Genomic DNA, 57,671 nt, shown 5'->3' on the forward strand with positions numbered 1-57,671 from the left:
ATTGGTCGGCTACCTTGTCCAAGAAGTAACGGTCGTGGGAAACGGTAATGACCGTGCCTGCAAACGAACGCAAGTAATCCTCCAGAACCGTCAACGTACCAATGTCCAGGTCGTTAGTTGGTTCGTCCAAAAGCAACACGTTTGGTTGTTGAATCAACAACTTCAATAGGTACAAACGACGCTTCTCACCACCTGACAATTGGCGAATCAACGTGCCGTGCATGAAGCTTGGGAACAAGAATTGCTCCAAGAGTTCAGCAGCCGATACAACGTTACCGTTACGGTCAGTCACTTCTTCAGCAACTTCGGATAGGTACGCCAACATACGCTTGTCCTCAGGAATTGGTTCCGTCACTTGTGTGTAGTAAGCCATCTTAACCGTCTCACCGATTTCAATCACACCAGAATCTAGTTGCTGAACACCCGCAATTGCATTCAACAACGTTGACTTTCCAGTCCCGTTTGGCCCCGTAATCCCAATACGTTGGTTCGCTTGAATCAATTCATTGAAATCATCCAAAATCACACGGCCATCAAAGGCCAAACTGGCATGTTCAATGTTGATAACCTTCTTACCTAAGCGTTGCTGTCCCATGTTCACTTCAACATCGCCTTCAACTTGACGGGTACCTTGTTGTGCTGCCAAGTCAGCAAAGGCATTTTCGCGAGCCTTTTGCTTCGTAGAACGGGCCTTCGCACCTGTACGCATCCAAGCCAATTCCTTCTTGTAAAGTTGGGCAGACTTGTGTTCAGCAACCGCTTCGGCCTCAACACGTTCAGCCTTAGAGGTCACATACTTCTCGTAGTTACCAATGTATTCGTACAACTTACCAAATGACATTTCGAAAATGCGGTTCGTCACGATATCCAAGAAGTAACGATCGTGGGTAACCGTCATCACAGCACCCTTGTAATCAGACAAGTACTTCTCCAACCACTCAATAGAATCAAAGTCCAAGTGGTTAGTTGGCTCGTCCAACAGCAACAAGTCAGGCGCTTGAATCAACACTTGTGCCAATCCAACACGCTTACGTTGTCCACCAGACAAAGCCGACACAGGCAAATCCAAATTAGGCAAATGCAATTGCGTTAAAATCGTCTTAACCTCAGACTCCGCTACCCAAGCATCTTCTTGCGTCATTTGTTGTTCCAACTTCGTGTAACGGTTCAACAACTTCTCATCAGTTGGATTAGCTGAATACGCCTCCAAAGCTGCCTCGTAGTCTCGAATCAATTGGAACACTGGTTGTGCACCAGCGAAAATAGCTTCCATCACTTTCTTGTCGCCATCAAGTGGTGGCTCTTGTTGCAAATAACCAATCGTATAGTCGTTTGGTGTATTAATTGATCCACTGTCGGCAGGATTCAAGCCCGAAATGGCGTTCAATAACGTCGTCTTGCCAGTTCCGTTTACCCCGACAATTCCGACACGGTCACCCGTTTCGATTAGGAAAGAAACTTGGTCAAGCAAGGTCTTCTCACCATAAACACTCTTTAAATCAGTCGCACGTAATTGCTTCATCGTTTACTTCTTCGCTTTCTCTGCCATTGTTTGTGCCTCTGCCAAAAGCACATCATGACTATTGTTCAGGTCACCCGCAACCACTTTTTGCTCAAGCGTTGCCAGAATCTTACCAAATAACGGCCCTGGCTGCATCCCCAATTCCTTGGTTAGGTTACCACCGTTAAAGGCTAACTCACCCTTATTTTTTATCTTCAAATCTTCATAGCGTGACTTAAGCCCCGCGACATCAACAACCAGTTCACTCAACTTAGCAACCGCTAACACGTTGTCGATGGCGTTACCAGCTTCGTACAAATCCCAGGCCGCGACATCACCTAATCGGAGCTTATTGAGCAACTTAATTGAAGCCTTGATTGTCTTAACCATATCATTAGATTGCTTCCACTTTTTCAAGAAAACAACCGCATCTTCTGGTGTTAGGCCAAGCTCAAATACTAATAGTGTCCACGCTGCCACGTCATTTTGAGGTTGCGCATCTGCTAATAGTTCCGCATAACCAATCAAATCAATATCAACCACCTCAAGGCCGGGCATATACTGATTTAAATTCGTTGCAATCATTTCCAACAGACCGTAGCGAGCCGCCTTACCTTGTAGCAACTTGGTGAACTCTACGTTTGTTCGTTCGATTGCAATGTTAGCTAATAATGGCGCATTGTCCTTGATAGCTTGCAATGTGGCTGCTTCAATTTTGAAGTCTAACTGTGCTGCGAAACGAACTGCCCGCATCATACGTAGCGCATCTTCATGAAAACGCTCTTCCGCTTCGCCAACGGCGCGTAAAATATGATTGTCCATGTCTGACAAACCATCAAACATATCAATAATTTCGCCGTCCTTGGTCAACGCAAAGGCGTTAACCGTGAAATCACGGCGCTTTAAATCTTCTGCTAAGGAACGAACAAACGTCACCTCATCCGGACGACGAAAATCTGTATAGGTCGACTCCGTTCGGAAAGTCGTTGTTTCATATCCTTGACCGTGATCCAGAATCATGACTGTGCCATGTTCGATCCCCGTATCCACTGTTCGCTCAAACAAAGCCTTCACTTCCTCTGGATACGCCGATGTGGCAATATCCACATCGTGAATTGGCTTACCCAACAACGTATCGCGGACTGATCCGCCGACGAAATACGCTTCAAAGCCAGCCGCCTCAATCGTTTCTAAAATTGGCAATGCCGCAACGAACTCTGCTGGCATATTCTCTAACTTCATTTCAAAGGTCCTCCTTGGACTTACTCGTTCTTTAAGTATACCAGGAATTTGTTGTTAATTTGGCGTACCGTAAACTAAACAAGGTTCAAATCACGGTTATGACGCAATTAAAATCGAAAAGGCTAGCTGCTCACATTAAGAACAGCTAGCCTTTTCGTTAAGGTAAGAATATTAAAAAGGCAGATCCGTATACAAAATACTTATAGACGTTTTTCCCACTTAATTGTAAATATGAACCATTACTTTTAATAATATAGGCTGATAGTATAACGACCAGCATGTCTAAAATTATTCCTGATACGCCGTAATTTAATCCAGCTCCTATAATATTAAGTATGCGTAGTGCAAATAGTAAGACAATCAGCAAGTCAATGATGATTAATAATATCAACTGATTTTTAATAGCGTGCATTGATTTGTTCCTTTCCCATTTAGGCGTGCTTTTATATTTATTTAAAATGTTTGTTTATTACCGTTAACGCAATATGCCAACTCATTAATAGGTAAAGAAACCATAATGCTGTTCCTTGTTTTATGGTTGTTGCCAAGATTGTAAATACGATTATTAGTATTAATAGTGCGACAATCTGGGCAATCCTCTTTTTATTAATGTGCATATCGTTCTAATTGCCTGCTTGTTGCTGAAAATATTTCAAAATCTTTAATTGCGTCCACGCCTATTCCTCCTCGATTACGTCATTAATTACAATCTTTGATTAGCCATACAAACGCCTTAATCCTTCATACAATTATGTACCATGTTTTTCTCTAATAAAAGCAAGGTCAGTTTACAGATGTAAACCGTGTTTAATAGCCCCTACTCAATGACCCATAAGCAAAGGCAGCCGATCTCAAAAAAGTAAAATCAGCCGCCTAAGAAAAGTTCAAAATATTAACTTTCACTTTTGGTTTCTAACAAGACTCCAAGTGCACCTAAAGTAGCTATTAAAACCGTGAAATACGTCAGCTGCCATAACGTTAGTACCAACCCAAGAAAAAGAATTAACAATTCTAAATTAATCTTGTTATTTCCAGGATTTGCGCTGAAGAATCTGAGAATAACAGAAATAAATCCCAGAACGCTTAGTATCGCAACAATTATTAAAAGTATCGTCTTAATCATTTATAATCCTCAAACTCTCCGATAATAATTCACAATCAAATAATGCTTTATATTATAAATGCCAAAAAATTCAGGAACATGTGCCCCAATATAGGGATTTCTATTCTCTTGGTTTTTATATATGAACTTGCAAGAATTACTCCAACCACAAAATACGGTAATAAATTTATTGAGAAGTCTGAAGTATGCAACAGTGCAAATATCCCGGAGCTAATAAAAATTCCTGATCCCAAACTTATTTTGGAAATTCCAAACACAGTAGACCATCCGGAAAGAAAAACGCCCCTAAAAATCAGTTCTTCTAAAATAGGAGCAATAATGACAGTTTCAATAATCAATCCCACTGAATTATATTTATATAATTTCAATATCGCCTTTTGATTGTCAGTATTAGTCACTACACTCATATCCTGTAAATAGTTTGAACATATTTGAATAATAACCATAGATAGCAAAACGCTAAGCAAAATCATAGCTAATTTTCTAACGGTTTTTACGCTAACATCCTTTGTATATTCGCCAATTTTAAATAACTTGTTATATAAAAAAATAGCAATAGCAATTTGAATTGCAAAACCAATAATCGTTAAAATAATTTTAGGAAATCCAGTATTTATGTGACTTGTCATAGTTAACGGTAATACCGCCAGTTGCTGCAAAAATATTATCCCAATGAATAACACAAAATAATTTATTGATGTATTTATTTTTTTAATATGTATTCGAATTTCATGACTATGTCCTCATAAAAAATGTAAGCATCATTGTTCAATGATGCTTACATTTCAATAAAATTAATGTTTCATACCGTAATTAATGCCATCTTTGAACCCGGCTTTGATATCATCAGCATCTCCGAGAAGGGTGTAAAACCACCAATATTTTTCATAACATTGTTCCTTTCCTCGATACTCATTCAGTTATTCATGTCTGAATAAGTATTAGCTATACTAAAACGTTCCAAATAACAATCATAATATTCAACAAAGAATGGGCTATTATCGATGTCCATATATTATTACTTTTAATATACAAATAACTGAACGCAAGCGCCATTACCATGTATACACTTGACGAAGTTAGATCATGACTACTATGAAACAACGCAAAAAGTACAGAAGAAGCAACAAATCCTAATATTTTATTATTAAACACTGCTGGAAGATATAATCTAAAAATGTGTTCTTCAATGATAGGCGCAATTATTACCGCAGTTGGCAAAAACAAATTAAAAGTAGTCTGAGAATCATTTAATGCCGTTTCCCCGTGCAAATTCGTAATTCTTGAAACAAGCAATTGAAACAGCAGTAGCAGTACCCCTACGAAAATACCTAAACACACGAATCTCCAAGGTATTAATTTTTTGATAATTAAATTACTTCTAAATAAAAGTACGACCACTCCAACATAGATTGCACCTATCATAAAATACGATGCAATACTTCCCACATTAAGTTCGATAATAAAAAAGATTGCTATTTCCAACAAAGACAATAAGCCAATTAACTTTAATGACTTTATAATTTTCTGGCTTTTTGACATATATCTCCTTAAGAGCAATAATCTAACGTTTATATCAGATTATTGCTCTTACGCTCCATGCTTACGAATTTCGTTCTTAACACCTGCAGCCACTCCACGGACAAGATCGTATGCCGGTTGAAGCAAGCCAATCCAACCAGCTCCCTCCCACCAACAATCGTTGACAAATTGGCGTCTGACAAACTTCTACCTCTTTTAAAACTATTTCTCACTCCAAAAACATCACCACTTTGTACGGACCTTATAACAAATTATTAATCGATTTCGAATTAAAAAATATGTACCCAAATATGTGGTATATATTTTTTAAGCAACATCCATTACGGCCAGTAGCCCTAACATACATTTTTATCTATAAATATACGTACAGCGTGACGTCAAATTTATCTGACTTACCTTTTAATACTTTGTATACAACTGAAGATTTCAGAGAAGTATCTGTAGATATTCGAGTTGCGTGCCATACAGGAAACGGAATATCTTGTACCGATTCCATCACTTGGGTTACCCCAATCAATCCAAAAATCAATATGCAGCCGCAACTAACCATTTTTTATTTTCATGATACCAATATATGTATGGCGATCAGAATGCACCACCTAATAATTAGAAATTATACCAATTCCGATTACTACTACTGCAGACAACACCACTTATTTACGCACGTCAAAACAACATTACCCAATATAAACTAGTATTCTGTAAATAACCACACTGCTAAATTGACAGTTGTAAACTTGTTAAACGTTTAACTTGAATCTGAAAAGAAATAGTACGTGCCATTTTCAAAAAATAAAATGGCCTAAAAATTCACAACAAAAAAGGAGTTGCTTGGCCATACGGCTCATCAACTCCTTTAGCAAAAAGCCCAAGACGAAACAGACGTCTTGGGCTTCCTTTTTAAAACTCTTATTGAACAGTAACCGACTTGGCCAAGTTACGTGGACGATCGACATCCAAGCCACGGCCGAGTGATGTGTAGTATGCCAACAATTGTGTTGGTACCACTGACAACAATGGTGACAACAACTCATTCACATCAGGCAAGATGAAATCATCACCTTCTTTAGCCAATGATTGCGTCACAATCGTGTAAGCACGTGAGCCACGCGCTTGCGTTTCTGCCAAGTTACCACGAACTAGGCCAGCTGTCTTTGCTTGTGTAATCAAAGCAATTACTGGTGTGCCGTCTTCAATCAAGGCCAGCGTACCATGCTTCAATTCACCAGCCGCAAATCCTTCAGCTTGCACGTATGAAATTTCTTTCAACTTCAGTGCCGCTTCCAGCGAAACTGTTGAGTCAACACCACGGCCGATAAAGAAGGCATTCCGTGACTCAACCAAATATTGGTTAGCAACTTGTTGCAACGTTTCCTTGTCATCAACAATTCCTTGAATACCCACGGCAATCTTAGACAAATCTTGTTCCAAATCAAAGCCAAGCGTTGCACGGTCAGCAATCGCATAAGCCAAAATTGCTTGCAAAGCAACTTGCGCCACGTAAGCCTTCGTTGAGGCAACCGCAATTTCAGGGCCTGCCAACAATGGCAATGCATAAGTTGCTTCACGCCATAGCGTCGACTTCTCGACATTAGTTAGCGTCAGTGACTTAAAGCCTTGTGCGTTAACGTTTTGAAGCACTTCACGTGAGTCAGCAGTTTCACCAGATTGCGTCAAGAAGATAAAGAATGGCTTCTCTGACAATAATGGTTGCTCGTAAGCAAACTCTGATGACAAGTGAACCTCAGTTGGCACACCCGCCCATTGTTCAAATAAGCGCTTACCTACCAAACCGGCGTGATATGACGTACCGGCAGCGACAATGTACAAACGATCGGCTGCTTTAAGATCGTTCAAAATGGCTTGACCAACGTGCACGCCACCTTCATTATCTAGGTATTTCTCGATCAAGTGGCGAATCACAATTGGCTGTTCATCGATTTCCTTCAACATGTAGAAAGGATACGTACCCTTATCAGTTTCTGAAGCATCAATGTCCAAGTGGAATGGCTCACGGGCCGTTTCGTTACCATCAGCATCGAAGAGTTGCACCTTATCTGGGTCAATAATCGCAATTTCACCATCATGTAACTCAATAAAATCGTGCGTTTGATCCAACATCGCCACCGCATCCGACGTCACCACGTTAAAGTCTTCTCCAACACCGATTAGCAATGGTGACTTTTGCTTAGCAACGTACATACGGTCTGGTTCATTACGATCCATCAGCAAGAAACCATAGGCAGAGTTCGTGTCTAACAAGCTGATCAACTTACGCAAGGCGTCAAATGTTGACATGCCTTCATCCGCAAACTTACCAATTAATTGGACGGCAACTTCCGTATCAGTGTCTGAATGGAAAGTCACATCGGCCAAATATTCTTGCTTTAATTCTAAGTAATTTTCAATCACACCATTGTGAACCAAGTAAAAACGACCATCGGCTGACAAATGTGGGTGTGCATTATTAATTGATGGCACACCATGAGTTGCCCACCGCGTGTGTGCAATACCGCTTGTTCCAGTCACATTTTTTGTACTAACCAAGGCCTCAAGTTGGGCAACACGACCCTTTTCTTTCACTAGCTGATCAGTTCCCAATGCTTGGTCAGCAACGAACAAACCCGCAGAATCATACCCACGGTATTCAAGCTTTTCCAATCCCTTCAACAAGATTGGTGCTGATTGATAATTTAATCCCGTAAATCCAACGATTCCGCAATACATATTTTGTTCCCCCTAATGCACTATCATAAACAAAGTGGTATACCCTTTTGTTTCTTCATTGCGTTTTAATACAATACCTATAATACCGTTTAAAAAAGCACGGTCAACTAAATCCTAGTATATTTTATTTTAATTGGTAAAAATTGGTATAGGTTTACGTATAGACCAATTCCGATTGATTATCGCTAATAGTTAGCTGAAAGCGCGTCCCAATTGCCTTTCACCACCTTAAGTAGCGAACCAAAAAAGCCAGGTTACACGTCAATGTGCAACCTGACTTTTAACAATTAATCATCGCTTATTAATGCTTCTTCGCATCCTTAGCGGGGTGAGTGTTCGTATTCATCTTTTCGAAGGCACGAACAGCGCGATCAACTTTCTTATTCAACATGCTCAAACTAAACATATGAAATCCCCCTTTTCATTTTGCTATTGTAAAGAAACCCTTTACAAACTTGTAATATTTGGTTTTTAATACATTACCGCGAATAATACGTATTGTCAACCCTTTATTTCGTGAACGTTAGTGACTCACCGTGTTGCAGCAAATCAACACCCGTTAACTCAGCCTTTTCACCGATTCTGAGTGGTACGATGAGACCTACAATTTTAGCAATTGACCAGGTCATAACGACGGAAACAGCGATTGTTAAAACAATTCCGGCCAATTGCACACCCATCAAGTGCCAATTCCCTTGTAACAATCCAGTTGTACCTGCCAGCGTTTTTGTAGCAAACACACCTGTTAGCAGTCCACCGAATACACCACCGACACCGTGCAAGCCAAATGCATCCAGTGTGTCATCATAACCCATGCGGTATTTAATCACCGTCGTCGCAATGTAAACAACTAACGACACGACCACACCCATAATCGCTGCCGACACCGGCTCAACGAAGCCAGCGCCTGGTGTAATCGCTACCAATCCTGCAATGGCCCCTGACATGGCTCCAGCAACCTTAACCTGTTGGAAGACCAACAAGTCGAACATGACCCATGTCAGCATACCGGCCGAGGCCGCAATACTTGTGTTAATGAGGGCCAACACTGCCACACCGTTTGCTGCTAAAGCTGACCCGGCGTTAAAACCGAACCAACCAAACCATAGCAAGCCACCACCAATAACAACAGACAGCATATTGTGAACTGTTAACGTAGTAGCCTGCTTACGCTTTCCGATGATCAAGGCCAAGGTAAGTCCTGATACACCAGAAGAAATGTGCACCACATCACCGCCGGCGAAATCTAACGCACCCATCCGAGCCAGCAAACCACCGCCCCAAACCATGTGAGCTAATGGCACATATACTAATAACATCCATCCCAGTAGAAACAAGATAAACGCTTTGAAGTTCATTCGCCCGACTACCGAACCAGCGATGATTGCCATGGTAATCATCGGAAACATCCCCTGAAACAACGCAAATGCCCCATCCGGGATACTTAGACCTCGTGAGCTACTAGTCATGGATACCCCGTGAAAGAAGGCTGCCCGTAGATCGCCAATGATTAAACCGTGTCCACTAAAAGCTAGCGAATAGCCAACCGCAAACCACACGGTACCACCGATAGCAATAGCAATTAGCACCATGGCTAATGTGTTCACTGTTGAGCGCACATCTGTGAATCCACCGTAGAACAATGCCAATCCAGGCACCATCAACCAAACTAACGCGGCACTGACAAGTACCCATGCAATATCCGACCCCACCATATCGCTACCTCCTGATATCTCTCATCGACTTCTAATTTATAATCAGTATAGGCACTCTCTCATTGCACACTCACAATTGTGTTAGGAATGATGACATCGGCTGGTCTGGACCAATGCAAAAGCCCCAGCTAGTGGCACTCGTTTAAGAAGCTACTAGCTGGGGCTTTTGCATTGACTATTATTTCAGTTGCGTTTTGACGTACGTCGCAAAATCAGTATGCGAATCCTGCGCGGCTTGCCAATATTGTTGCAACGTTTGATTATCGATTGATGAAGAATCAACGCCCGCGTTGTAAAGCATAATACGAGCAGTTGATGCATCAAAAGTTGTCGTTGAAGAAGTCGCCGGTTGACTGACTGCTGTGCTAAAACTGCTTGCAATCGTTGCCTGTTCCTCGGCGACACTACTTTGTGATTCAGAAGCCGTTTCTACCGACGCACTAGCATTAGTCGCCTCATGACTCATTTGCGTTGTAACACTTGCTGTACCGGTGCTCGTCTGATCTGAACTAGCTGAGGTTACCTTGCGGGCAGAACTTGTTTGGTGTGCCGTGTGATGCATTCGCTGATTTTGCCCCAGGACATACGCACCAATTAACACGCCAATGATAATCAGCATGCGAATGACAAGACCAATCCCTTTACCTGTTTGTTTTTGCATGTATCCACCTACTCAATCGCAAATACGGGTGTGCCAGCATCCCAATCATGTGGGTCAGCTGACAAACGGCCAATTAACCCATCCACCGAGTTCCAACCATTGTAGAATTGGTGGTTGTACGGATCAAAAACTTCTGTATTCCCATCACTATAGCCGTAAGCTGCGACCGCGTGACCAATCCCCACGTTAATTAAAAAAATAACTGGGTAGCCATCACGCAAGGCATCTTTAACTTGCGTTGGCGTTGTAAGGTTGCGTGTTGTATGACCGAAACTATTGACCATACGAACTAAGTCACGACCTGACGCACCATATGACATGCTTGCGCCGCCCAAACGATTAGCAACATCACGTGGTGTCGTATTGACGCCATATGACCCATTCATAATCATCGCGATGCTTGAAGGAACACACCCAGTTGCCCCAAACGTGCCACCGTTAAACCAAGTACCTGACCAACGGCCATCCCACTGTGAAAAGTAAGTTGGCTTACCAGGTACAGCCCGAGAATAAAAAGTACCATCGTTACCAAAGTAGTACTTCTTGTTATTGATCGTCTGGAGTCCTTGTACCGCTCGTCCATCACGACCAACATAATAATTCATCCCCCAAGCAGTTTCCCATTGCGAGTTCTGCCGGACACCATTCTGGAACCAATAGTAGGCACCCATGTAGAAACGGAATCCCGTAAAGTTGGCCCCATTAGTCACCCAACGCCAACCACTATTATTCACGGGCACATAGGCATCTTTAACCTTACCTCGCAAAAAGAATGTCCCATTGTCACCAAAACTGTACACCGTCCCATTAATCGCTTGGTTACCCTGGACGGCCCGGCCGTTATCATCCGTATAATAACGCATGCCCCAGGCATCACGCCAGCCGGCATTTTGGCGAACACCATTAACAAACCAATAATACGTCCCCATATAGTAACGGAAGCCTGTATACGGTTTCCCATTTTCAAGCCAATTCCAACCACCATTAGCCGTAGATACTTCTGGCGAATAAATATAACCTGTCCGATTATCTGCCGACGCCGACGTTGTTAGTAACGAAGTTGCGCCCAAAACACCCACAGCTCCTATTAAAAGAGCTTTTACTACCTTATTCATCACATTAACTCCCCAAATTCAATCTTGTTACATATTTCACTTTTTATAATGCGCTATCTTGCGGTTAAAAACAAGCATTTTTACCCTCAAAAAAAGAGTGCCCAAAATAGCACTCTTTTCGTTATTATTCAGTTGGTACACCATTGGCAATCATCACATCAGTGGAAATATTGCCACCATATAAGTTACCTGTATTAGCTGCTGGCAAGCCCAACGCCTTGCGCAACACATTCGTTGCACGTTGTTGTTCAGAGCTTGAAACGACTTCAGTAGAGCCAGACGTCAAACTGTAACCCGTTCCTTGAATGTGATCATTCTTCACGTTGTTAGCCGCCCCTGAATACTTTGTCGCAATTGCTAACATATCGTTGTAGCTCAAGTCAGTTTGCATTGATGAAGAAATTGAATTCAAGAAATCTGTATTCAACAACTTTGTTGGATTGCTCTTCGCTGCGTCAACAATTCCTTGCAGCACCAATCGCTGACGTTCCTGACGACCGTAGTCTCCCTGTGGATCATCGTAACGCATCCGTGAGAAGGCCAAGGCAGCCTTACCTGTCATCTTGGTGTGTGATACACCGTTGTATGACCACGTTGTTGATCCTTGCGTAAAGCTGTACAAATCACCCGCGTCAGCGTGAGCCGTCTCAGGGTTGTACGCAAACGTCAATGGTGACGTCACCGTAATGCCGCCAACTTTGTTAACAACCTTTTCCATGCCACCCATGTTAACCAATGCATAGAAGTCAATTGGAATATTTAGCCAGTCCTGAATCGTCTTAATTGTTGATTCGGCTGATCCGTAAGCATACGCCGCATTAATTTTTTGTGGGAAGGTATCCTCATACCCATCAATCGCGACCAACGTATCACGTGGAATTGACATAATCGTCGTCTTATCTGTTTTAGGATTAATGGTCACAATCATGATTGAGTCAGTTCGACCTTTGTAATCACGTCCCAAAGCACCCGTGTCTGTACCCAATAGCAACAATGACACCGGCTTACCATCTGACAAGACAGCCGACACATCACGCGCCTTCTTCATCGTCGGTGCCACGTATGACTTATCGATAGCACTCTTAGTCTGCATATATGCATAGCCGAATAAGCCAGCAATTACCAAGACAATCACCAATAAGATTGATAAAATCCAATTACGGACTTTATGTGATTTCTTTGGACCCTGATTTTTTGGGGCTTTTTGTTTTTTTCCGCCACGTTCATTCGCTAAGCGACTTGAGCGTGAAACGGGTTGTGTTTGCTCGTTATCCATGAGCCACTCCTTCTCAACTGTAATACATACTTGTGCATTTATTGTAAAACGAAACTGACTGAATTGCCGTAATTTCCCGTTGATGTTTATTTTTTTATAAACACTCCCGTACTTGTAGTCAGTAATTCAGCCTAAAAAGGCCGTTACATGTCCTAAAGTTCGAAAAATCTGGCGTAAAAAAACGGTGACCGAACTGTTATCGATCACCATCTCTTAATTTCGACTAGTTTTCATTGATACGAGCTGCGACTAATAACGCCATCCCCATCACACCAATAAATCCACCGGCTAAAAATGACACTAACATCATCATGATTTGCCCTCCTCTATTTCTTCTCTATCTCCTCATATTACTAATCGTTTATGAATGATTTACGAAGGTTGTTCTACTTTTTATCCAGCGATTTGAAACTTGAACGTCACCGCCAGATATTTTACACTTATGTTCGGAGGCAGTTCACAATATGTATATACTGGGAATCATTTTAGCTTTTATTCTTGGTGGATTAGTTGGCGTTATTGGCATGGCCATGCTAGTCGCTGGTCGCCGTTCAGAAAAAGATTAATCATCACAAAAGCAGTCACCGGCACAATGTCATTGGTGACTGCTTTTTACTACAATAATTTATTTAGCACCCAGAACAGCACTCTTTTCCGCCAAGGCAACGAGCTAGCGTCTGACTGATATTGTCTGGTCATTTGTATCAATCGTGGCATGTTTAGCCAGCCACCAGGTTGACGGCATAAGCGTCGACTATCCATCACGACTGTGTCCGCAACCTTCGCAGCACTTAATGCAACTGGCACTATCGGTCGTAACGCTTCTAAAAAGCACTGACTATTGGCCACGATATCAAACGATAAGCGACGTGTCGTTGACTGCGCTGTTGGTAGGTACTGATAATAGTTCGCCGGTACAAATCGTACGTCGGTCGCCTTTTGGCAAACCGCGACATTAAACAACATATCTTCACCCATGTGCAATGATTCATTGAACATTAGGTTAGCACCTCTAATTAATTGTGTGCGATAAAATTTATTGAACGGCTCTGGCCCCACGCCTTCATAACTCGTTAACACCGGCAATTTTAACAGTGCCTGCAATAATTGAAATCGGCTCGTTGCGTTTAACGACATGTCATGTACCTGGCCGTTTGTAACAAACAACACCAAATCAATTTGGACCTGCTGAGCTATCAGGTGCGTCTTTATAATTTTATTAAGCATGACGCCATTCACTTCATCATCAGCGTCAACGAATGCGAGATACATCCCCTTGGCCACCGCTATACCTTGATTTCTGGCCGATGCTGCGCCACCATGCTGTGCGATGATTAGTCGACCATCCTCAAATAATTTTAGCTGATGTCGGATTACGTCAAGACTTCTATCAGTGGATCCATCATCAATAAAAATCACCTCCACTGCAGTGACTAACCGCAACTGTTGCATTAGGGCCGGCAACGTTTTGGCATTGTTATACACTGGCACGATAATACTCAGTAGTGGTTGCCCTTTAAATTCACTCATCGTAAATACTTTCTCCCAGTCATTTGACGCCACATGATTTTGCATAAATCACGGGTCTCAATTTGGCAACTGAACGCCAAGATAAAAACAACACTATAGCCAACAACACTACCCATCCCCGTAAAAATTAAACCTAGCCACCCCATTTGTGGTAGCCACCCATGACATACATAGTGCACACCAACCAAACCCGCTAACGCAACATGATAGGCCGCAAACTTTACTAAAGGGCATTTGGCACTTTGTTGAAAGCCGTGTTTGAAAACCAGCCACGGCTCCCACCAGAAATTAACGACTAAATTACTAATAATATTCCCCAGCAACACCGCATTGATTCCCAAATCAGTTTGCGTGATTAGCCACAAACTAGTTCCCAAATTCACACCCGCTTCAACTAAAGATTTATATCGCATGGTCCAAAACAATCCCAACGCTGCTGCAAAACTTAAATTTGCTTGTCGCAACATCGTAAATCCCAAATTAATCACGATTAAAAAGACCGTGAAATCAGCAAGAACATATGCTGGTCCAAATACTAACTGAATGAAATCCTGCATCACAGTAAAGCAGCCCCCTGCTAAGACCGTACTAACTAACGCAATTAAACATAAGTTGCGATAGTACGCGACTTGCTGTTGCGCTACGCTTTCGGTTACGCCAATGTGGCCAAAAACGCCAACAATCGCTGCCATTACCTGGCCAACTAAACTACTTAACCCTTGGACAATTAACGCGTAATTTGTATAGGCACCCAAAACACTTAATCCTAGATACTTAGCAATCAATAAATTATCGGTACCGTTAACGACAATAACACCAACCTTCGCTGAAATATTTCCAAGGACGTTCTCTCGTAATTTTTGTTTGATGGTTTCTGGGATGCGTTGCGATGAACGCCAAGTCAGCATTGGATACTGTTGCTTAGCCCGCCAATTAATCAACAAATTAGCAAGTAGCGTTCCTCCAATGTGGAGCATTAAGAAGGCCACATAGTTTTGCCAAACAACTAGGACAACAATTTGCACAATGTTTTGAATGAACCGGCATCCTACCTGATTGATATTATTCACGTACGCGCGTTGATCAGCAATAAACAACGAACGGGCATATGAGAAAAAATAACTCAACGCCGTGCCAATAACATACAAGTAAAACATGAACTGAATATGTGGAATTGTTAGACCCGGCTTTACAAAGAACGGTAACCCGGCCGCTAATAAAAGGCCCAGTAATAAAATGGTAAATCCAATGCCACCGTACAAACGTCGGTAACAAGTCAGCAGCGCATCCACTAGTCCCATGTCTCGATTCGCTAATGGTCGATACAACGAAAATGTCATGGCCGCTCCGATACCTAATTCCGCAAAGGACAAAATATTCATTAAATTATTAAAAAGACCGTTTGCACCTAAATAATTAGCTGACATCGTCTGCACAAAAACGATTTGCATCGTAAATTGCGATGCTAGTGTCACAAGTTGTGCTCCCGTGGCTACTACTGTATTTTTAACCGTTGCCGTTGCATGATTTATCATCGCCATTCCTCCTTCATCACATAGGTTTTATCTGGGAACATGGCGTTTTCATGAATCATTGGTGCGTACGTATTGTGATACTTAGTGCCATAGTGGTAAGTCGCAAAGCTATAGGTTCCTACTAAAAGCCCCATTATCGCTAATAAGAGCCACTTATTCCGTTGCGTTAGTTGTCCTAATATCTGCGCGAAAATAGCAAAAACAACTATTAGCCCATCGATTAAAATACGATCAAAATTGTAGGCCACCAAATAAAGCGGCACCATACTATAAAAAATCAATGCCATTTGCTGGCCTAACCTAATTGACGACTGTAGTGGTTGATTATCTGTCTGCTTGAAAATGGCTTCTAGACGCCAAAATAGCAGTAATAACACGACAGCTATCGCCACGTCTAATATGATAATCATACCTGGCTCGAACCGAAGCGCGTACTGCAACATTTTCGGGCCGATCACCGGTAACCGTGTGGCAATTGCCTGAACGATCAAGACGTAAATATGACGTGTCACCGGCACAGCAATTAACAAAGCACCAGCACTAATGACACCAATGAACCATAACTGTGCGTTTCGCGTTCGCAATCGTCTCATCGGCAACAACAATAAAAAGAATACTGCCGCTAATTGAATGCCGGCGGCTAGACCCACCAACATCACAAAATACATCGTATCAAACCGTTTGTCCCGCCAGAGATAAGCGATGGCAACGAAAACGACAGTGGCCATCAAATAATTTCGTAGCTGTACCCCCGATTCAAAGAACTGAATGGCGGTATAACATAACAAAACCACCCGCTTATTATCGACTTGAAGGATGTTTAACCCCCAAGCCATACAACTCATTTCAATCGTAAAAATGACTAATTTAAACTGTTGATAGGACAATCCCACCTTAGTTGCCATCTGCATGACCTGATTAAAAACCGGTTCGACTTTGTTGGTACTTCTGGATGTGTATAGTACCAGTTGTAAACCCAATTGTCGGACACGGTAATCGGTACATAGGCAAATATAATTGCTAACAGAACCAAAAACACTATCGACACCCGTTGCTGACGACTTGGTGTAAGCAATAACAGGATTAATTCAATCAGGACTAAACCATAAAACACGCCGACCATTGCTTACTCACCACCTTTAGCGGACCAGCACAAGACTAGCGCGCAGCCAGCTAACCAAATTAGAACGTCTTTGCACTGCCGGCGCCATTCGTCATCGAATTGCCAACCTGTTTGCCAACGCCGTTTTGCCTGACATAGTTGGCGCAATACACCCACCTTATCCTTTAAGGACACCTGTCGATAACGTAAAACCTGAAACATATGACTGAACAGTTGCTTATTAAGCAGCATGTTAATTGCCGGTACATCTTGTGGTTGCGCCACATCCGTCCGGTAATCAACTAACTGTTGCAAGACCGCCACGACATCGACATGCTTCACAACGGTTGAACTTTGTGTAATGCTGCTATCACGCACACAATACTTAACTAATGGGGCTTCCAATACCTTCACATGACTAGCCCGTAAGAACGCAATTGCCGTAAAAGCCATATCTTCAAAAAAACGGCCTGGCGGAAATAACAAGTCCCTCACTAATTGCCGACGATAAATTTTATTCCAAGCACCTGTGTAAATATGCTGTAAATTATTGGTCGGTTTAAACACTTGAATAACGTTGCCCTGTCGAATTTTTTGGAAACCAAATACCACTAAATCAGTCGTACTGTCCAATGTTTGTACCATTTGATTAATAGCTCCCGGCGTCAATTGATCGTCGCCATCCAAAAAAGCCAGCCATTCACCTGTCGCCATCCGCATACCTGTATTCCGCACTTCACTCAGACCACGATTAAACGTATGACGATGGAGAATAACGTTTTCGTGAGCAGCAAACCGGCGACAATGAGCCCACGTTGCATCCGTGGAAGCATCATCGATAATGATAATCTCCAGTTCTTGTCGTCTTTGTGTCAAAACTGATTGCAACGTCGCAGCAATTTCATCCTGCACATTGTAAGCTGCGATAATTAGTGACAGTACTGGTTGCCGATTATTTCTCATAGTTACTTTTGTTTGCAAAACGTCGCTCCAAAATTTTCATAGTTGCTAAAGCAGCAGTTTCCTGTGCGGGTGTCGTAACCGTATCATTTAGCACCACCATCTTTGTTATTTTTACCCGGCTACGGAATAAACGCTTCACGGCATCAACATCCTGAATCTCTAAATAACGACCAAATTTATATGATCGCGGCTTAACACATCCAGTCAAAATTTGATAATAGCGCATCAGCCAAACTGAAATGTCGGTTACCTGACGTTGCTTATTTGTCAACGCCATCTTCGTTACCTCCCTTTCGTAAAGTGAATAACCATTCATAAAAGAAGATTTCAAAAATGGTATCGCAAGATGATGATCGTAGAAGCGTGTGAAATATGGCAATATCGATAACAAACTCGATAGCAACCCTATTCTGACGCCGTTTCTCAAGGAAAAGGCCGCAGTCCAATTAGTGAACAACCATTCTCTTTTAGAAAATTCGCGGTTTATTAGTGTCATGTTATTAACCGCCGTATGGGCAAAATCATCTCGTGGCATTAATAAAAATTGACTCGTCATATCAACCACCTTTTCACCATCTGCCGTAAAAAAATCGCTTGGCCAGACTGGATTTGTAAACAAAAAATCATCATTTAACAGGATAAAGTGTTCGTTTAACCCCGGAATACGCCAGCAGTGCACTTCAATCACATTTGAATTATAAGTTGGCAAATACTCGTTTGGAATAAAGCTAGTATGATCTACGACAACCAACCGTTTACTGTCTTTAATAAAGCTAGGCCGTTGCTGATCAGTGACAAGATAGATTTTGTTTACCCATGGCGCATACTGCGCAATTGAACGCAACAAATACTTCAACGTACCAAAATCACGATATCGTTGGTCCGCTGCTTCGTACTCTGGTAATGACACATGTTGTGACCTGCGTTGTTGCCAAGCTAAATCACTGCCATCAACCCAGGGGATGACGATATCAATTGGCATCTTCGTTAACTGTTTCATTGGTTCATCCCCACCTTATCCCCCTTAAGATACCGACGGTAAATGCCGGTCATGATTGTATCAACACGTGACTCATCAAATTGCATTAAGAACTCGGTATACTCGTTTAATGCTGGCTGTAATCGTTTGTCCCGCACACGTTTAATCGCATCAGCTAACGCCATAACATCTAGCGGGTTAATTAATTGTCCTAATTTTTCGTCAATTAAGTAATCTGCCATGCCGGTTCCCTTAGCGCCAATCATGTATACCCCATCGATTAGCGCATTAAAGCCACCCATGCCAAATCCTTCTCGTAGTGATGGCATGACAATCATGTCTGCAGCGTAATGTAAATCTTGTAAATTCGCCTGATATCCCAAAAACGTTACTTGCTGCGACAAGCCAAGCTCAGTTACTAACCGTTTAGTTGTTGCTTCAGCCGCTCCGACCCCAGCAAAGAATATCTTTATCTGTGGATTTGATAGTGCATGCACTGCTTGCAAGAGTGTTGCTTGATTTTTGCGAGTACTAAACTCACCAACTTGAATGATTGCAAAATCATCGCTAGTTAAGTCAAGACATGCGCGCATCCGTTTGCGAATCGATAATCGTGTCACTGGCAAAACGGCTAATGACCGCTGCACTGGCGCACCAATACTGGGCAAATACGTGACTCTTTGTACCGGTAAGAATCGGCTAACAGCCTCATCGGTGTGATTAATGACTAACAAATGTTGCGTCAGCCAAGCCAAGAACCACTCAATCGGAAAGACTAACCAGTTTTTAAGTGGTCCACCTCGAAAGAAATGAAACCCATGCGCCGTATAAATGACTGGACATCCCGTACCCCACGATGCCAACCGCGTTAAAGCTGCCCCAATCGGCGAATGGACATGTATCAAGTCATACTGATTTTCCCCAATTAACCGACGTAATTGTGTCATCACTTGGTAGTTCACCATCAAACGCCCAAGTCCACGATCAAAATTAATTTGATGTAAGACAATTCCCATTTCCGTCAAATCCATAATCAGTTGACAATTGGTCTGGTCATCCACAGTCCCAAAGTTCTCAAAATCAGCTGCCACATGGACTTCAGCTCCTAAGTTAGTCAAAATCGCTAAATTCCGCATATTAAATTGTTGAATCATGTTCGCCTTGGCGGCTACCATTAATACCTTTTTCAAACCTAATCCCCACTAACCTACGCCTTATCAATATCAGACTGTTGCAGGACCTTAATTAAAGTCGCCCCAACAATACTAGCATCGTGCGTAAAACTGACTTGCTTGGCATACGTACCGTCATACTTTGCTTTTTGACAGTCTGAAACGTTATTTCTACCACTCACCTGTGCTAAACCGGTGATACCAGGCAACACCCGATCTGCGCCCAGTGCTTTACGTTTCTCAATAACTGCCATATCGGATGCTGCTAACGGTCGCGGTCCCACAAAGCTCATCTCACCACGTAAGACGTTAAAGCACTGTGGTAGTTCATCCAATGATGTACGGCGTAAAAATTTACCGACAGTCGTCACGTAGGCATCCCGATTATGAAAATCCTGATGCGAAACCAGTGGTGCTGACCCAACCATTGTTCGAAATTTATAAACTTCAAACGGCTGACTATGACGGCCGAATCTAGTTTGTTTAAAGATTGGATTTTCGTGTGTGACAAGCCAAATCGTACCTGCAATCACGATCATTGGTAGACTAAAAATCACCAGTAATAAACTTGCAAAAATGCAATCTAACATGCGTTTAATCAATTTTTGATATAACCGTTGCCCAATCATTTTTTAAACGTTTCCCCATAACCATAACTTGCATAACGTTGCTTCTTTTTATCTCGGTGTACCACACCAATAATTGGTGTTTGACTGAGCTTCATAATTTCGACCGTGCGTTTAATATTTGCCTTTTTTGTTTTTCCTAAAGCAACAACCAACACAACACCATCAACCTGTTTCATTAACATTTGGGCATCCGTCACCGCTAAAACTGGCGGTACATCAATGACCACCTTGTCATAATGCGCATTAGCCCAGGTGATTATTGTTGTCATCTTTTCCGATCCCAGTAATTCAGCCGGATTAGGTGGCACGGGACCGGCTGTCAATACATCTAACCCCGTGATTTGTGTTTTTTGCACCGCATCTATCGGCATTTTTGCTGCTGATAGCACCGTGGTTAGCCCTCTGTTTGGCAATACTTTAAATGTCGCCTGAGCAGTGGAACGTCGCAAATCAGCATCCACATATAACACCGACTGTCCTGACTGCGCCCATGTGACAGCTAAGTTACTTGCAACTGTGGTTTTACCATCCGATATTTCCGCCGATGTTATCAGGACAGTTTTAAACTGTGGCAAAGTCGCACTAACAAATTCGATATTTGTTCGGAGTGTGCGAAATTGTTCTGATACCGGATTCTTCGGTTCGTGATACGTCACTAATTGTGCCCCAGAGTTTTGCGTCAAATTATTATCCTGACGTTGTTTGTTAAATAACCTCATTATATTCACCTATTAAATACGTTGTTTGATGCGTGAGACACCCTGTTCATTTAGCATTACTCGTCGTTCTTTTAAACGACCAATGCCTGTGATCGTTCCTAAATTAGTGAGTCCCAACTCATCCGTCATAAAAGTCTCTGTTTTGATTGTTCGATCGGTTAATTCTCGAATCACCCCAATGACCAATCCCAACCCAACACCGGCCACCAAACCAACCAACACCATTAATTGCTTATTAGGTGCCGCCGGTTCAGTTGGACGCGTAGCCCGCGAAACAATCGACACATTTGAGACAGCCATAATATCTAGAATTTTTGCCTGAAAAGCATCTGCAATGGCGTTCGCAATATCGCGTGCCGCCGTTGGATTTGAGGCATCAACATTAATTGAGAACACTTGTGAATTCGTCAAACTAGAAACATTCACCATTCTAACGAGCTGTTTCGCCGTCAAGTGACTATCAACGTACTTAGAAGCGCGCCACTTATATTGCGCTGGCTGAGCCGCGGTAATTTCAACAGTTTGTCCAAACGCATCAGTCATGTGTTTAGCAGGCAGGCGTGGCACTTTCTCAACTTTAGTTGGTAACTCCAAGCGTTTGATTGCCTCATTCAAGATGATTGGACGCGTCAAGATATCCTTGTACGTCTGAATTAGCTGCACATCTGCTTGTTGATCACCTAACTGCACACCTTGCTGTCCTGAAGTCGTCTTACGATTAACTAACAGTGCCACCGTCGCCCGATATTGTGGCTGCATGACATGCGTCGCAATCCCATAGGCAATGCCTCCAGCAGCAATCCCCAACAGCGTCATCAACAACACGTTGCGTTTAATAATTTGCCATAATCTACCTACATCAATGATGTTGTCCATAATTAAATACTCCCCAAGAATGTCATCTCAAAAATAAGTACCGCCAGTGTAGCATTTATTAAAAAGCGACATATTAACGCGATGTAACAGCAAAAAACGACTGATTTCGCGTTTTTCACACTGAATCAGTCGTTTTAGCTGACATATTCCTGTATTGAAGACCAGTATTTTGCCTATCGATTTGTTTTATGCAAACGGTCATACTATATTTCAGTCCCGTATCTTAATGCCATCATTTTTGTTGCATGTAACCCCGTTAACTATTACTGAATTTTCGTTTTGTCACAAAACGTTAATGTGTTTTGTGCGACAAAAAAGACTGATCATCATGTTGATGACCAGTCTTTTTAATAAGCTGAAAATAGCCTTTTTTTCTTAATTGGCACTATTTGTTGCCTTGAAACGCTTGTACCATTAATTAAGGCTTTCGCATTTTCGTTGAATTCAGTTGCTAAACCTGTGCCATAGGTAGCCACCAACTTCTCGAACGCTTTCGCCATATTATACTGACGCCCAGGCAACTGATGGGCATCCGAGGCAATAATCTGAGCTAAGCCGTGACTTATAATATCCTCACTAAATGCCATCACCGCTTTCCCAAAGACACCAACGTATGAACTCGCAGTAACCTGCGTATAAGCCCCCTGTGAAACCAGGTCGTATAACAAACGCGGTTCCTGCATCAACCTGTGATTCCGTTCAGGATGCACAATTACCGGCGTAATCCCTCGTTGTTGCAGCTGAAACAATATTTCACTTGTATATAATGGCACCTCGTTGGCCGGTAATTCAACCAACAGAAACCTGCCCTGCGTGTCCGTTGTTAAAATATCACCCGCATCCAATGCCGTTAATAATTCACTAGTCAATCGCACTTCTTGCGCTGGAAAAACCGTTAACGGGATTGCTAATCGATCTAATTCTGTTTGAAAAACAGCCGTCAAATTAATAACATCAGTCGCGTGATTAATGAATTGACCGTCCATGTGGTGTGGTGTCACCAACGAATGCGTAATCCCCTCTATTACCGCGACACGAGCTAATTGTATTGATGCTTCTAGCGAGCTTGACCCGTCGTCAATATTTGGTAATAAATGACTGTGTACATCAATCATGTGACTCCCCCTGTTCATTTGTACCTTATCACTATACGGGATTCACAACAGCGACGCCACTCTTTAAACAAAAAAGCACCCAACTATCAAAGTTGAGTGCTTTTTGAAAAATCATTAGTCGAATTAAATCGTCAACAATTCCTTTTCCTTTTCAGCAGCGATACCGTCAATATTCTTAACAGCGGCATCAGTAGCCTTTTGGATGTCGTCTTCAAGCTTACGTGCTTCGTCTTCTGACATGTCACCGTTCTTCAATGCCTTCTTGGCATCGTCCATGGCGTCACGACGAACGTTACGAACCGCAACCTTAGCCTTTTCTGACTCACCCTTAACTTCCTTAGCCAATGACTTACGAGTTTCCTCAGTCAAGGCAGGAATTACCAAACGAATCACTGATCCGTCATTAGCTGGTGTCAATCCAAGATCAGAAGCAAAAATTGCTTGCTCGATATCCTTCAAGATTGACTTGTCAAATGGTGTAATCAACAATACACGTGCTTCAGGCACAGTAATTGAAGCCAATTGGTTCAAAGGTGTTGGTGCCCCATAATATTCTGCCGTAACATTACGCAAAATTGATGGGTTTGCCACACCGGCACGGATATTACCAAGCTCGCGACGCAAAACGTCAGCAGCCTTACCCATACGCTCGTTAGCTGAATCAAGAATTGGATTAGCCATATTAGTTTACCTCCACGGTCGTTCCGATATTCTCGCCCAAGACCACACGCTTAATATTACCAGCTGTGTTCATGTTAAAGATTACCAAATTGATATCATTGTCCATTGACAACGTTGAGGCCGTTGAGTCCATGACCTTCAAACCTTGCGCAATGATGTCCTTGTGCGTCAATGACTCGAACATAACTGCGTCAGGGTTCTTACGAGGGTCATCGTTGTAAACACCGTCAACACCGTTCTTAGCCATCAAAATAGCCTCAGCGTTGATTTCAGCGGCACGCAATGCAGCCGTTGTGTCAGTTGAGAAGTATGGTGAACCCGTTCCGGCACCAAAGATCACAACGCGACCCTTTTCCAAGTGGCGAACAGCCTTACGACGAACGTATGGTTCTGCCACTTGACGCATTTCAATCGCAGTTTGTACACGAGTTGGTACGTCTTCAGATTCCAAAGCATCTTGCAATGCCAAGGCGTTCATCGTCGTTCCCAACATACCAACGTAATCAGCTTGGGCACGTTCCATGCCCAACTTTGCGCCAGCTTCCCCGCGCCACAAATTACCACCGCCGACAACGATAGCAATCTCAACGCCAAGTTCGTATACATCCTTAATTTCTGCCGCGATACTCTTGACAGTTTCAGGATCAATTCCGTAGCCGCGTTCACCAGCCAAGGCCTCACCTGACAACTTCAAAAGTACGCGCTTGTACTTTACGTCTGCCATTATTTAATAAGCCTCAGTTCTGATTAACCGATTTGAGCAGCAACTTCTGCAGCAAAGTCAGTTTCTGCCTTTTCGATACCATCACCAACTTCGTAGCGAACGAATGACACAACCTTGCCACCCTTTGACTCTACGAACTTAGCAACAGTTTCCTTACCGTCACCCTTAACGAATGGTTGGTCAACCAATGAGATGTCAGCCAAGAACTTGTTCAAACGACCTTCAACCATCTTTTCCTTGATGTTGTCAGGCTTACCAGCCAAGTCTTCTGAGTTCATTTGAACTTCCTTCTCGTGTGCCAAAACATCAGCAGGCACTTCTTCACGTGAAACGTAGTGTGGTGCAATTGCGGCAACGTGCATAGCAACGTCCTTGGCAACTTCTGCATCAGCACCGTCCAACAATACAACTGAAGAAATACGTCCACCCATGTGTGAGTATGCACCGAACTCTTGTCCTTCAGCCTTCTCAACAACTTGGAAACGACGCAAAGTGATCTTCTCACCAGTGATTTGTGTCGTGTGGATAATCATCTCGTTCAAAGTTTGGTCTTCAGAAACCTTCAACTCCAAAGCAGCCTCAACGTCAGCTGGCTTGAATTCAACGATAGCGTTTGCAACAGCGTGCAACAAGTCGTTAAACTCAGCGTTTCCGGCAACGAAGTCAGTTTGTGAGTTCAATTCGATGATTGCGGCAGCGTTATCCTTAACGGCAACGTAAGTCATACCTTCGGCAGCAACAGCATCGGCCTTCTTAGCAGCCTTTGCCATTCCCTTTTCGCGCAATACGTCGATTGCCTTGTCCATGTCACCGTCAGTTTCAACCAACGCCTTCTTGGCGTCCATCATTCCGACACCAGTCTTTTCACGCAATTCCTTAACTTGTGAAGCAGTAATAGCCATTGTTATGGTCTCCTTGTTAATGCAAAATCTTTATCTAAATTAGTATACACGAAATCTTCTAATATATCTATTATATCGCGCAAAATTCACGGCTAGATGCATTAGTATTTCATACAAACTCTATTATAACGAAAAAGACCGCCTAACAAAAGTTAAGCGGTCTTTTCTATCGACGAGATCGAATTAGTTGTTACCTTCAACGATTTCAGTCAATTCTTCGATTGAAGCTGCCTTGTCAGCACCTTCAGCTGCGAAGTCTTCTGCAGCAACAGCATCTTCACCTTGGTTACCCTCGATGATAGCATCAGCCATCTTAGCAGTGATCAAACGAACGGCACGGATAGCGTCATCGTTTGATGGAATCTTCACATCAATTTGGTCAGGGTCGGCGTTCGTGTCAACCATAGCCACGATAGGAATGTTCAACTTGTGTGCTTCTTGCACAGCCAATTGCTCCTTGTGAGGATCAACGATGAACAACAAGTCAGGAATCTTAGGCATATCTGCGATACCACCCAAGAACTTCTCCAACTTTTCGCGTGACTTGTTCAACAAAGCCACTTCCTTCTTTGGCAAACGGTCGAAAGTTCCGTCTTCTGCCATAGCACGCAATTCCTTCAAACGTGCAACACGCTTTTGGATCGTTGACCAGTTAGTCAACGTTCCACCCAACCAACGGTGGTTTACGTAGAACATGTTTGCGCGAGTTGCTTCTTCAGCAATTGCATCTTGAGCTTGCTTCTTAGTACCAACGAACAAAACCGTTGCACCGTTAGCTGCTGCGTCGCGAACGTAGTTGTAAGCTTGGTCAACCAACTTCACCGTCTTTTGCAAGTCGATGATGTAGATGCCGTTACGCTCCGTAAAGATGTATTCTGACATCTTTGGGTTCCAACGACGAGTTTGGTGTCCGAAGTGAACACCAGCTTCAAGCAATTGCTTCATTGAGATAACTGCCATGAGTATCTGCCTCCAAATGTTTTTCCACCTAGCCTCGCATGTAATTCCGCGACCCCGAGGGCACCCGTAGAACTATTGAGTACTAGTGAGTATTTTATTGTGGTCAAAGACCATCTATGTATAATACAGGGTTTTTATACCTCAGTCAAGCGTTAATCTCGCTTTGCCGGCGTAAAATCTGTGACACCATGTTCCCGCAGAAAAGCCACTTTATCTACCCGTTTTAACTTCTTAAAGACTGCCTCAGCATGCAAGGCTTCTCCCTTAGTTGCGAATGCTTCAGCATACAACAATTTCAATGGATGCCGACTCGCCGGACGTGTGTACTTAGCACCCTTACCAGCTTCGTGTGTGGCAAAACGTTTACCAACATCATCCGTAAAACCACCATAAAACGTGTTATCTGCCGTTAATAGCACGTACATATAATAAGGCTTATCCATTGCTTTTGCCTTCGTAAATATCCCAGACAGCTTTCGTATAAGTATCATCATCATTGTGCGTCACAATTGGCGGCAAAATTGTGGCCCCCGTTAACGCACCGTCTTTAATCGCATCAATCAAGAGGACATTAGCTGGTTCACCCGCTTTTGGATACACAAACTGGATGCGTTTCGGTGCCAAATGATTCTTCTGCAATGATTCAAGAATCTCAAACAAGCGGTCTGGCCGGTGTACCATGAAAAAATGCGCCTTATTCTTCAATAATTTCTTAGCCGTGTAAGTCACCAAATCCAAATCTGCTTTAATTTCATGCCGTGCAATTGCATAGTGCTCATCTTCATGCATGACCGTATTTTCATTATCGACCGTAAAATAGGGCGGGTTTGACACGACCATATCGGCAGATCCTGGCCGAATATCCGTAAAAATGTCGCGCATATCTTTGTTAATAATCGTAATTTTGTCTGTCAAATCATTCATTTGGACAGAACGGGTTGCCATATCTGCCAATCGTTCTTGAATTTCGACCCCAACAATTTGCCCCGCGACTTTGTGAGCCATAAACAAAGACACCGCCCCGTTACCGGCACCTAGGTCAACATTCAAGCCACGGCCATTTTTACGTGGCTGTGCAAAATTGGCGAGTAAGACCGCATCTAACGAAAACGAAAAAACCTCTTTGCTTTGAATAATATGGACATCATCGTTGTACAGCATATCGATGCGTTCGTCGGGTAATAGATCAACTTTCATGTTTGAGTTCTCCTGTATGTTTGCCAACAGCCCGCTTCCTGTGGGATAATGAAGCGTTATTATTAGGGAGGAACGAATATGTTCTACACATTCATACGTTTTGTCGCAGCTGGCGTCGTTTGGCTCATTAACGGGCGTTATAAGCTTACCGGCCAAGACAATCTACCTGAAGGCAATTATATTTTGGTTGGTCCTCACCGTACTTGGTGGGATCCCATCTTCTACGCTCTTGCGGCTTGGCCACATAAATTTAGCTTCATGGCTAAAAAAGAGCTCTTCAAGAATCCTATTTTACGCTGGATTCTGATTCACGCCAATGCTTTTTCCGTTGATCGTGAAAATCCTGGTCCTTCGGCGATCAAGATCCCAGTCAACAACCTTAAGAAAACTGACCTGGGTGTAATCATGTTCCCATCTGGTAGCCGTCACTCACAAGAAATGAAGGGTGGTGCTATGATGATTGCCAAATTGTCTGGTAAGCCCCTTGTACCAATGGTGTATCAAGGACCCGTTAAGTTTTCTGGTTTGTTCAAACGTGGTAACGTCAAGATGGCGTTCGGTGAGCCAATCTACGTTGACAAGCGCATTAAGCTGACTGACGAAACAATGGCTGAGTTTGGTAACACGTTGCAGGCGGCATTTGATAAAGTTGACGCCTCAATCGACCCAAACTGGGTATACATCGATCCCAAGCCCAAGACTGAAAAAATTGAATCAAACTAACAAAAAATCCTGAGCAAATGCTCAGGATTTTTTTGTTTAAACCAACCGTCGTACTACGCCGTCAACAATGTCATACCATGGCACAGCGTAAGCGCGATCGTCACGATCAACGACATCGCTCAGTCGTGAGACGCCAACCCCACCTGTTGGTGAACTTGGTGAATCATGAAGGAAGTATTGACCACCAAGATAAATCCCGACGTGCCCAATATGATCCATAAAGAATATATCGCCACGTCGAATGTTCGACCATGGCACACCTTGACCTAAGCTAGTTTGTGAATAAGTCACCGCATCCCCCACATTACCAGCGAAGACACCTGAATTAGCAAAGCACCAACGAACAAACGAAGAACAATCAAACTGCCGGGCTGCAATTGACCAGCTATTACGCCCGCCACCCCACACATATGGCGAGTGGCCAACGAGTGATGTGCCAGTGTCAATTGCGTGCTCAATTTGCCAATTACCAGTTCGCACAACGCCACCGCCATCCGCCCAATACTCGTTACCATTTTCCCAAACGGCCTCATTCGTCGCTTTCAGGTAAGTCCCCGGATGGAAATAGTACAACCCATTCTGCCAATATTTGTACCCTGAGACACAGCGTCCGGTCTCATCATACATATACCAAGTGCCCCATCGAGCCGGTTCGTACACATTCGTATGCTTCAAGTAGGTTCGCGCATCAAACGTATAATAACCACCCGCCCATGGTTGCACATCAGTTAGAATGCGACCGTCAGCCCCAAACAAATACCACAATCCCCATTGTGACGCCGTATAGGTATTGCGCATCATGCGACCGTCACGCAAGTTGAACATGTAGTACGTGCCTTGGAACTTCTGGACGCCCTTTTGCTTCACTCCATTACGGAATAGATAGCGATGTTTACCATCACTCAGGTAACCAGTTGCTCGTTTACCATTTTGGTAGAAAACGCCTTTTTTATAACCTGTAAATGGTTTGGGTTTGACCACTTTCTTAGTAACTGGTTTGGCTGTTGTCGAAGCAGCACGCTTCGCAACGGTTACTTTAGCGGTTGAAACAGTCGCATGCTTAGTGGCTTGTGGCGCTGCCTTAGCAGATACGACTTGCGCCGTTGATTTTGGCACTTGTTTCTTCACGACTGCTGCAGACTGATGCGTAGCTTGTGCAGAAGGTGTCACTTCCCGAGTTAATCCACGCCGACTAACCGTTGTAGATGCAGACGTCACTGATGACACACTACTTGGCACAATTTCTGTTGCTGCCGAGGATTGTTGTGAGGTGGCTGACGAAACTTCTGGCGTCGTGGCCGAACTAACGCTACCGGCATTGTTCGTTCCAACACTGGTGCTTTCGCTCGATAGCGCTTGGCCAGCCGATGCCATACTACCTAGCGATTCAGTTGAACTGTCAGCCAACTGAGAAAAGCTACCACTTGAGGCATCTGATCCCGCACTTGTCACACTCGTAGTATCAACTGATGATAACGACGTGGCTGGTATGTCAGCTGATGCCGATGCCGACGCCGAGCTGGCACTAGTCGTTTCATCTTTTTGCAATACAACGACCTGGTCAGGTTGTGGGACTGGTTCATCAGCGACCACACCTAGTTCATCCCCATTGTCATCAGCTGACACAACAGCCCCACCAGTCATAACGCCAACAATTGCTAAAGTTGCAGCGACCCAAACTTTACCTGCTTTATACATCTTTTTGCGCATGTTCAACCTTCACTTAAAGCTTAATACTTCCTTAACTTATGCCAATAAGTGTAGTCGCTCACAAACCTAAAATCAAAAGTCCTGCTCAAAACAAAAACACAACTCAGCAAAGTGAGTTGTGTTTATCTGTCGTTATTAAATTGTGTGGTATGCCAAAGGCGCATCCCAAATATCGTGAACGCCAGTTGTCATACCTGGTTGTGGCGCATCAATCATCTTACCATTACCAATGTACATACCAACGTGGTACTCACCACCAACTGAACCCCAGAACAACAAGTCCCCTGGTTGCGCTTGTGACAATGGCTTTGGTTGTGAGCCATGTGCACGCAAGTATGCTGCCTGTTCGTAAGTTGTGCGACCCAAATCAGTCAAATGCGCGTGTTGACGCACCAATCGAATGAAACCTGAGCAGTCAACACCATATTGCGTTGCACCACCCCACATGTAAGGAATTCCCAACCAGTGGTTTGCTTCTTCAATCATTCGCGTGCCAGCATCACTATCACGCAGGAAGAACGTCCCATCATTACCAAAGTAATACGACTTACCATCAATGACACGTGTGCCTTCTACTGCACGACCAACGTTATCAACGTAGTACTTCATCCCCCAAGCAGTCTTCCACTTGTTTTGCTCGCGCACCCCATTTTCAAACCAGTAGTAGGTTCCCATATAGAAACGGAATCCCGTAAATTGTTGCCCGTTTTCGTACCACTTCCAGCCTTGGCCTGCATCCGTGTAACCAGATGTCTTACCACGCAGGAAGAATGTGCCATTATCACCGAAATTGTAGGCCGTGCCATCAATAACGTAGTTGCCCTGTACTGCACGACCCTCATTGTCCGTGTAGTACTTCATGCCCCAAGCTTCACGCCAACCAGAATCCTGACGCACCCCATCGATGAACCAGTAATACGTACCCATGTAGAAACGGAATCCCGTATACTTTTGGCCATTTTCAAGCCAACGCCATCCTTCGTTTGTACTAACGTAACCCGTTTGGCCAGCTGCTGAAGCTGAGTGATCAGCTTCCATCCCCATCGCAAACGTGAAACTGGCAATAACTGACGCGATAAACGCCAATGCCTTTTTCCCTTTAAACAATGTCATATTTAACATTACCCCTGTCTTTGATGTTTTTAGAGTAACAACCCAATATGACATCTCTATTACAACGGGCTTCTTAATATTTTATTAATCTATTACAACGTGAAATAATGCACATCATTTTCACGCTTTAGTCAAAAACGCATTGGCCAGCGTCGGTCTGTGAATATTTTTCGAACAATCGGTAAGCCAAGGGCCACATAAGCCATCACAATAACCGGTGCCGTGTTCAGCAACACCATTAATACCCATGCGATTGGTCGGCCGTACCATTGCACCCAAAGGCCAACCGTCGGGCCATAAACAATTTTACCAAGAATCAAAATGGCAAAGGCGTGCAGAAACAATACCACCGCCGAATTTTGGCCAACCCAGGCAATCCCATCACCCATTTGCCAAAGGCCACGTTCAATTAACTGTGCCACACCGGCCAGTGCAAAAATGCTACCAAATGCCCCTAACAACATCTGCCAAATCGGCCCTGTGAACGTCCCTGATACGAGATAAAAAGTTCCTACCTGAGATGCCCAGTACCACACTGCCAAACCAGCCACAAACATCGTGACCATGCCGTAAAATGGCCACGGTTGCTTCATCCAACGTTGTGCCAGATATCCGCCAAGTAGGAACACTTGACTCAAGAGCACCGCATTCAATGACCACGGTGTAACCGCCGGTGCTAACAAACCTAAACCAAACAACCCCAAGCTGATGACAACTAACGTGATTATTCGCCAGTGGTCTGGTAGTTTGGCAACAAGAGCCTGCACACAACTAAAGACAATCGTTGCCAGGCCAAGTGCAACAAAAAACCACACCGCTCCCAGTGACATCATCCCCGCTGGCATCGTACTATTATTACCACCTGCCCATAAGGCGCCAAGTAGCGTGCCCGTTAATGACCAACTGGCATGACCAAATTTTACTGCTGGCCATTCGTAGGCTAAAATCAGCAACGCGAACACAATATACAATAAAATCAAGGTATTAAAATTGGTTTTGATGCGTTCGCCGAGTGGCTTGGGTCGATACAACAGACCACTAAAGAAAAAGAAAATCGGTAAATTACCTAAAAACAAAAAATTCTGACCCGCTTGAAATGCCGGTTCCGAGCCGGACACATGGCCAATAATCACCATTAACATTGCTAAACCACGCGCAATGTCGATCCATTTATATCTCATCATTTTCCCCATCAATTACAAAAAAGGACCGAACCATCTTGTTCAGTCCTTTTTAACAAGCCTTACTTCTTTGCAGAAGATTGGGCCTTCATTTGTGCCATCATTTGGTTCAAACGCTTTTGTGAAGGCTTTTGTCCCATTGATGTCATCATTGACTTCATCATCTCTTCTGAGATAGGTGGGTTGTTCTTCAAGTACGTTTGCATTGAGCGACGTGCCAAGAAGAATCCAGCAACTGCACCCAAAACAGCAGCAAGGATGACAATCAAAATCCATATACTAGTATTCATCATATTACTCCATCATTATAATTCATATATTATTGTAGCGAACATTCGCCGTTTTGACTAGGTTATCCCGCGTTTCTTCGCGAAAACTTCATTAGTTGTCACGCAAACCCTTTTCGCGTTGGATATCCTTCACCTTATCTGGCGTCACTTCATTACCGTCATCATCGAATACTTGGAGCATTTCAACTTGTGAACGGAACGCAGCTCGGAAGTTCTCAAGGAATTCAGCCCGCAAATCCGCGCGTTCTGCAATTTCGTCATCTGTCAAACCTTCTGGCGTCTTTGCCTTAGCTGCTAATTCATTAATACGTGTGCGCACGGCCAACATGCGATCTGTTTCTGCCATATCAGTCACCACCTCATTTTTTATCGTTACTCTATTCTACCATGAAACAATGTCCAACATTCACAACTCGCCGAATTACTGTAGAATAGAAGCAGATATTTTACAAGGAGGATAACATGACACAACCTGAGAGCAAGCAACTCGCAATTTTGCGGTTTGTCTACGAAAAGCAACTTGAAAAAGGTTATCCACCTACTGTCCGCGAAATCGGTGAAGGCGTTGGCTTATCATCTTCGTCAACTGTCCACGGCCATTTGAACCGATTGCAGAAAAAAGGGTTGTTACACAAGGATCCTGATAAGCCACGTGCAATAGAAGTCACCCCCGCTGGTGTTGAAGCCCTCGGTGTCACAACTCGCAACCAAAACATGATGCCGGTATTAGATGAGCACGAAGCCATTCCGGCCAGCAATGAAGATAGCGACTACATTGTTGATTACTTTCCAGTGCCCGAAAATCTCGTCCGCTTTGACGGTGATTTATTCATGCTACGCTTGCGTGGCAATGCCATGTTAAACATTGGCATGCTCGACGGTGACTTTGTCATTGTCCGCCGGCAAAACGATGCTGATAATGGTGATATTGTTGTGGCTCGTGATGAAGTTGGGCAAACCCATATTAAACGGCTGTTTCGTGAGGCCGATGCGTACCGACTCCAACCAGAGAATGATAATATGACCCCCATTATCGTCCGCGACCTAACCATCCTTGGCAAAGTCGTCGGCTTGTACCGGGATGCCATTTATTAATACGCTACAAAAGATAAAAACGTTCGACACGCAATTTGCGGTCGAACGTTTTTTTACTTCACTGCCAAGAACTGTTTACCAAGATAGTTCTTTCCGGCACTGAGGTCATATTGCACATATTTCAAGTCAGTTAACAACGCTTGTTGCTTCTTTGTTAGTTGTTTTTCCTTAATCGTCTTGCCTTGCTCATCTACAAACGTATTCCGTGTGTAATTGGCAAAAGCTGGCATCTGCTTAGTTATCGCCGTTTGCAAAGCAAAGTATGGTGAAACCTTGGTGTTCGTTGCCTCGAATGTCAACGCTGGAAAATCGCTTGGCGACGCGACTGCTCGTGTTGCCGCCGGTGTCTGCCCCGCCAATTTTTTAGCCGCTGGATTCTGATAAACGAAGTAATCCGTCTCGTGAGCTACCTTGGCAGCCGCTTGCGCATCCACAAATGTAAAGACACCTGGCCAGTGATCACCATACAGGACCATCGTAATTGGTCGTTCAGACGCATCTAACCGCTTAATCAATTTACCTAAGGCCACATCACTGCGATGAACCCCTTCTAAATAGCTCTCAATTTGCTTTTTCGTGCTTTTTGAGACCGCTGGGGTTTTTACCTTATAGTGATTATTAGGATACTCACCCGCTGTATAAGGCATGTGATTTTGCATTGTCATGAGTTGCAAGAACTGTGACTGGTTTGACTTCGCACTATCAATTTTAGAGGTCAAAAAACGATAGGCATTCGCATCGGTTGGATAATCACCATCCTTTGCAGCACCTTGATACTTCTCAGGATATGGCGTTTGCGTGTTGTCCGTCGTGTAGAAACCATCGATACCCATTTTTTTATACGCATTCGTACGGTTATACAAACTACCAACAAAGGGATGCAAAACATCTTTTTGCTGGAACACGTTAGTAACGTTTGGCACCGCCTTAGCGAATGGCACAACCTGCACATACGGCACCGACATCTCGGGCGCATACGTTGCCAACGGCATTCCCGTCAACGTCATATACTCAATGTTAGCTGTACCACCACCGTAGCCCGAGGACAACATTTTACCTGAGAACGTTGCTGTTGCCTTCACCTTGTCCATATTCTTTGACACATTTTTGCCACTATACGTCAACGACGGTACATCATTGGGATTTGCCAATGATTCACTTAATACATAAATGACCGTTTGACCAGCCAAATTAGCTTGCCGGTTTTTGTTCAATTCGGTGGCATAAGCGGCATACTTTTTTTGAATTTCTGCCATCTTGGCCTTTGAATAACCAGCTGGTTCGCGCATGATAACCGTCGAAACATTCGAAACAAAAGTCATTAGTGGCCCGTTCCATAAGGCGTCATCCCCTGAACTGTAGACAACTCGTTCATAATTAAACCGCTGTAACCATTCTTGATTTTCATCTGCAGTAGAGACAAATGGAATGGCAAGCACACCACCGGCTACTAACACAACAACGATTCGTGACCATGTTTGTTGAAACAGGGTTGCCATGACGCCTTGCGCAAAGTGCCCGGCTCGCCGTCGACGTAACCAAAACTCAAGCCAAATGGCGCCAACTAGTAAAATCAGTACGGCAATAATGGCACCAATTAACAAGCCACGGTCAACCATGCCTGACAAGCCGCCTGCCGCGCCTGCCTCAGACATATCACTGAACATAATTGGTTCGTTACGGGCCTTAACTTTCATAAACTCAGCCACAAACGCGACAATGGCAATAATGCCATACAAAGCAATGCTAAGAAACAAACGATTTAGCAACGCCATGATGAAACTATAAAGCAAGAACGTTTCAAATACCGAAAACCATGCTTGTGGTTTCCACATAAAATTCCATGTATAGCCAAGCGCCGTACCGAAGTCGGTTGTTTGATTGTAACGGCCCCATTCCTGAAAGTACATCGCAAACTGCAACATAAATGTCGTCAAGATGCTCAGTACCAGGCCAATCAAAATTAGGCGCATAAAATTATTGAGCGATATTGGTTGGATCACCCGTTTCAAAGGGGCCCAACCACTTCTTTTATTCGTCATATACTATCTCACGATCACTATTTCTCTCTATCACTAATGAATAAGTATACCGTATTAAAAAGACGGATTTTTAACAAATAGTTAACAGGTAAAACAAAAAGCAGACCATCCAGTCTGCTTTAAGATTAGTCTTCAAAATAGATTTGCCGAGCCCAATCAATGCGACGGGCGCCCCACGTTAGTAATCCCATCACAATTAATGTCACAACAATATTCAATAAAACATTTATCGTATGGTCAGTAGTAATCAAACTAATGTACCCGCCCATTTTAAATAGGCTCATCAAAATCGTCAAAATACTAATTTTTAAGATGACGGCATCCCCTAATTTCGCAAACCCTGTCGCAAATGCGGGTGTCCATTGGATTAGACGTTGCGCAAGATACACAATGGTCAAACTGCCCAGAACGGCACCAAGTGAGGTAAACACCCAGTGTGGTGCGGCTGCCATAATAACATCAAATGGCCCCGAGGTTGACACACCCGTCCAAACTAAGAAACCCGCCGCTGCCGTGGCGTGCCCAACCTGCCAGTCGCCCGCAACTCGAAGTTGCTTACCAAGCATCATCAATGGTTGCATCACTAATGCTCCTTCAATCGACCAAGGCATCTGAAACTGTGAACTCAGGTAATACCCTAACCAGGCTAGCAAAATTGTTACCACCCATTGATAGGCCACGTGTCCCGGTAGATATTGCACCACCTTAAACACGATTGTGGCAACAAACAAGGCCAAAGCAATCCAAATCATCCCCGTGCCCAGGACTTGCCAGTCGCCAACATGCGCGGTTGGCCAGCCATTACCGTATAAAAACGTTGTCACGCCGTCACGCATGGCAACGAACCGATATTGCATCCAATAAGTCCAATTAAATTTAATAATGACTTTACTGCCTAAAATAGTAATGGCTGCTGTAACAGCGAACGGCACAACATAATGTTTAATTCCCTTAAGTAACACTTCTCGCCACCGCAACCCCGTCGCCCAGTAGCCAGCCACCATAAATAAAACGGGTACATTCACGATTGTGAGCCACTGATAAAGTGGCTTTGCGGTTGTTTGATCAATCAGCTGTGCAACCACAATCATAATGATTGCAAATGCTGTTACCAATCGCGTTAGTTTTTGTTCTTTGGTCATAAAACTCCTCCAACTACAACAAAGGAGAAGCACAAAAGGCTTCTCCAGTTATGTTAGTAATTCATCAATGCCAAGATGTCGTATCCTTCAAGACGATCACGACCATGAAGGGCATCAAGTTCAATCAAGAAGGCCAAGCCAACGACTTCACCGCCCAAAGCTTCAACCAACTTAATTGTTGCGGCAATCGTACCACCAGTTGCCAACAAATCATCAGTGATAAGCACCTTATCACCTGGCTTAATGGCATCCTTGTGCAATTCCAAAGCTGCCTCACCGTATTCAAGCTTGTAACTTTCCTTAACGGTTTCGCGAGGTAACTTACCTGGCTTGCGTGCTGGTACCAAACCGATGCCCATTTCGTGGGCAACCGGTGCACCGACTAAGAATCCACGTGACTCAGGGCCAACGATAACGTTTACCCCGCGCGCTTGTGCGAATTCAGTAATTTGATGCGTTGCTTCTGCGTATGCCGCCCCATCCGCCAACAAAGGCGTGATGTCACGGAATGTAATTCCTTCTTCTGGGAAGTTCGGAATTGAGGCAACGTAATCATGCAAATCCAACATCTGCTTAGCTCTCCTGCTTACTTAAGTTCGTCAACAATGTTTCGAGTTCACTTGTCGAACTGTAAATCAACTGTTGTTCTAGTTCTCGCTGTGCCACGAAACGCTGATATGACGGCATTTCTTCCAAGACCACTTGTTGTGGCGCAGGCACGGCGTTTAAGACGCCATCAATAATTGTAACAAATTTTGCGTCTGAAAACACCTGCAATATTAAGGTTAACATATTTCTATCGATTTGTAAGTGCGAAACAATTGCATCATACTGCGTTCGCAACGAAACATCCGAAAATGATCGAGCAAATTTGTAAACTTTCGCGAAATCGGCCTTTGATGGCATCTTTTGTAAATACTTTGGTGACTTCGTGTAGAATATTGGGGCCAATCGACCTGCCGGCACGAATTTCAGCAAATCCGCTAACTGACTTAGCTCCTCCGGCATATCAACAAAGGCCATTGTCCCAACGCTCGTTCGATTAAAAGCATCCTCCCAGTAAATAGCTTCGCCGGGGGCCTGAATCGTCGGACCTAACTGTTCGTAGTGTTTTTTATTAAAGAAAATATAACTAGCCGGCTCCGCTAATGTTTGTCGCGTTAAGCGGGTTGTCCGCCAATCCAGCAGCGATGACCCCGCAGCTTCAATATCCGTTAGCATCATTTGATAGGTCACATCACCACGGAAACGATTCTCGCTCATCGTCCCCACAATTTTGATTGATTCAAAACGACCTGCTAAATCTTCGGCAAGCGATCCACGGCCAAACGCAATCACCGGCAACGAGCCCACTTGTGTGCTTGCCGTGAAACGGAGGTGCTTGCCTTCACTCATGGTTTTAACATTTTGCACCCCGTTCAACGCCACAGCAAACAGCGGCTCTGGATTACCTTCACCAAAGGGTGCTAAGACTTGCAGCTGTTCATAATTCTGCGCATTGAACTCTTTGGCCGTTACTTCGGCTGCAATGCGAATTTCTGGCAATCCTGCTTCCGCAAGGCCCTGTGCATCCGCTTCAGTCCGTAAAACGTCGCGAACGGCTTGCAAATTGGCTGTTGGAATTGTCATTCCCGCAGCACTGGCGTGACCACCAAATGCGGTTAACAAATCTCGGTGACCATCCAGACCGGCGAATAAGTCAAATGCCGGCACAGAACGGCCCGAGCCTTTCATCTGACCATCTTCGTCATTGAGCACGATTGCTGGCTTGCCTGTAGCCTCGACTACCTTGCTGGCAACAATGCCAAGAACACCTTCATGCCAACCGTGGCCAGCGATAACCAACACCGGGTCAGCCGCCAACGTTTGTGCCTGTGCTAACGCCTCATCAGAAATTGTTGCAACCAATTCCTGTCGTTCACGATTCAACGTTTCAATTTGACCAGCCAACGCACTCGCTTCCTCTGGATCATCGGCTAACAACAGCCGGACACCATCCGTTGCATCGGCTAAACGGCCGAGTGCATTTAAACGTGGTCCGATGGTAAAACCAATCGTCATTGAATCGATATCGGCTTGATTAGTGCCAGCAGTTTGTAGTAAGGCTGCTAAACCAGGGCGTGGATCTTCCTTGAGATTAGCCAAGCCCATTGCAACAATTGCCCGGTTTTCGTCAACCAATTCCATCACATCAGCGACCGCTCCCAAAGCGGCCAAATCCATCACTTCATCAGCTGGCTCTTCCAACAAAGCCGAGGCAACTTTAAAGGCCACGCCGGCACCAGATAAGCCACCAAATGGATATGCCCCATCTGGGTGACGTGGGTGAACCACCGCAACCGCCTCTGGTAACTCGGCAGGCATCTCGTGGTGATCAGTCACAATGACGTCGACCCCGTTATTCATTAACCAAGCGACTTCATCCCGTCCTGACACACCATTATCGACTGTAATCAATAATTGCATGCCTTCACCAGCTAAACGTTGATACTGCGCTAAATTAGGGCCGTAACCATCTTTAAAACGGTTAGGCACATAATAACTAACATCGGCGCCCATCAACTCCAAGGCCCATGTCATGATGGCGGTACTGGTAATGCCGTCCACATCATAGTCCCCGTACACGACAATCTTTTCACCATTGTCAATGGCCGTCATGATTCGTGTAATCGCAACATCCATATCATGTAATAAGAACGGGTCATATAAGCCTTCAACACCAGGACGCAAAAACGCATTAGCCGTTTCAATGGTATCATAGCCACGATTAACTAAAATTTTGGCAACCAATTCTGAAACACCAAAGGTCTCAGCGATTTCTTTGGCTGCCGCCTCGTTTGCAACGGCCGGGAAATCCCATTGATAGTGTGGTGAAATCATCTGTTTGCCTCCTTACTTACTGTTCGTCTTCATCTACCGGCGTCAATTTAACTGGTTTGCTATTGCTTTGCTCACCAAACGGCACCTCAAATACATCAAAATCGTTCACAACGCGGGTATTTTCAAAAATTGTCCGCGCTTGATAAGCGAGTTCATTCGCTGACTTACCGGCATAACGCGCTGAAATGTGCGTTAGCAATAAGCGACCCACGCCAGCATTTTCAGCGACTTCAGCCGCCTGAATGCTCGTTGAGTGGTAGTGATTACGCGCTTGTTTACCTTCACCTTTACCATAGGTTGATTCGTGCACGAGGACATCAGCCCCTGTCGCAAGCTCACCAGCATTTGGTGTCTTACGCGTATCACCTAAAATAACAACTGTCCGGCCTTTTTTAGCAGGGCCAATGACATCAGCACTCTTAATTTCACGGCCATCAGGCAATGTAATATCATTGCCACGCTTCAATTGTCCGTACAAGGGACCTTCTGGCACTTGCATCGCCCTTAAGCGTTCGACCAAAAGTTCACCGGCGTGATCATGTTCAACAACGCGATAACCAAATGACAAAATTTTGTGATCCAACGGTAAAGCTGTCACCGTAAATTTGTCAGTCCGCAGTACCTCACCACCTTCATTTGGTAGTTCGACAAACTTCAATGGATACGTTAAATGCGTTTGTGCCACGCGAAGACTCGTTTCCACGAATTGCTTAATCCCATGGGGACCATAAATCACCAATTCTTCTTCGCCGCCCTGAAATGAACGGGAAGACAACAAGCCTGGTAGTCCATAAATGTGATCACCGTGCAAGTGGGTGACAAAAATCTTATCCACCTTCCGTGGACGAATCGTTGATTGTAGCATTTGAATTTGCGTGCCTTCACCGGCATCAAACAACCAAACGGAATTAATTTCTTCTAGCAAGCGAAGCGCGATACTCGTTACATTACGAAAACGAGCTGGCACACCTGCACCAGTTCCTAGAAACTCGATTTGCATGATATTAGGAACTCCTTTTATCTATCTCTCAAACAAAAAACCGCCATAATGACGGTTTAAACTAACTATTAGTCTATCATTTTTTGCCGCATATTTATAGACCCACGCATTAAATCAGAAGGTGACCCGAAGCTTTGCAGATGGCCCGACCAAGATATTGCCATGACGATCCTTGACTGTTGCAAATTGCAAATCAATATCGTTTGTAGCACCCTTCGGAATGAAAACCGTCACGGTTGCATCAGTGTAACCCCCGGCTGGAATGCCAGCCACGCTCAACTTAGGGTCATTGACCAAACCGTTTAATTCAGACATCGTTGGCTTACCCTTAAACCCAATTGTTGTCACACCTGGCGTCACACCGAACGTTGTACTATCATTCGTAATCCGATAGGCAATGACCAGTGTTTCATACCCATTGGCTAATTTAGGTGTATTCAGAACACGCCGCGCATTTTGCAGGGCTTTTGTCGAGCGCGCAGTATTTTTGTAGCGGGCAATTCGAGTAACCTGATAAATAAAATTGTGATTTTGCAACGTTGCATTTACAGCGTTGTCTCCAACCAACTTTTCTGCAACCCCACTACTCGTGAGCCGATACTGACCGACTTGCGTCAAACGGCCATTTGCGACGAACTCCTTCGACTTCAAATCACTGGCAGTTGGCGTACCGGCCGATTTCTTTTTTCCTGTTGGCAAATCATGATTACTAGGTGTGTTCGCTTGTTCAGCAAACGTATGCGCTGGTTTTGTCACATTGCTGGTGTGATAAAAAAATATCACCACGCTCGCAAATACCAGTAACAAAATTGCGGTGATCAACCACCCTAAGCGTTTTTGCATTCTCATTTCTCCATCATCCAAGAACCAGGGCGTCGTCGACAATCCGGTATCCATACACCGGATGTAGCGTGAAATCATCATCACGCACCACTATCTGCAATGAATCAGGAGTCTGCATAATCACCTCCGCCAATTCTGCTTGATAGGCCACGTCCGTTGTCATGACTAGCAAATCCCCATCACGCCCAAGTAAGCGAACTGGTTGCACCTGGTCATCTAGTCGCACCGCCAACAAACGATTCGTTGGCATGCCAGATGTCGCTGCTTTAAAATCTGCTAATAGCATGTCTTGCTCTCCATTGGTAATTTCTTACCGTTAATCTTACCACACAAAAAAGGTGACTAACCTTAAGATTAGCCACCTGATTAATGGTCGGTTTAACCGAAGAAGCCCTTCTTGTGCTCACCAGTCATTGCTGCTTGGAATGCCTCAAGCGCCTTCTTTTGGTCCTTATTCAACTTCTTAGGCACATCAACGTAAATCGTAACGATGTGATCACCTTGGCCACCGCGCATAAATGGCGCTCCTTGGCCACGAAGACGGAAGTTTGCTTCAGTTGGCGTACCGGCGGGTACCTTCAACTTCTTCAAACCATTAACCGTCTTCACTTCAATTTCGCCACCCAAGACAGCTGTTGCATAATCGATTGGCACACGTGAGTAAATCGTGCCACCATCACGTTCAAAGCCATCCTTTGACGCTTCAACGCGGAAGACCACAAACAAATCTCCGTATGGGCCCCCGTTATAACCAGCCTCACCTTGGCCAGACAAGCGCATTTGTTGACCATTCTCGACACCCGCAGGCACCGTCACCTTCAACTCCTTGCTTTCTTGACCACCGTTATCCGTTGAACGCGTGTATGAAATCGTTGTCTCTTTACCAAAAACAGCCTCTTCAAACGTCAAGTTCATGCGGTATTGCAAGTCTTGCCCCTTGCGTGGACGATTAGGGTCTTGGAAGCCACCACCAAACATTTGACTGAAAATATCACCCAAATCAGAGAAGTCGCCGTATTGACCACCGCCGAAGCCACCAAAGCCGCCTTGGCCACCGAAGCCACCAGCTTGACCATCAGTCGCACCGTATTGATCATACATCGCACGCTTTTGCTCATCACCAAGGGTCTCGTACGCTTCTTGTACATCCTTGTATTTCTGCTCAGCACCCTCTTCGTGGTTCAAATCAGGGTGGTACTTCTTTGATAGCTTGCGGTAAGCCTTCTTAATCTCATCTTGTGAGGCGTTCTTATCCACGCCCAAACGTTCGTATAGCTCCGTATTATTCATGAGGCCAACCTCCATCTTTATCTCAATATGTATCACAAAGCGAGGCTCGCACCTCGCTTTGTGTCTAATCTGTAACTGGTAGGAAAATGCACAGACTAGGAATTTAATTTTTTAGATTACTTCTTGTCGTCAGAAACGTCTTCGAAGTCACCATCAACCGTGTTGTCATCACTTGATGAAGCACCGTCAGTAGCTTGCGCACCTTGATCAGGAGCAGCTTGTTGGTACAACTTAACAGCCAATTCTTGCGCAACCTTTTCCAAAGCTTCCTTCTTCGTCTTCATGTCGTCCAAATTGTCGGCTTCCTTAGCAGTCTTCAATTCAGCAACAGCGTCTTCAACTGGCTTCTTGTCCGTATCAGGCAACTTGTCGCCAACCTCTTCCAATGTCTTTTCTGATTGGAAAATCAATTGGTCAACATCGTTACGCAAGTCAACTTCTTCCTTACGCTTCTTGTCGGCCTCTTCGTTAGCCTTCGCGTCATTCATCATACGCTCAATTTCTTCGTCTGACAATGAACCAGAGCTTTGGATCGTAATCTTTTGCTCCTTGTTCGTTCCCAAATCCTTAGCAGAAACAGAAACGATACCGTTACGGTCGATGTCGAACTTAACTTCGATTTGTGGCACACCACGTGGTGCAGCAGGAATGTCAGTCAATTGGAAACGACCCAACGTCTTGTTATCAGCAGCCATTGAACGCTCACCTTGCAAAACGTGGATATCAACAGCGGGTTGGTTATCAGCGGCCGTTGAGAACACTTGTGACTTTGACGTAGGAATCGTCGTGTTGCGGTCGATCAACTTCGTGAACACACCACCCATCGTTTCGATACCCAATGACAATGGCGTCACATCAAGCAAAACCACGTCCTTAACGTCACCAGTAATCACACCACCTTGCACAGCGGCTCCCAAAGCAACCGCTTCGTCAGGGTTAATTGAGTGATCAGGCTCCTTGCCAGTCAAAGCCTTAACAGACTCTTGCACAGCAGGAATACGCGTTGAACCACCGTTCAAGATAACCTTGTCGATGTCGTTGATTGACAAACCAGCATCCTTCAAAGCTTGACGAACAGGCTCTTCCGCACGCTTTACCAAGTCAGCCGTCAATTGGTTGAATTGGGCACGCGTCAAAGTCGTTTGCAAGTGCAATGGACCAGCTTCGGTTGCCGTAATAAATGGCAAATCAATTTGCGCTTCAGTTGCTGATGACAACGTCTTCTTTGCCGTCTCTGCAGCATCCTTCAAACGTTGCAAGGCCAACTTGTCAGCCTTCAAATCAACCCCATTTTCAGCCTTGAAGTTATCGGCCAACCAGTCAATAACCTTTTGGTCAAAGTCGTCACCACCAAGGTGTGTGTCACCATTTGTTGACAAAACTTCGAAAACACCATCACCCAACTCAAGGATAGAAACGTCAAACGTTCCACCACCCAAGTCATAAACAAGGACCTTTTCGTCGTTCTCCAACTTGTCCAAACCGTATGCCAAAGCAGCGGCCGTTGGCTCGTTGATGATACGCTCAACTTCCAAGCCGGCAATCTTACCAGCATCCTTAGTTGCTTGACGTTGCGCATCGTTAAAGTAAGCAGGTACCGTGATAACAGCCTTATCAACCGTCTCACCAAGGTAATCTTCAGCGTACTTCTTGATGTATTGCAAGATAATGGCTGAAATTTCTTGTGGCGTGTAGTCCTTGCCATCAACCGTTACCTTGTAACCAGCTTCACCCATGTGTGACTTGATTGACAAAATCGTGTCAGGGTTTGTGATAGCTTGACGCTTAGCAGTATCACCGACTTGCGTCTCGCCGTTCTTAAATGAAACAGCTGATGGCGTCGTACGACCACCGTTTGGGTTAGTGATAACCTTTGGTTGGCCACCTTCCAAAACGGCAACAGCTGAGTTTGTTGTTCCCAAATCAATTCCAATGATCTTTGACATAATGTTTTTACCTCTTATTGATCAATTTTTATTTTTAATAGTAAGTGAATAGTTGTTTAGTTATAAACAGCTACCATCGCTGGACGAATCACACGGTCCGCCAAGACATAACCCTTTTGAAGAACCTGGGCAATCGTATCTGCCGGGTGATCCTCATCAGCCGGTACAGATTGGATTGCTTGGTGGAAGTTAGGATCAAATGGTTCACCTTCGGCCCCAACGGCCTTGATGTCATTATCTTCCAAGGCAGATGCCAATGTCTTATAGACCATTTCGACACCCGTCTTAATTTGCTTAGCCGCATCGTCGTCAGCTTCTACTTGCAACGCACGTTCCAAGTTATCCAAAGCAGGCAAAACTGACTTTGCCAACTTTTGGCTCGCGTACTTAACTGCTTGTGCTTGTTCCTTTGCAAAACGTGTTTGCATGTTTTGCATCTCGGCGTGGGCACGCAAGTACTTATCTTCCGCTTCTGCAACCTTAGCTTCCATCGCAACCATTGGGTCGATTTCGACCGCTTCGGTTGTTTCGGTGTCAACATCCGGTGTCTCAACCGTTTCTTCAACTTCTTCTTCAGGAGTCTGCTTATCTTCTGCCATGCTAACACCTCTTTTCTATCGGTAATATTCTAATAATTGTTGTGATAACGCGGTACGATATACATCAACTAATTCGACCATATCGGCGTACATCATCGATGTTGGACCTAGAATGGCAACTGCCCCTACACCATGTTGCGGTACACGATAGGTTGCTGATACCAAACTGTAAGGTGACAACAGGCTATTCCCATTCTCATCCCCAATTTGTACCATCACACCATCATTCGCGTTGCCAACGACGTGACGCATAGCGGTCGGTGCATCCAGTAATTGATACAATTGCTTAACTTCTTGCAAATTGGTATCAACCGTAAAGTCCATCAAATTCAAACGACCACCAACGAAAACCTTATCACGGATGGAGCGTGCCAACACATCACCAAACAGTTGCAAAAAAGCAACCGGCGTTCGAATTGTTCGCTCCATTTTCAATGGTAAATCGCCAGAAAGTGTTCGTAGAACATCAACAATTGGTTGGTTAACCAATGTTTGATTAATGTAACGCACCATGTCATCTAAGCCATGTACATCCATTCCCTCGGGTAGTCTAAAACTCTGACTCGTTACCTGTCCATCGTTCGTCACGATAATCGCCATAATTTGCTGGCCATCGACAGGCACCAACCGGAATCCCGACAATCGCGTGTCAACTGATTCCGGCTTCAATGCAATCACCGTGTAACCTGTTAGGTTTGCCATTTCAGTAACCATTTGTTGCACCAGATCATCAATTTGTTGGAAGTTACGGCTAAACACCCGTTCCAACGATTGGTGCACAGCTTCTGACAATTGACGTCGTCGCATTAGTTTATCGACATAATAACGATAACCCCGTTGCGATGGCACCCGGCCAGAAGATGTATGTTCTTTTTGTAGCAATCCTTGCTCTTCCAATGAGGCCATTTCATTTCGGACAGTAGCCGAACTAACTGCCAACCCCAATTGTTCAAGCAATGATTTTGATCCAACAGCTTTACCGGTTTTTGCGTAATCTTGAATTATCGCGGCTAGAATTAACCGCTGCCGTTCTGTTAACATACGCTATACCTCTCTTAGCACTCTCTATCACTTCGTGCTAACACATATTATAATACACACCATGCAAACGCTTGTCAACACTTTTAGCACTTTTAATTACAGAGTGCTAAAAACGATTGTGTACGCATCAAATACGACCTAGCAAAAAGGACTGAGCCATCAAATGACTCAGTCCTTTTAACTGTTTATATTTATTAGTACCAACCAATTGCTTGAATGTGATTCCAAGCACCTTGTGGGTTACCGTAACGATTAGCAATGTATGCCAAACCAACCTTGGCTTGCCCTTCAACTGACATGTCATAAATCCCCGTCGTTTGGAACAAGCCCACATATTGACCATTGCGTGCATTGACATTCCAACCTGATTCGTAGTTAATCAACAAATCAAGGTAGTATTGTTGCGTTGAATCCCAACCGTGCCAAGCTTGTGCAAAGCCCATCATTTGATCCTTAACAGAACCAGATGAAAGCTTAGTTACAACACCGTTTGCATCAGCTGAATAGTTTGCCCCATTAGCCGTGAACTTCGTGTTCTTACGCAAGAAGAACGTCCCATCATTACCGAAGAAGTATTGCTTGCCACCAATTGTTTGCAAGCCTTGCACAGCACGACCAACGTTATCAACGTAATACGTCATGCCCCAGGCATTCTCCCATGAATTTTGGATACGAGCCCCATTTTGGAACCAGTAATATGTGCCCATGTAGAATTGGAAACCTGTGTAACGGTAACCGTTTTGCATCCACAACCAACCTGATGGTGTTGCGACATAACCATTGGCCTTACCGCGTGAGAAGAACGTACCATTGTTACCAAAATCGTAGTTAACGCCGTTAATTTCGTTAACACCTTGCACAGCACGTCCATCAGCCCCAACGTAGTAGCTCATGCCCCAAGCACTCTCCCATGAGTTTTCTTGACGCACGCCATCTTGGAACCAGTAGTAAGATCCCATGTAGAAACGGAAACCTGTGTAGCGTTGGCCATTTTCAAACCAGTACCAGCCAGTACCATCGTTCAAATACCCTGAACCTTGCACCGTTGCGGCACTTGCCGTCGTCTCAAATTGTGTTGTGTTTGCGATTGCCAATCCGGCCATCGCTGCAGTTGTTGCCAATACTAATTTCGCTTTATTACTAATCATATCCGAATTTAAACCCCATTCTTGTAAACAGACTGTTCTGTATTCACGACGCATATCTGCGTCGGACTCGTTTTTACTAATTCGACTTTACTTAGTGTATCGAGTTATAGTGACAGCCGGTTAAAGTGAAAGTTTCAAATCCGCGCCTTTTATTACTTGTATGTTACAAACCAAACGAGCATTACAGAATTCCGGATTTTTTGGTGGGATTTTGTGACGATGCCAGGATATTTTCGCGAGAATAATGTCACTGGTTTTTCACAAGCCTAAATGGATTATTTTGCAAACGGATGCAAAACTACCTTACCGTGAATAAATTCGCCCAAATAAATATCTTCTACGCCACCCTTGGTTTGCTTCGCAACTTCTTCGCGTAACCAGTCGATGTCTTTATCCAAAACTTCTAATAGATCATAATTGGCTTGCCCATCCTGGATAAGTGGATACTTAATCGTTTCCTCGCCATATTTGATAATCGTCAGTTGGCCATTTTGCTCTAGAATTGCTCGACGTACTACCTGCACCTCATCAACGCCAGCGGCGCGTAGCTTAAACATTAGCTCACTAGCTGACAAGCCCACCCGCATCGTTGTGGCCACATCAACCTCACCGTTCTTAATGACCGTGACCGGCGCCCCATCAATCACCCGTTTGACCCAGTAATTGTGTTCTTTCAAGAACTTAAGCAGCAAGACTAAAAACGTCCAAACAATCAAGACTAAGACAAATTGCAGCGCCGTAATATCTGCATTATAAATAACACCACCAATAATGCCACCCAAGACATAATTTTGAACTTGGTCCATCGCTGAAATTGGTGCCAAGTTACCCTTACCCAAAATATTAATTTGGATAATCAAACCGATAATCCCAATTGCCAACTTCAAAGCAATCGTTGTATAACTTGTGTCCATCACTTCACCTCAACTACTGTATGCTCGTCTAATAAGTTCGTCTTTTCCAAGGTATAGTTCGATTGATCAGCACTCAAATTCACCCGATAGAACGTCTTCCCAGCTTTCACAATTAAATTATTGTTCAAATTGACACTGTTTACAGCCACTTGCGCTGGCTTCACATCCCGATTATGTGCCACGTGCTTTAATAACTTAACAACCTGTGCTTTTTGAGCCGACTGGCTTTTCACTTGGTTCATATCTTGATACTGCAGCCCAATGACAAACGCTACCAATAGTAGCATCATCACACTCAAATCCCGGTACTTCGATTTTAAATTATTGCGAAAATACAGCACCGCAAAAATTGCAAAAATAATTACCAATACGGCAATGACCACCGTCGTTGCCGTTTCCAACCACGAATGACGCTGTGTCAAGTAATCAATTGTATAAAATGTCATGCCTTCCTCCTATTCCTCTGTCATGTTACGCAAATTGTTGGCGGTATACAACCTGATTACCCCAAAAAATCCGCCAGGCAAGCTACCCAGCGGATTTTGCAATTCAAAATAGATTTAATTAACGTAGGAAGAATGTATGGTTCGTACCAAAGTTGTACGTCTTGCCATCAATCTTAACCTTGTTACCTTCAACAGAGCGGCCGTCGTTACCGACATAATACTTCAAGCCCCATTCTGAGACCCATTGATTATGTTGGCGCACACCGTTAATGAAGTAGTAGTAGGCACCCATGTACATACGGAAGCCTGTGTAGCGCTTACCATTTTCAATCCACAACCAGCCGTCTGGTGTTGACACATAACCGCTCGCCTTACCACGCAAGAAGAATGTGCCGTCGTGACTGAAGTTATAGTACGTCCCGTCGACATTATAACCGTCGCCTTGTACGGCACGACCTTCACTGTCAACATAGTACTTCAAGTTCCAGGCTGTCCGCCATTGGTTATTGATACGTGCACCCTTTTCGAACCAGTAGTATGTGCCCATGTAGAAGCGGAAGCCAGTGAAGACTTCACCGTTTTCATACCACAACCAGCCATTGCCGGCATCTTGGTAGCCTGAAAGCTTGCCACGTAGGAAGAACGTACCGTTGTTCCCAAAGTCATACGCGATACCGTCGATTAGGTGGTAGCCTTGGACTGAACGACCATCTGAGCCAACGTAGTACTTGTTACCCCATTGGCTGACCCACTTGTTTTCTTGGCGCACACCATTAATGAAGTAGTAGTAAGCACCATAGTATAAACGGAAGCCCGTGTATGGCTTACCATTTTCAAACCAGCGCCAACCTTGATCCGTGTTCAAGTAACCAGACTGCGTAAAGTTACGGGCATAGTACGTCTTGTTTGACCCAAAGTCGTACCACTTACCGTTGACCAACTTAATGCCCTCTTGCGTCGTACCATCAGTCGCGACGTAGTAGGTCTTACCACCGGCCGTTGCCAATTGGTTCTTACCCTTCAACAAACCATTGTTGCTTGGGTTAAAGAAGTATCCTTGGCCGTTAATGTTCTTAAAGCCACTGGCAAGCACACTGTTTGTCGCATACTCACGGTTACCGGACTCATCCGTTTGCCAACCGTTACTAATGAAATTCGTCTTTGAATCGTGTTCATTTTCAGCAAGGTTGCTGTTATCAGCCGTAGACACTTCAATCATCCATTGCGCCATCAAATCTGCCATCTTGGCATACGTATCTTGCGTTGGATGAACTTCGTGATCCCCCAGCGTTTGTTGTCGGTTAGCATCTGTAACAACCTGATAACCTGCTTGACGCCAGTCTAATACTGGAATACCAAAGCTTGTATAAACTTGCTTCAAAGCATCGGCCAACTGATTAAACGTGTAGCCTGCTTGACCCTTGACGTTCAAGTTATTACCACCCATGTATGATGGGATTGGCAAGACACCATAAATCACTAACTTTGGGTTCGCGGCACGCATCGTCCGAATATTCTTTTGTAAACGTTGTTGGACGTAACCAAGACTATTGTCGCTATAGTTTAAATCATTGACCCCGATTTCCAATACCAATGACTCAGCGTTCTTGAACTGCGGATCAGCCGTGACACGCTTCAAGTTATTGGTTAGGTCGTAAGTCTTATCACCAGGTCCGTTTTGGTTACCTGAAATTTGTGAGCCACTTGATGCGTAACCCGCATGCATTGACTCCGGCTTGATGATGTTTGCTAAGAGCGTTGGGTAGTTCTGTTTAACCACTTGGTTACCGTCCCACCCAACGGCCAGTGAGTCACCGACGACCCACACGTTTTGATAATTAAAATAATTGTTTTCTGATTGTTCTGGCGTTTCGACCGGCTGCGTGGTTGCGTTCGTCGCTGTGCGCTTTACCCCTTCAACCTTAGCCGTCGTTTGCGCCGATTCTTTTGGTTGTTGTACCACAGTTGCGGCGTGTGTTGAGCCAGCCGTCGCCCATAATCCAAAACCTAACACTGCTGAGGCCAGCATTAGGCGTGCTGTTGTTTTACTCATTGATTTGCACTCCTCCCAACAATTAACTATAGCAAACATTTGCCCGGATGGCATAAAAATTCCTGAACTTCAATTGAATATAAATATAATGGTAGCACTTTTGCGAAAGTTATAAAAAAATCGCAACGTTTGTAACAAACGTTGCGATATCTTAATTACTTATCCTTAGGGAATTCAATGGTTGGCTTAAACTTACGACCAGCCTTAATACCACTAATCATTGTATCAAATCGCTTCTTCTTGTGGTCTGTCCGTACAAAGATCAACCGGAGGAAGTCCCAAGCAATTTTACCGTTTCCACGCATGTGACGGAAGAAGTCACGCTTGCGCATCGTGTAAACACGATTACGGTACATGTTAAAGTACCAAGGTAAACGACGTTCAATATCGTTGGTAATATCATCTTCAGTATTTGAACGCATCTTGTGCGTGACAGAAGATGCTGGCACTAGATAACCTGGCGCAATCCGTCCGGCACGTTCCGTATACTCCAAATCGTCAATCCAAATAAAGAATTCTGTAATTGGCAAACCAATTTGGCGAACAATATCCCGTGAGAAAAATGATGACACGAATGTCGCATTTTCAATTCGAACAGGTTCTTTAAATTCTGTATTCAACGTCGTCTTATACGTCCCGTATTGACGTAGTACGTTACGAACCGACGGCTTGCCATCACTGAACATTACCTTTGAGGCCAAGAAGCCAAAATTAGGATTTTGTTCAGCAAATGCCGTCAACGGTTGCAAAGAATCTGGGTGCACCATCGTATCATCGTCCATTACCCAAACATAATCATCATCCGTTTGTTCATAAAAGTAACGAATTCCGGCGTTGAACCCACCAGCGCCACCAAGGTTCTCAGACATCCGCACATACGTGATGCTGTCGCCCAATGATTCTAAGTAATCTTGTGTATCTTGCTCAGATTTATTATCAATCACAATTAAGTGTGACAATTTTGGCTCAACGGCTTGCAAAGCGGCAATTGCCTCTTTTAACATTGGCAAGCGGTTGTAGGTCACAATCACTGCGCTTACTTTTGCCATAATATCTCTTATCCCTTCGCCTTGTTCTTAGCAAATTCTACCTTTGGCTTGAAGAACCAACCGGTCGTGACACCCTTAAGGACCATCTTCAAGCGGAGCATCTTCTTTGGTTGTCCGTTAAAGAAAATCATTGCTGCTTCATAGGCAATGCGAATGTGTGCACGCAAGAAGCGGACAAAACCACGATTGCGACTGAAGTACATCCGGTTACGGAAGGCGTAGAAGTAACGTGGTACACGATCAATTGAATCAAGCGATACATTTGACTCCACGTTTTGCGCCATCTTGTGAATAACACGTGATGTTGGCACCATGTAGCCTGGGTAAACACGCGCAGCACGCTCCGTATACTCAATATCATCACCCCAGATGAAGAATTCCTTCACTGGTAGGCCAATCTTATCCACGACTTCACGACTAAACATCACTGAAACGAACGTCGCATTACGCAACTGTTCCATTTCAGTCGCATCCAACGGAATCTTCTTAAAGCGGTCAATTGGGAATGGCAAGTTCATCTTGGCGCGTGAATTATCTGTCCAACGGACATCTGAAGACAAGAAGCCAAACTTGTTGTCAACCTTAGAGGCACTGCCAACAAGTTCTGTCAAAGCCGTTGGCGTTGGGACCGTATCATCGTCCATCAACCAAACGTAATCATCGACAGTTTCTTCCATGAAGTAACGAATACCCTTGTTAAAGCCACCCGCACCACCAATATTTTCTTCCAAACGCACATAACGGATTTGATCACCCAAACTCGTCAAGTACTCCTGGGTATCAGCATTACTCTTGTTATCCACAACAATAATGTTGTCCACCGGCGTTTCTGAGGCTTGCAAAGCTGCAATAACTTCCTTCAACATTGGCAGACGGTTGTACGTAACGACGACAGCGCTAACAGTCATATCAATCAGTCTCCAAACTAAAATTCATTCAATATCTTTTCATTGTATAAAAACACTCCTTTCAGTTTACCACATCCAGGAGTGTTTCATATATCTTATTCTTTCTCTTTATAAAATCTACGTAATTGGGCAACGACCGCACCAAAGGCTAAGAGGCCCCAGCTAATCGCGGCTACATACTGTGTGGTTGGCAACCAACCTGGCGTCTGATAACCCAGGATCAACGTGTTGCGACCAGCCTGCTGTTTAACAACGGGAGCCCCGATTCGACTCAGCTTAACATTATCTAGCATTTGACCATTTAATGATAGCGTCGTCTCCGCATACTTCACAACTGGTAAAGTAACGGTTGTCGCCCGCTTAGCTTGCCAAGTCAGGTGCAATTGGCCATCAACAACCGTGCGTTTCATTTTCGGCAAGCGATTTCCCACAATATCACGCAAATATGCTTGATCTAACCCATTCTTCGTATACCAATCTTTGCCAGTCAATGATGTTGCCGTTTTCTTTGAAATCGGTAAATAATCTGGGTAGTTTTGCGTGCCGTCTAACATCAAACGACTTAAGTCCGTGCGTCGCTCGTCGGCCACTAGTTGTTTTAGCGTCAACTTCGGCCTGGTGTACGCCGTTAAACCGACCACTGTTTTCAGATCCGACTGTGTCGCCATCTTATCAGTCATCGGCGTGAACAACATCCCCATCGCTAAGACGCCCGTCGCCAGTGTCGCCACCTGCATCCCTGAAGACGCCGCAATTGGCTGCTGTTGCAACCACAATAACAAGCCGAACACAATCAAAATCAAGCCCGGAATACCAAAACGAAGCGCAAATTGGAAAGTCGACAACCAGTTATCAGCATCTTTCATAATCATGCGCCATGGTAGTAATTGTGAGCCGGCTACAACAAGTAACACGCCACCCAGCAACGTCCACTGGGTCGTGAAATCCAATCGTGGTTGGCACTGGTTACGCAAAACCAAGGCGGCAACTGCAACGACAATCAAAACCATCGCAATTAACGATAGATTGTGACTCCCATCCCAAGTGAAGCCCAGCGTATCGGCCGGTATATCACCACGCAATTCAATAAACGGTCGCAACAAGCGGTTACTCATGTTCACATGCAAAAATGGCATCCAAACATTGACTGACAGCAGCAATGCCAAACCTGCCGCCAATAGCCCATTCAAGACCATGAACACTGGTCGCTTCGCCCGAAAGACCGCTGGCACTGCGAACCACACCAATACCAGGAGCATAAACAAAGTTGAGAGCATGTGCACTTGAATGCCCAATGCCATCACAGCGCCCATCTGCCATGGGTTAATCGGCCGATCCGGTTGCTGGAGCATCCGAATACCAATCCCTACAGCTAGCGCGATAAACATGGCGCCAACGCTCATAAAGGCTTGATTGGCAAACCAACTTAGGCCCGGTAAAGAGCCAACCATAATCATTGATCCAGCCACGCTATACAGGCGGCGTACGTGGGCCCAACGCAACGCCAGGTAACCAGCCAACAGGCCGCCAAATGCAATGATGAAATTAGACCAAAATTGCCAACGGACCCAACTACCTGCTAGCAATAGCAGTAGTCCATTTAGATAAGCGAACCACGGCCCGTAGACCGCATTTACAATCCGTCCTGATTGATTAAAGCCAAACAACGACACAAAGTAATTGAATTGGCCCGTTTTCAGTTGCATCGCCGCATCGTAGAACCGATGTAAGTGGAAAAACGCGTCCACGCCCAACACCATCCGGTTCTGATTTAAAATCGGCAATGCGAATAATAATGCAATAACGACAAAACCAAGCACTGCTTGGCCATCGCGATAAGCGCCAGTTTGTCGATATTGCGCAAACCTTCTTCTCATCGCTCTCTCCCTACTTTACTTTACGCGCAATATAAATTGGTCGCTTCTTAACTTCTAGATAAATACTTGAAATATAACGACCAACAATGCCCAAACTTAATAGTTGCACGCCACCAAGCGCTAACATGATGACAATCGTTGATGGCCAGCCAAAGACCGAGTTTTCTGGATGCACTAGCGCGCGTACAAACACGATAACCGCACCAATCAATGCCATCACAAAGGCAATCGTCCCCAGGACAGATACGAGGAGCAATGGTGCCTTCGAGAAATTCACAAAACCATCAATTGAATAACGGAACAAGCTCCAGAAATTCCATGATGTCGTGCCGGCTACACGATCCTTATTCTCATACTCTAAATACTTTTGCTTAAAACCAACCCATGAGAAGATGCCCTTCGAAAAGCGGTTATATTCTTGCATACTCAAAATCGCATCAACCATTTGACGGGTCATTACGCGGAAATCGCGTGCCCCTTCAACGATATGGGTGTCTGACACCATGTTAATAATCTTATAAAACAAGCTTGAAAACCAAGAACGAATCTTTGGTTCACCAGCGCGCGTTGTGCGGCGTGCGCCAACGGCATCCCATTCACCAGATGAGACGCCCGCCAACATTTCTGGCAGTAACTCGGGTGGATCTTGCAAATCCACATCCATAACCGCGACATAATCACCAGTCGCATGCTCCAAGCCAGCGTACAAGCCAGCTTCTTTACCAAAATTACGTGAAAATGACACCAAGTGCACATTTTCATCGCGCGCAATCAATGCTTCAACAGCGGCAACCGTCCCATCAGTTGAACCGTCATCGATGTACCAATATTCGATATCATATTCAGCAAAATTTTTGCGTTCAAGTTCAATCGCATCGTAGAAGATTGCTACTGTCTCTTCTTCGTTAAAAACCGGTACGATAATTGATAACTTAGACATATCTGTCCTCTTTCATATATTTAATCAGCCTGTTCCAGTATAGCAAAAAAGCACCCCTGATTGGGATGCTTTCACAATTTTATAATAACTGCTTTTACTTGTGGAGACGTCCTTTGATAAACCCTTGCACAGTCAACACAAAGTTAGCTCGCATCAGGATGACCATAATCACGTATACCACGACACCAACCGCAATCTGTACCACCGTGCTCGTTGGGAACGGTGGCATTCGCCAAGCCATCGTCGCAATGACTGCAAACATAACGACACCCGCTACGAGATACTTCCACAAACCGTGGAACAAAACGCCTAATTCAAGTTGGTGACGAATGACATAAACTTGGTAAAGGGTTACAGCGAATTCAGCGATAATCGTCGCGACCGCTGCCCCATACAAACTCCAAAGCGGAATAAAGATAAAGTTCAGCAACACATTAACAACCGCACCGACCGTCACGGAAATTGTGAAATCTCGGGTCCGGTTAACCGGCATCAAATATTGCGTGCCGATAACGTTACTCCAAGCGATAAACAAGACAATTGGCGACAAAATCGTAATTGTCCAACCCGCTGGTAAGAAGTTTGGTCCCATGTACCAAATCGACATCTTTGGACCCAAGGCCATCATCCCGAACATCAAGGGCGCAGCCATTGCTGTAACAAAGTCCATTGACTTGTAAATCGCATCATTGACCGCTTTCGTGTTACCGTTCGCATAATGGTTCGCCACACGTGGCAACATGACCGTTCCCATCGCCGTCACCAGGGCCAACGACACTTTGACAATCTTATCCGCGTTTTCATAAAAGGCTGACAAACTAATTGAACCACTAGCAAACAAAGGCAACATTGTCTTATTCAACTGCAAATAAATTTGCGTGGCAATCGTTGGCAAAAATAAGCCTAATGTTGGTAATAAGTGGTGACCGAAGTTCAAAGTCGACAACTTCGGCAACTTCACCTTACCTGGAATGTAGAACCACATCGTGATATTACCAATCACTTGGGTGAGTGCCAATAATAGGATGTAGTTATCGACATCATCAGCTGATTTAACCAAGATGAAAATCAACACCACCATGGCAATCTTAACCAACGAATTACGGACAACCGTCTTCTTAAAGTCTTCCAAGCCCATGAAGTACCATGAAATATCGAGCAGCCCTGAAACAATCACCCATGTCTGCAAATACAGTTGATGGTTGTTTGCTGAGAACTCACCTGGTACATGGCGCATCATGTAGACAAAGACGACATAAATCGCAATTGCCAACAGACTGACCATTGTGTGCAGTCCTTGGATTTCCCAAAACCGTCGATCACGCAACTCACGGTCATCACGCACATACGCAATTTCACGTTGACCATACAAAGTGATACCTAACGTGGCAAACAGCAAGAAGTAACTCACAATCGAGTTAGTCCAAGCCTGGACACCCATTCCATCCGCGCCAA

At 44.3% G+C, this 57,671-nt stretch carries 52 protein-coding genes (2 of these 52 cut by a window edge); 2 read left to right on the forward strand and 50 right to left on the reverse strand.

Features of this window, described 5'->3' with window-relative positions:
• The 25 genes from ESE_RS0104260 to ESE_RS0104405 all read right to left on the reverse strand — a co-directional run.
• A protein-coding gene (locus ESE_RS0104260) for an ABC-F family ATP-binding cassette domain-containing protein (protein ID WP_010371783.1) crosses the window boundary here: on the reverse strand, window positions 1-1,522 show its 5' portion. Its footprint begins 368 nt before the window's first position; only the first 1,522 of its 1,890 coding nucleotides appear in the window; it begins with the start codon at window positions 1,520-1,522; its stop codon lies off the left edge, out of view.
• Between the two features lie 3 nt (window positions 1,523-1,525).
• Window positions 1,526-2,743, reverse strand: coding sequence for a CCA tRNA nucleotidyltransferase (locus ESE_RS0104265; RefSeq protein ID WP_010371786.1), 1,218 nt, complete (start codon window positions 2,741-2,743; stop codon window positions 1,526-1,528).
• 1,170 nt (window positions 2,744-3,913) lie between these two features.
• Window positions 3,914-4,525: a CPBP family intramembrane glutamic endopeptidase gene (locus ESE_RS11835; RefSeq protein WP_050790589.1), complete on the reverse strand. Its 612-nt coding sequence runs from the start codon at window positions 4,523-4,525 to the stop codon at window positions 3,914-3,916.
• Window positions 4,526-4,811: 286 nt separating this feature from the next.
• Complete coding sequence (locus ESE_RS0104285; RefSeq protein ID WP_010371798.1) at window positions 4,812-5,408, reverse strand: CPBP family intramembrane glutamic endopeptidase; 597 nt, start codon at window positions 5,406-5,408, stop codon at window positions 4,812-4,814.
• A gap of 909 nt (window positions 5,409-6,317) precedes the next feature.
• Window positions 6,318-8,135 carry a glutamine--fructose-6-phosphate transaminase (isomerizing) gene (gene glmS, locus ESE_RS0104290; RefSeq protein ID WP_010371801.1) on the reverse strand — a complete coding sequence of 606 codons (1,818 nt, stop codon included), beginning with the start codon at window positions 8,133-8,135 and terminating at the stop codon, window positions 6,318-6,320.
• A 509-nt stretch (window positions 8,136-8,644) separates the two neighbouring features.
• The gene (locus ESE_RS0104300) at window positions 8,645-9,850 is read right to left on the reverse strand and encodes an ammonium transporter (protein WP_010371809.1); all 1,206 of its coding nucleotides are present in this window, start codon (window positions 9,848-9,850) and stop codon (window positions 8,645-8,647) included.
• Between the two features lie 178 nt (window positions 9,851-10,028).
• Window positions 10,029-10,511 (reverse strand): hypothetical protein, encoded by a 483-nt coding sequence (locus ESE_RS0104305; RefSeq protein ID WP_010371812.1) that lies wholly within the window; start codon window positions 10,509-10,511, stop codon window positions 10,029-10,031.
• An 8-nt stretch (window positions 10,512-10,519) separates the two neighbouring features.
• Window positions 10,520-11,626 carry a C39 family peptidase gene (locus tag ESE_RS11840; protein ID WP_010371815.1) on the reverse strand — a complete coding sequence of 369 codons (1,107 nt, stop codon included), beginning with the start codon at window positions 11,624-11,626 and terminating at the stop codon, window positions 10,520-10,522.
• A gap of 124 nt (window positions 11,627-11,750) precedes the next feature.
• Entirely contained in the window at window positions 11,751-12,902 is a 1,152-nt protein-coding gene (locus ESE_RS0104315) for an LCP family protein (RefSeq protein WP_010371816.1), read from the reverse strand.
• 615 nt (window positions 12,903-13,517) lie between these two features.
• Window positions 13,518-14,432 (reverse strand): glycosyltransferase, encoded by a 915-nt coding sequence (locus ESE_RS0104330; protein WP_010371824.1) that lies wholly within the window; start codon window positions 14,430-14,432, stop codon window positions 13,518-13,520.
• Window positions 14,429-15,967, reverse strand: coding sequence for a lipopolysaccharide biosynthesis protein (locus tag ESE_RS0104335; RefSeq protein WP_010371827.1), 1,539 nt, complete (start codon window positions 15,965-15,967; stop codon window positions 14,429-14,431). Before ESE_RS0104335 ends, ESE_RS0104330 begins: the two co-directional genes overlap by 4 nt.
• Window positions 15,964-16,947, reverse strand: coding sequence for an EpsG family protein (locus tag ESE_RS0104340; RefSeq protein ID WP_075274790.1), 984 nt, complete (start codon window positions 16,945-16,947; stop codon window positions 15,964-15,966). Before ESE_RS0104340 ends, ESE_RS0104335 begins: the two co-directional genes overlap by 4 nt.
• 146 nt (window positions 16,948-17,093) lie before the next feature.
• Window positions 17,094-18,050 (reverse strand): glycosyltransferase family 2 protein, encoded by a 957-nt coding sequence (locus ESE_RS0104345; protein ID WP_134658974.1) that lies wholly within the window; start codon window positions 18,048-18,050, stop codon window positions 17,094-17,096.
• Window positions 18,022-19,032: a stealth family protein gene (locus ESE_RS0104350; protein WP_010371834.1), complete on the reverse strand. Its 1,011-nt coding sequence runs from the start codon at window positions 19,030-19,032 to the stop codon at window positions 18,022-18,024. The genes ESE_RS0104345 and ESE_RS0104350 overlap by 29 nt, the downstream gene beginning before the upstream one ends.
• Window positions 19,029-20,201 carry a glycosyltransferase gene (locus ESE_RS11415; protein ID WP_128735763.1) on the reverse strand — a complete coding sequence of 391 codons (1,173 nt, stop codon included), beginning with the start codon at window positions 20,199-20,201 and terminating at the stop codon, window positions 19,029-19,031. Before ESE_RS11415 ends, ESE_RS0104350 begins: the two co-directional genes overlap by 4 nt.
• Before the next feature lie 17 nt (window positions 20,202-20,218).
• On the reverse strand, window positions 20,219-20,773 hold the full coding sequence (locus ESE_RS0104360) for a sugar transferase (protein WP_157725484.1): 555 nt from the start codon (window positions 20,771-20,773) through the stop codon (window positions 20,219-20,221).
• A gap of 35 nt (window positions 20,774-20,808) precedes the next feature.
• Window positions 20,809-21,531: a CpsD/CapB family tyrosine-protein kinase gene (locus ESE_RS0104365; RefSeq protein WP_010371843.1), complete on the reverse strand. Its 723-nt coding sequence runs from the start codon at window positions 21,529-21,531 to the stop codon at window positions 20,809-20,811.
• 12 nt (window positions 21,532-21,543) lie between these two features.
• Window positions 21,544-22,407: a YveK family protein gene (locus ESE_RS11420; RefSeq protein WP_010371846.1), complete on the reverse strand. Its 864-nt coding sequence runs from the start codon at window positions 22,405-22,407 to the stop codon at window positions 21,544-21,546.
• A gap of 347 nt (window positions 22,408-22,754) precedes the next feature.
• A complete protein-coding gene (locus ESE_RS0104375; protein ID WP_010371849.1) occupies window positions 22,755-23,522 on the reverse strand; it encodes a tyrosine-protein phosphatase in 768 nt (255 codons plus the stop codon).
• A 123-nt stretch (window positions 23,523-23,645) separates the two neighbouring features.
• Window positions 23,646-24,203 (reverse strand): ribosome recycling factor, encoded by a 558-nt coding sequence (gene frr, locus ESE_RS0104380; RefSeq protein WP_010371853.1) that lies wholly within the window; start codon window positions 24,201-24,203, stop codon window positions 23,646-23,648.
• Window position 24,204: 1 nt separating this feature from the next.
• Window positions 24,205-24,927, reverse strand: a complete 723-nt coding sequence (gene pyrH / locus ESE_RS0104385) for a UMP kinase (protein ID WP_010371856.1) — start codon at window positions 24,925-24,927, stop codon at window positions 24,205-24,207.
• A gap of 23 nt (window positions 24,928-24,950) precedes the next feature.
• Window positions 24,951-25,829, reverse strand: a complete 879-nt coding sequence (gene tsf, locus ESE_RS0104390) for a translation elongation factor Ts (protein ID WP_010371859.1) — start codon at window positions 25,827-25,829, stop codon at window positions 24,951-24,953.
• Window positions 25,830-26,012: 183 nt separating this feature from the next.
• Window positions 26,013-26,789 carry a 30S ribosomal protein S2 gene (rpsB, locus tag ESE_RS0104395; RefSeq protein ID WP_010371861.1) on the reverse strand — a complete coding sequence of 259 codons (777 nt, stop codon included), beginning with the start codon at window positions 26,787-26,789 and terminating at the stop codon, window positions 26,013-26,015.
• Window positions 26,790-26,941: 152 nt separating this feature from the next.
• A complete protein-coding gene (locus ESE_RS0104400) occupies window positions 26,942-27,232 on the reverse strand; it encodes a GIY-YIG nuclease family protein (RefSeq protein WP_010371865.1) in 291 nt (96 codons plus the stop codon).
• Window positions 27,225-27,986, reverse strand: coding sequence for a tRNA1(Val) (adenine(37)-N6)-methyltransferase (locus ESE_RS0104405; protein WP_010371867.1), 762 nt, complete (start codon window positions 27,984-27,986; stop codon window positions 27,225-27,227). The genes ESE_RS0104400 and ESE_RS0104405 overlap by 8 nt, the downstream gene beginning before the upstream one ends.
• A gap of 78 nt (window positions 27,987-28,064) precedes the next feature.
• Between ESE_RS0104405 and ESE_RS0104410 the strand changes: the two genes are divergently transcribed.
• Window positions 28,065-28,709: a lysophospholipid acyltransferase family protein gene (locus ESE_RS0104410; RefSeq protein ID WP_010371869.1), complete on the forward strand. Its 645-nt coding sequence runs from the start codon at window positions 28,065-28,067 to the stop codon at window positions 28,707-28,709.
• Between the two features lie 36 nt (window positions 28,710-28,745).
• On the opposite strand, the gene ESE_RS11845 is transcribed toward ESE_RS0104410, so the two are convergent.
• The 5 genes from ESE_RS11845 to ESE_RS0104435 form a co-directional block, all read right to left on the reverse strand.
• Complete coding sequence (locus ESE_RS11845) at window positions 28,746-30,419, reverse strand: NlpC/P60 family protein (RefSeq protein ID WP_010371871.1); 1,674 nt, start codon at window positions 30,417-30,419, stop codon at window positions 28,746-28,748.
• Between the two features lie 135 nt (window positions 30,420-30,554).
• A complete protein-coding gene (locus ESE_RS12535; protein ID WP_010371873.1) occupies window positions 30,555-31,532 on the reverse strand; it encodes an NlpC/P60 family protein in 978 nt (325 codons plus the stop codon).
• Window positions 31,533-31,663: 131 nt separating this feature from the next.
• A complete protein-coding gene (locus ESE_RS0104425; protein ID WP_157725483.1) occupies window positions 31,664-32,716 on the reverse strand; it encodes an acyltransferase family protein in 1,053 nt (350 codons plus the stop codon).
• Between the two features lie 59 nt (window positions 32,717-32,775).
• A complete protein-coding gene (locus ESE_RS0104430; RefSeq protein WP_010371877.1) occupies window positions 32,776-33,003 on the reverse strand; it encodes a YneF family protein in 228 nt (75 codons plus the stop codon).
• Window positions 33,004-33,094: 91 nt separating this feature from the next.
• Window positions 33,095-33,349, reverse strand: a complete 255-nt coding sequence (locus ESE_RS0104435; protein WP_010371879.1) for a DUF896 domain-containing protein — start codon at window positions 33,347-33,349, stop codon at window positions 33,095-33,097.
• A gap of 116 nt (window positions 33,350-33,465) precedes the next feature.
• On the opposite strand from ESE_RS0104435, the gene lexA reads away from it, so the two are divergent.
• Complete coding sequence (lexA, locus tag ESE_RS0104440) at window positions 33,466-34,098, forward strand: transcriptional repressor LexA (RefSeq protein WP_010371881.1); 633 nt, start codon at window positions 33,466-33,468, stop codon at window positions 34,096-34,098.
• Window positions 34,099-34,151: 53 nt separating this feature from the next.
• Here the strand turns inward: lexA and ESE_RS0104445 are convergent, their stop codons facing one another.
• The 20 genes from ESE_RS0104445 to ESE_RS0104540 form a co-directional block, all read right to left on the reverse strand.
• The gene (locus ESE_RS0104445) at window positions 34,152-36,140 is read right to left on the reverse strand and encodes an LTA synthase family protein (protein ID WP_010371884.1); all 1,989 of its coding nucleotides are present in this window, start codon (window positions 36,138-36,140) and stop codon (window positions 34,152-34,154) included.
• Window positions 36,141-36,265: 125 nt separating this feature from the next.
• The gene (locus ESE_RS0104450; protein ID WP_010371887.1) at window positions 36,266-37,282 is read right to left on the reverse strand and encodes a hypothetical protein; all 1,017 of its coding nucleotides are present in this window, start codon (window positions 37,280-37,282) and stop codon (window positions 36,266-36,268) included.
• A 53-nt stretch (window positions 37,283-37,335) separates the two neighbouring features.
• Window positions 37,336-37,851, reverse strand: a complete 516-nt coding sequence (locus ESE_RS0104455; RefSeq protein WP_029237453.1) for an adenine phosphoribosyltransferase — start codon at window positions 37,849-37,851, stop codon at window positions 37,336-37,338.
• 4 nt (window positions 37,852-37,855) lie between these two features.
• Window positions 37,856-40,162 carry a single-stranded-DNA-specific exonuclease RecJ gene (gene recJ, locus ESE_RS0104460; RefSeq protein ID WP_010371895.1) on the reverse strand — a complete coding sequence of 769 codons (2,307 nt, stop codon included), beginning with the start codon at window positions 40,160-40,162 and terminating at the stop codon, window positions 37,856-37,858.
• A gap of 16 nt (window positions 40,163-40,178) precedes the next feature.
• On the reverse strand, window positions 40,179-41,162 hold the full coding sequence (gene rnz / locus ESE_RS0104465) for a ribonuclease Z (protein WP_010371898.1): 984 nt from the start codon (window positions 41,160-41,162) through the stop codon (window positions 40,179-40,181).
• 114 nt (window positions 41,163-41,276) lie between these two features.
• Window positions 41,277-42,005: a hypothetical protein gene (locus tag ESE_RS0104470; protein WP_010371901.1), complete on the reverse strand. Its 729-nt coding sequence runs from the start codon at window positions 42,003-42,005 to the stop codon at window positions 41,277-41,279.
• Between the two features lie 13 nt (window positions 42,006-42,018).
• On the reverse strand, window positions 42,019-42,291 hold the full coding sequence (locus tag ESE_RS0104475; protein WP_010371904.1) for a hypothetical protein: 273 nt from the start codon (window positions 42,289-42,291) through the stop codon (window positions 42,019-42,021).
• Between the two features lie 92 nt (window positions 42,292-42,383).
• The gene (locus ESE_RS0104480; RefSeq protein WP_010371907.1) at window positions 42,384-43,295 is read right to left on the reverse strand and encodes a DnaJ C-terminal domain-containing protein; all 912 of its coding nucleotides are present in this window, start codon (window positions 43,293-43,295) and stop codon (window positions 42,384-42,386) included.
• A 116-nt stretch (window positions 43,296-43,411) separates the two neighbouring features.
• The gene (dnaK, locus tag ESE_RS0104485; RefSeq protein ID WP_010371910.1) at window positions 43,412-45,241 is read right to left on the reverse strand and encodes a molecular chaperone DnaK; all 1,830 of its coding nucleotides are present in this window, start codon (window positions 45,239-45,241) and stop codon (window positions 43,412-43,414) included.
• Window positions 45,242-45,297: 56 nt separating this feature from the next.
• Window positions 45,298-45,840, reverse strand: a complete 543-nt coding sequence (grpE, locus tag ESE_RS0104490; RefSeq protein WP_010371913.1) for a nucleotide exchange factor GrpE — start codon at window positions 45,838-45,840, stop codon at window positions 45,298-45,300.
• Window positions 45,841-45,855: 15 nt separating this feature from the next.
• Entirely contained in the window at window positions 45,856-46,881 is a 1,026-nt protein-coding gene (hrcA, locus tag ESE_RS0104495; protein ID WP_010371916.1) for a heat-inducible transcriptional repressor HrcA, read from the reverse strand.
• A 194-nt stretch (window positions 46,882-47,075) separates the two neighbouring features.
• Window positions 47,076-48,029, reverse strand: a complete 954-nt coding sequence (locus tag ESE_RS11855) for an aggregation-promoting factor C-terminal-like domain-containing protein (protein WP_010371918.1) — start codon at window positions 48,027-48,029, stop codon at window positions 47,076-47,078.
• A gap of 275 nt (window positions 48,030-48,304) precedes the next feature.
• Window positions 48,305-48,943: a DUF421 domain-containing protein gene (locus tag ESE_RS0104505; RefSeq protein ID WP_010371920.1), complete on the reverse strand. Its 639-nt coding sequence runs from the start codon at window positions 48,941-48,943 to the stop codon at window positions 48,305-48,307.
• The gene (locus ESE_RS0104510; protein WP_010371923.1) at window positions 48,943-49,389 is read right to left on the reverse strand and encodes a DUF3290 family protein; all 447 of its coding nucleotides are present in this window, start codon (window positions 49,387-49,389) and stop codon (window positions 48,943-48,945) included. Before ESE_RS0104510 ends, ESE_RS0104505 begins: the two co-directional genes overlap by 1 nt.
• 118 nt (window positions 49,390-49,507) lie before the next feature.
• Entirely contained in the window at window positions 49,508-51,442 is a 1,935-nt protein-coding gene (locus ESE_RS11860; protein WP_010371925.1) for an SGNH/GDSL hydrolase family protein, read from the reverse strand.
• A gap of 155 nt (window positions 51,443-51,597) precedes the next feature.
• The gene (locus ESE_RS0104520) at window positions 51,598-52,491 is read right to left on the reverse strand and encodes a glycosyltransferase family 2 protein (protein WP_010371927.1); all 894 of its coding nucleotides are present in this window, start codon (window positions 52,489-52,491) and stop codon (window positions 51,598-51,600) included.
• 8 nt (window positions 52,492-52,499) lie between these two features.
• Window positions 52,500-53,399 (reverse strand): glycosyltransferase family 2 protein, encoded by a 900-nt coding sequence (locus ESE_RS0104525; protein WP_010371929.1) that lies wholly within the window; start codon window positions 53,397-53,399, stop codon window positions 52,500-52,502.
• 95 nt (window positions 53,400-53,494) lie between these two features.
• The gene (locus ESE_RS0104530) at window positions 53,495-55,276 is read right to left on the reverse strand and encodes a hypothetical protein (RefSeq protein ID WP_010371931.1); all 1,782 of its coding nucleotides are present in this window, start codon (window positions 55,274-55,276) and stop codon (window positions 53,495-53,497) included.
• Window positions 55,277-55,286: 10 nt separating this feature from the next.
• Entirely contained in the window at window positions 55,287-56,216 is a 930-nt protein-coding gene (locus ESE_RS0104535) for a glycosyltransferase family 2 protein (RefSeq protein WP_010371934.1), read from the reverse strand.
• A 94-nt stretch (window positions 56,217-56,310) separates the two neighbouring features.
• Window positions 56,311-57,671, reverse strand: the 3' portion of a protein-coding gene (locus tag ESE_RS0104540) for a flippase (RefSeq protein ID WP_010371936.1). It continues 94 nt past the right edge of the window; the window shows 1,361 of its 1,455 coding nt (coding positions 95-1,455); its start codon lies off the right edge, out of view; the stop codon is at window positions 56,311-56,313.

The sequence above is a fragment of the Weissella cibaria KACC 11862 genome, from assembly GCF_000193635.1.
Lineage (GTDB): Bacteria > Bacillota > Bacilli > Lactobacillales > Lactobacillaceae > Weissella > Weissella cibaria.

Coding starts and splice junctions, on each gene's coding strand:
- ESE_RS0104480 (WP_010371907.1), bottom strand. CDS start 43,295: ATGAATAATACGGAGCTATACGAACGTTTGGGCGTGGATAAGAACGCC.
- ESE_RS0104450 (WP_010371887.1), bottom strand. CDS start 37,282: ATGACCAAAGAACAAAAACTAACGCGATTGGTAACAGCATTTGCAATC.
- ESE_RS0104470 (WP_010371901.1), bottom strand. CDS start 42,005: ATGCAAAAACGCTTAGGGTGGTTGATCACCGCAATTTTGTTACTGGTA.
- ESE_RS11420 (WP_010371846.1), bottom strand. CDS start 22,407: ATGGACAACATCATTGATGTAGGTAGATTATGGCAAATTATTAAACGC.
- ESE_RS0104350 (WP_010371834.1), bottom strand. CDS start 19,032: ATGAAACAGTTAACGAAGATGCCAATTGATATCGTCATCCCCTGGGTT.
- hrcA (WP_010371916.1), bottom strand. CDS start 46,881: ATGTTAACAGAACGGCAGCGGTTAATTCTAGCCGCGATAATTCAAGAT.
- ESE_RS0104315 (WP_010371816.1), bottom strand. CDS start 12,902: ATGGATAACGAGCAAACACAACCCGTTTCACGCTCAAGTCGCTTAGCG.
- glmS (WP_010371801.1), bottom strand. CDS start 8,135: ATGTATTGCGGAATCGTTGGATTTACGGGATTAAATTATCAATCAGCA.
- ESE_RS0104535 (WP_010371934.1), bottom strand. CDS start 56,216: ATGTCTAAGTTATCAATTATCGTACCGGTTTTTAACGAAGAAGAGACA.
- ESE_RS0104305 (WP_010371812.1), bottom strand. CDS start 10,511: ATGCAAAAACAAACAGGTAAAGGGATTGGTCTTGTCATTCGCATGCTG.
- ESE_RS0104360 (WP_157725484.1), bottom strand. CDS start 20,773: ATGTTAGATTGCATTTTTGCAAGTTTATTACTGGTGATTTTTAGTCTA.
- ESE_RS0104505 (WP_010371920.1), bottom strand. CDS start 48,943: ATGGACACAAGTTATACAACGATTGCTTTGAAGTTGGCAATTGGGATT.
- ESE_RS0104375 (WP_010371849.1), bottom strand. CDS start 23,522: ATGATTGATGTACACAGTCATTTATTACCAAATATTGACGACGGGTCA.
- ESE_RS0104475 (WP_010371904.1), bottom strand. CDS start 42,291: ATGCTATTAGCAGATTTTAAAGCAGCGACATCTGGCATGCCAACGAAT.
- ESE_RS0104335 (WP_010371827.1), bottom strand. CDS start 15,967: ATGATAAATCATGCAACGGCAACGGTTAAAAATACAGTAGTAGCCACG.
- rpsB (WP_010371861.1), bottom strand. CDS start 26,789: ATGGCAGTTATCTCAATGAAGCAATTGCTTGAAGCTGGTGTTCACTTC.
- ESE_RS0104285 (WP_010371798.1), bottom strand. CDS start 5,408: ATGTCAAAAAGCCAGAAAATTATAAAGTCATTAAAGTTAATTGGCTTA.
- ESE_RS11860 (WP_010371925.1), bottom strand. CDS start 51,442: ATGAGTAAAACAACAGCACGCCTAATGCTGGCCTCAGCAGTGTTAGGT.
- ESE_RS0104365 (WP_010371843.1), bottom strand. CDS start 21,531: ATGAGGTTATTTAACAAACAACGTCAGGATAATAATTTGACGCAAAAC.
- ESE_RS0104430 (WP_010371877.1), bottom strand. CDS start 33,003: ATGAATACTAGTATATGGATTTTGATTGTCATCCTTGCTGCTGTTTTG.
- ESE_RS0104510 (WP_010371923.1), bottom strand. CDS start 49,389: ATGACATTTTATACAATTGATTACTTGACACAGCGTCATTCGTGGTTG.
- ESE_RS0104330 (WP_010371824.1), bottom strand. CDS start 14,432: ATGAGTGAATTTAAAGGGCAACCACTACTGAGTATTATCGTGCCAGTG.
- ESE_RS0104455 (WP_029237453.1), bottom strand. CDS start 37,851: ATGTTGGATTTGCATGATTACGTTGCCTCAATTCCGAACTTCCCAGAA.
- ESE_RS0104410 (WP_010371869.1), top strand. CDS start 28,065: ATGTTCTACACATTCATACGTTTTGTCGCAGCTGGCGTCGTTTGGCTC.
- ESE_RS11845 (WP_010371871.1), bottom strand. CDS start 30,419: ATGCGCAAAAAGATGTATAAAGCAGGTAAAGTTTGGGTCGCTGCAACT.
- ESE_RS11855 (WP_010371918.1), bottom strand. CDS start 48,029: ATGATTAGTAATAAAGCGAAATTAGTATTGGCAACAACTGCAGCGATG.
- lexA (WP_010371881.1), top strand. CDS start 33,466: ATGACACAACCTGAGAGCAAGCAACTCGCAATTTTGCGGTTTGTCTAC.
- dnaK (WP_010371910.1), bottom strand. CDS start 45,241: ATGTCAAAGATCATTGGAATTGATTTGGGAACAACAAACTCAGCTGTT.
- ESE_RS11840 (WP_010371815.1), bottom strand. CDS start 11,626: ATGAATAAGGTAGTAAAAGCTCTTTTAATAGGAGCTGTGGGTGTTTTG.
- ESE_RS0104300 (WP_010371809.1), bottom strand. CDS start 9,850: ATGGTGGGGTCGGATATTGCATGGGTACTTGTCAGTGCCGCGTTAGTT.
- rnz (WP_010371898.1), bottom strand. CDS start 41,162: ATGCAAATCGAGTTTCTAGGAACTGGTGCAGGTGTGCCAGCTCGTTTT.
- tsf (WP_010371859.1), bottom strand. CDS start 25,829: ATGGCTATTACTGCTTCACAAGTTAAGGAATTGCGTGAAAAGACTGGT.
- grpE (WP_010371913.1), bottom strand. CDS start 45,840: ATGGCAGAAGATAAGCAGACTCCTGAAGAAGAAGTTGAAGAAACGGTT.
- ESE_RS0104525 (WP_010371929.1), bottom strand. CDS start 53,399: ATGACTGTTAGCGCTGTCGTCGTTACGTACAACCGTCTGCCAATGTTG.
- ESE_RS0104445 (WP_010371884.1), bottom strand. CDS start 36,140: ATGACGAATAAAAGAAGTGGTTGGGCCCCTTTGAAACGGGTGATCCAA.
- ESE_RS12535 (WP_010371873.1), bottom strand. CDS start 31,532: ATGACATTGTTTAAAGGGAAAAAGGCATTGGCGTTTATCGCGTCAGTT.
- frr (WP_010371853.1), bottom strand. CDS start 24,203: ATGGCTAATCCAATTCTTGATTCAGCTAACGAGCGTATGGGTAAGGCT.
- ESE_RS0104520 (WP_010371927.1), bottom strand. CDS start 52,491: ATGGCAAAAGTAAGCGCAGTGATTGTGACCTACAACCGCTTGCCAATG.
- ESE_RS0104425 (WP_157725483.1), bottom strand. CDS start 32,716: ATGATGAGATATAAATGGATCGACATTGCGCGTGGTTTAGCAATGTTA.
- ESE_RS0104435 (WP_010371879.1), bottom strand. CDS start 33,349: ATGGCAGAAACAGATCGCATGTTGGCCGTGCGCACACGTATTAATGAA.
- ESE_RS0104400 (WP_010371865.1), bottom strand. CDS start 27,232: ATGGATAAGCCTTATTATATGTACGTGCTATTAACGGCAGATAACACG.
- pyrH (WP_010371856.1), bottom strand. CDS start 24,927: ATGGCAGACGTAAAGTACAAGCGCGTACTTTTGAAGTTGTCAGGTGAG.
- ESE_RS0104265 (WP_010371786.1), bottom strand. CDS start 2,743: ATGAAGTTAGAGAATATGCCAGCAGAGTTCGTTGCGGCATTGCCAATT.
- recJ (WP_010371895.1), bottom strand. CDS start 40,162: ATGATTTCACCACACTATCAATGGGATTTCCCGGCCGTTGCAAACGAG.
- ESE_RS0104530 (WP_010371931.1), bottom strand. CDS start 55,276: ATGAGAAGAAGGTTTGCGCAATATCGACAAACTGGCGCTTATCGCGAT.
- ESE_RS0104405 (WP_010371867.1), bottom strand. CDS start 27,986: ATGAAAGTTGATCTATTACCCGACGAACGCATCGATATGCTGTACAAC.